Raw genomic sequence first — 57,671 nt, 5'->3', positions numbered from 1 at the left:
ACCCGGTTGGAGCAGGCGCATCAAATTTCAGAAATGAAACTGCAAAGCGTATACTTGAAAATGTGGAAATAAGCATACTCAGAGGAAATCTTTCTGAAATGTCATATCTTGCAGGACTAGAAGTTTCCACAAAGGGTGTTGACACCTCGGAAGCTGACGAGAAAAACGACCCTGTTTCCGTTGCGAAAAAAACAGCCGCAAAGTATAACTGCGTTGCAGCTATCACAGGTGCGGTGGATACTATAACAGACGGAAAAAGAGTCGCAAGGATATCAAACGGTCACCCATATCTTTCAAAGGTAACAGGCACAGGCTGTATGACAACAGGACTTGTAGGCTCATTCGCAGGTGCTTGCGACGATATGTATACCGCCGCTGTAACAGGCATTGCAAGCATGGGCATAGCAGGCGAGTTCGCATATGAAAATGCTGGAGAGATAGGCTCAGGAAGCTTCCATATTTCTATCATTGACGCAATCAGCAAAATGAATAGTCAGGTATTTGCGGCTAAGGCTAAGATAGAAGAAGTTTAGTATTGCAATATTTCAAATCTAGTGGTATCATATCAATGTGATGCCACTAAATTTTATGTGGTGATGTTGCTTGCAGGGGCGAACAGCGTTCGTCCGTTTGCATTGCATATTATACTTTTTCATACAAAGGAGAATGAAAAATGACCGTAAGATTTGCTTGTGAAAAGGATATACCGCAAATGAACAGCTTGCTCTATCAGGTAGAGAGAGTTCATCAGCAGGGCAGACCTGACCTTTTTAAAGAGGGTGCGAAAAAGTATACTGATAACGAGCTTAAAGATATGCTCAAGGATAAAACCAAGCCTATATTTGCCGCAGTTGATGAAAATGATGTGATGAAGGGCTACGCTTTTTGTGTGTTTCAGGAGCATAATGGCGACAATGTTCTCACGGATATAAAGACTTTGTATATCGACGATCTGTGCGTTGATGAAAATTGCAGAGGTCAGCATATCGGCTCGGTACTTTACGAGGCGGTGAAGAAATTCGCTAAGGAGCAGGGCTGTTATAATGTTACTCTCAACGTGTGGGAGTGTAATCCGTCGGCAAGAAAATTTTACGAAAAAGCAGGTCTGAAGCCATACAAGACAGGTATGGAAGTTATTCTATGATAAAAGATAAGAGGGTAAAAAAATGGACAAATCGAAAATTGACTACACGCTTTATCTCTGCACTGACCGTGGACTTATGTCCTGCGAAACTATCGAGCAGTCGGTAGAGGAGGGCGTAAAAGGCGGCTGTACAGTTATCCAGCTAAGAGAAAAGGACTGCACTTCAAGAGAGTTTTATGAGCTTGCAGTTAGAGTAAAAAAGATAACGGACAAATACAATGTGCCGCTTATCATCAACGACAGACTTGATATCGCACAGGCTGTTGATTGTGCAGGCGTTCATCTGGGACAGAGCGATATGCCATGTGCAGTTGCAAGAAAAATCCTCGGTGAGGACAAGATAATAGGTATTTCTGCGGCAACTCTTGAAGAAGCTAAAAAAGCACAGGCAGACGGTGCAGATTACCTTGGCGTTGGTGCAATGTATGCCACCAACACAAAGACAGACGCAAGAGCTGTCACAAAGGAACAACTTGTAGAAATAAGAGCCGCTGTGGATATCCCTATCGTAATAATAGGCGGAGTTAATCAAAAAACTGTGCCGAACTTTAAGGGTATGGGTATTGACGGCGCTGCGGTAGTTTCTGCGGTGGTTTCTCAGTCTGATATTGAAAAGGCGGCAAAGGATCTTCGTGAGCTTTGCGAGGATTGCTTCGGAAGATAAGATGTTGAACGGGCGGTTATTAAGACCGTCCGTTTTTTTGTTTTGAAAAATGTATGATTTTGTTTTTCAATTTTACACAAATTATACATTGTGCTATTGACGATTAAGTTAAAATCGGTTATAATAAATGAAAAAGATTTGTTTTTTGGATTAAAACGCTAATGCGTTGAAATAGTAATGTATGTTAGGAGAGTAAAAATGAAAAAAACTAAGATCGTATGTACTATCGGACCTTCCACAGATGACGAAAACATTATGCGTGAGCTTATGAAAAACGGCATGGACGTTGCGAGATTCAATTTCTCACACTCTGACCACAGTGTTCATAAGGCTCGTTTTGAAACTGTATGCAAGCTAAGGGAAGAACTTGGCGTTAATATTGCAACTCTTCTTGATACAAAAGGACCTGAGGTAAGACTTAAAAACTTTAAGGATCACAAGCCTGTTACTATCAAGGACGGCGATACGTTCACACTTACCACAAGAGAAGTGGAGGGTGATGAAACTATCTGCTCTATCACATTTCCACAGCTTCCAAAGGACGTTTCTGTAGGCACTAGAATACTTATCAATGACGGAAATATCGAGCTGAAAGCACTGAGAGTTGACAACACTGATATCGTCTGCGAAGTAATTCACGGCGGCGTTGTTTCTGACCACAAGGGTATAAACGTACCTGATGTGAACCTTTCTATGCCTTACATTTCTGATGCTGATATGGCTGACCTTGAATTTGGCGCAAAAATGGGATTTGACTATATCGCAGCTTCATTCGTAAGAACAGGCGCTGACGTTATTTATCTTAGAAAATTTACTCAGAGCCTTGGCTGGTTCAATCCTAGAATTATCGCTAAGATAGAAAACGCTCAGGGTGTTGCCAATATCGACGAGATCCTTGACGCTGCTGACGGAATAATGGTAGCAAGAGGAGATATGGGCGTTGAGATACCTTTCGAGCAGATACCTGCTATCCAGAAAGAGCTTATCAGAAAAGCCTACAACGCAGGCAAGAACGTTATCACAGCAACTCAGATGCTGGAGTCTATGATAACAAACGCACGTCCTACAAGAGCCGAGATAACCGACGTTGCAAACGCTATTTATGATGGCTCGTCTGCTATAATGCTTTCAGGGGAAACTGCCGCAGGTAAATATCCTGTTGAGGCTGTCAAGACCATGAGCCTTATCGCAGAAACGACCGAAAAGGATATCGACTATATCTCACGTTTCAAGAAAAGAGCAGACGAGAGAAATTCATCTATCACTGACGCTATCTCACACGCTACTGTTACAACTGCCCATGACCTTAATGCTGTAGCGATCCTGACAGTAACAAAGGGCGGAACAACAGCAAGAACGCTTTCAAAATTCCGTCCGAACTGTCCTATAATCGCACTTACAACTGACGAAACAACATATCATCAGCTCAGCCTTTCATGGGGTATCAGAGCAGGCGTTATCGAAGAGAAAACAAACACTGACGAACTCATCAGACACGCTCTGGAGCGTTCTGTGGAGCTTGGCTATCTGAAGAAGGGCGACCTTGTCGTTATTACAGCAGGAGTACCGCTTGGAATGAGTGGAACGACAAATCTGCTCAAAGTCGAGAGAGCGTAGTTTTTAAGTGAGGAGTGAGGAATGGCAGCGCCATACCGAGCAAATCACCAACACAAAGTAAAAGCACCCACGAGCGAAGATAGCAAAAGGTACAGGGCAAAGCCCTGTCGGAGCTTGAGGCAGAGCCTCTATAGGTGCAAGCCTACTAAGCGGTGCAGAAAAGCAATAGAAGAATTGCAAAAAATCAATTACAAAGCGGTGTCGGAGCGGAATGCTCTGCACCGCTTTTGTTGCAAAAAATGTTTGAGCTTTTTGGAGGCGATCACTTTTTTTATTCAAATAATTTTCCGTGAATTGGGTAACCAATTCTAACATATGAAAGAAGTATGGCGTAAGAGTAATATTTCTGAATGTGACTTGACTTTGATTTTGAAGTATGTTATTATTTTAACATACGAGCGGTAGTATTATTAATAGGTATGCAATACAGAATATTGAGGTAATATGTGCTGCCCGAAATCTTATGTCAGGAGAGTATAAAATGGAAAGACAGTTTTATGACGAATGGGAAGGCTTTAAGCCCGGCAGATGGTCAAACACTTCTATCAATCTTCGTGATTTTATCCAGAAGAACTTCACACCATATGACGGTGACGACAGCTTCCTTACAGGCCCTACAGAAGCAACTACTAAGCTCTGGGAACAGGTAATGGAGCTTTCAAAGAAGGAGAGAGAAGCCGGCGGTGTTCTCGATATGGACACTAAGATCGTTTCTACTATCACTTCACACGGCCCTGGTTACCTTAACAAGGATCTTGAAAAGATCGTTGGTTTCCAGACTGACAAGCCTTTCAAGCGTTCTCTTCAGCCTTTCGGCGGTATCAGAATGGCTATGAATGCTTGCGAGCAGAACGGCTACACAGTTGATCCTGAAGTTGTAAAGATCTTTACTGAATATAGAAAAACTCACAATCAGGGCGTTTTTGACGCTTACACACCTGAGATGAAGCTTGCCAGACACGCTGCTATCATCACAGGTCTTCCAGACGCTTACGGCAGAGGAAGAATCATAGGCGACTACAGAAGAGTTGCTCTTTATGGTATAGACTATCTCGTTGAGGACAAGAAGGATCAGCTTGCTACCTCACTGGTAAGAATGACTTCTAAGAACATCAGACTCAGAGAAGAGCTTTCTGAGCAGATCAGAGCCCTTGGCGAACTCAAGAAGCTTGGCGAGATCTACGGTTATGATATCTCACGTCCTGCTAAGAACGCTAAGGAAGCTATCCAGTGGCTGTACTTCGGCTACCTTGCTGCTGTTAAGGAGCAGAACGGTGCGGCAATGTCACTTGGCAGAACTTCTACATTTATTGATATCTACATCAAGAGAGATATGGACAGAGGTATCCTCACAGAGCAGGAGGCTCAGGAGCTTGTTGACCACTTCATCATGAAGCTCAGACTTGTTAAGTTCGCTAGAACACCTGAGTACAACTCACTGTTCTCAGGCGACCCAACTTGGGTAACAGAGTCTATCGGCGGCGTTTCTATCGACGGCGTTCCAATGGTAACAAAGACTTCATTCAGATATCTCCACACACTTGAGAACCTTGGTCCTGCACCAGAGCCAAACATGACAGTTCTGTGGAGCACAAAGCTTCCTGCAAACTTCAAGAAGTTCTGTGCTAAGACTTCTATCAAGACTTCTGCTATCCAGTACGAGAACGACGACCTTATGAGAGTTACACACGGTGACGACTACGCTATCGCTTGCTGCGTATCTTCAATGAGGATCGGTAAGGAAATGCAGTTCTTCGGTGCAAGAGCTAACCTTGCTAAGTGCTTGCTTTATGCTATCAACGGCGGTGTTGACGAAAGACTTAAGATACAGGTAGGTCCTAAGTATCGTCCGGTTACAGGCGATTACCTCGATTATGATGATGTAATGGCTAAGTATGACGATATGATGGAGTGGCTGGCTGGTCTGTATGTAAATACACTGAACGTTATCCACTATATGCACGATAAGTATTCTTATGAGAGAGTTCAGATGGCTCTTCATGACAGAGATGTTAAGAGATACTTCGCTACAGGTATCGCAGGTCTGTCAGTTGTTGCTGACTCACTTTCTGCTATCAAGTACGCTAAGGTAAAGTGCATCAGAGATGAGGACGGAATCGTAACTGACTACGAAGTTGAGGGCGATTTCCCTAAGTATGGTAACAACGACGAGAGAGTTGACAAGATCGCAGTTGACCTCGTTAGAACATTTATGGACAAGATCAGAAAGCACCACACATACAGAGATGGTGTTCCTACAATGTCTATCCTTACTATCACATCTAACGTTGTTTATGGTAAGAAGACTGGTTCTACACCTGACGGAAGAAAGATCGGTGTGCCTCTTGCTCCTGGTGCTAACCCAATGCACGGCAGAGATACTCACGGCGCTTCTGCATCACTTTCTTCAGTTGCTAAGCTGCCATTCAGACACGCTCAGGACGGTATCTCAAACACATTCTCTATCATTCCTGACGCTCTTGGCAAGGACGACAAGGTATTCATGGGCGACCTTGATATCGAAAGCATAGCTAAGGAGCTTAACGAAGATGGGGTTTAATGTTAAAAAGGACGAGGACGAGGCTCAGGTAAACGAGCTTGTTGACGTCATTGACAGACTTATGATGGGCGGTCAGGGTCATCTTACGATAGACATTGACGAAACTGAAGAAGGTCTGAACGTTAAAACTTACAGCACTTCCGATTGTGGCGGTGACGGCAAGACGGCTTGCTGTCAGCCTACAGAAGAGGACGCTGTTGACAGAGATGAAGATTAACTCCCTATTTTAGAAAACGGCGGAGGTTCGTTCTCCGCTTGTTTTCCATAAATACTAAGAAAGGAATGTAATACTATGGCAAACTTTGAACCAACAGAGGCACAGGTAGACAACCTTATCGGACTTCTTGACGGATATGCTGAAAAAGGCGGTCATCACCTTAATGTAAATGTACTTAACAGAGAAACTCTTCTGGACGCTCAGGCTCACCCTGAGAAGTATCCACAGCTCACTATCAGAGTTTCAGGCTATGCTGTAAACTTCGTAAAGCTTACTAAGGAGCAGCAGGACGACGTTATTTCAAGAACGTTCCACAAGAGCCTTTAATTTGAGCTTTGCCGCATAGAATGAGTTTCTTTGCGGATAATATGCACACGGGCGGTCGGCGTCGTCTTACATGGAACTTCTTGTTTTATGTGGATGAGAGTTGCCGCTCGTTTGTTACTTTTTGTGGATAGCTGTGCGGTGATATAAATTTGTGAGCGAGCAGAAACGGGACGTCGAGGGCGCCGTCCCCTACAGAATGGTTTGTGCAGGCTGAACGGGCGTGCGTTCATGCGAAATAAAAAAGGAGGGATATCCCATGGAGGGATTTATACATTCTACGGAAAGCTTTGGTACGGTGGACGGACCGGGGATAAGGTTTGTTATTTTCTTTCAGGGCTGTCCTATGCGGTGTCTTTACTGCCACAATCCTGATACTTGGAAGATAGGTACAGGAACGAAAAGGACGGTTGAAAGTCTGCTGGCGGAATATGACTCGGTAAAAGAGTTCATGAAAAATGGCGGAATTACCTGCACGGGCGGTGAGCCTTTGGTACAGATAGACTTTGTGACGGAGCTTTTTGAAAAGGCTAAGAAAAAGGGGATACACACCTGTCTTGACAGCTCGGGCATCACTTTTACGCCTGACAGCACGGAAAAGTTTGAAAGGCTTTGCAAATGTACTGACCTTGTTATGCTGGATATCAAGCATATTGACCGTGAGGAACACAAGAAGCTTACGGGGCATTACAATGACAACATTCTTGCGTTTGCGAAGTTTTTGTCGGAGCATGGCGTGCCTATATGGATACGTCATGTTGTTGTGCCGGGTATCACGGACAAGGAAGAATATCTTTTCAGGCTGGGTGAATTTATTTCTCAGCTAAAGACGCTGAAAGCTCTTGACGTTCTGCCTTATCACACTATGGGCAAGGTAAAGTATGAGCAGCTCGGTATAGATTATCCTCTTGGTGACACGCCACCTCTTGACAAGGAGGACGCTGTTAAGGCGAGAGATGTTATCATGGGAGGGCTTAAAGCGGCGTTGAAAAAGAGAAAATAGGCTTTGCATAAGCCGTAAAAGCGGGCGAACGCTGTTCGCCCCTACAGATTATATTGGGTCATTTTAATACGGGCAGGCTTTGGTCTGCCTGTTTTTTTGTGTAAAAATATATTTTTTGTCCTGCATTTTTGAAAATATTCTGTCTGTTTGGATAATTGACGGCAGGCTTAAAATATGGTAAAATAAATAAGTAAGGCATACAGCAATAGAATATTGTTAGGACAGGTTTATATTGGAAACGCACATTCTCTGAATGATAACGAACAACACAGCGTCTGCGAAAGGGCTGTAGGTTTGATATCATAAGGAGGATTTTTTTATGCCAAAGAATTTGTTTCAGGAGATAGTTTTTACGGTGCTGATGGTGTTTGTGATGGTATACGCCATGATATGCTACAACATTGCACTCAACATGGGCGGAATGTCAAATGCCGTATTTCTCAAGGCTTTTCACGAGCTTGTGATAATGGCTCCGATAGCTTTTGTTCTTGACTTTTTTGCTGTGGGAAAGATAGCAAAGAAAAAGGCTTTCAGCATTGTTGATGTGAGAAAGGATAATCCTTTTCATCTTGTGCTTGCCATATCTGTTATCTCTGTTATTTTTATGTGCCCACTCATGAGCCTTGCGGCTACGCTGCTTTTTAAGGACGCAGGCAGGGAGGTAATTGCGGTATGGTTAGAAACAACGGCTATGAACTTTCCTATGGCTCTTTGCTGGCAGCTTTTCTTTGCAGGCCCTATAGTGAGGTTTGTTTTCGGACTTATTTTCAGAGAACGTGAACAGAAAAGCGGGGCTGTATCTGTAGCTGCGGAATAAGGTTTTTACGAGTGGACTTCAGTCTGCTCGTTTTTTATTTTACGCTGAAAAATAAAAACTAAAAAAAGTGTTAAAAGCCTTTACAAAGGCAGGCGGTTGTGTTATAATAGTAATCGTAAAAATTTGCGTGAAAAAGGAGGAGCTTATAGTGCAGAAGGCGTATCTGATTTTGGAGAACGGTACTATTTTCGAGGGTAAAAGTTTCGGCGCAGCTGGCGAAGCTATTGGCGAAATTGTTTTTACTACGGCTATGACAGGCTATCTCGAAACACTTACTGACCCTAGTTACTACGGACAGATAGTTGTTCAGACATTTCCGTTAATTGGTAACTATGGCGTTATTCCTGAGGATTTTGAAAGTGAATGTCCTCATGTTAAAGCTTATATTGTTAGAGATTGGTGTCAAGAGCCTAGCAACTTCCGTTGTGAGGGTGATCTTGACACTTTTTTAAAGCAGCATAACATCGTTGGTCTTTACGGTATCGACACTCGTCAGCTCACAAAAATAGTTCGTGAGTCGGGTGTTATGAACGGAAAGATCGTTCCTGAGGGTTCAAGTTTCGGCTTGACAGATCTTAAGAACTACACGATAGTTGAGGCTGTAAAGAACACGACCTGCTCGGAGGAGAAAACATTCGAGCCTGAGGGAGAGGTCAAGAGAAAGGTAGTGCTTTATGATTTTGGTGCAAAGCACAACATTGGAAGAGAGCTTGTTAAGAGAGGCTGCGAGGTAACTGTTGTTCCTGCATACACTAAGGCAGAGAGGATAAAGGAGCTTGCACCTGACGGCATAATGCTTTCAAATGGACCTGGAGATCCTGCGGAGAATGTGGAGATAATAGAGGAGCTTAAAAAGCTTTCTGAGATGAAGATACCTACTTTTGGAATTTGTTTGGGTCATCAGCTTTTGGCGCTTGCACATGGTGCGATGACACACAAGCTGAAGTATGGTCACAGAGGTGCGAACCAGCCTGCTGAGAACACTGAAACAGGCAGAGTTTACATAACATCACAGAACCATGGATATGCAGTAGAGAACGATTCGCTCCCTGAGGGTGAAGCAAAGGTGCTTTATGTAAATGCCAATGACGGCACTTGTGAGGGTATCAGATATCTCAACGAGCCTGCATTTTCTGTACAGTTCCACCCAGAGGCTTGTGGTGGTCCGCATGATACTGACTTCTTGTTTGATGAGTTTATTGCGCTCATTGATGAGAATAAGAAATAAGCTCTGATTTTTTTGAAGTATAGAAATTATTGATCTCAGTTTCTGCAACAGTAGGGGCGAACAGTGTTCGCCCGTGGCTGACGGAATGTGTTTGACATGACTATTGTAGTGTTCATTATTCGAGCGGCTTTTATATGGGGCGGTCGTGATAGTGAACGGGCGAACGCTGTTCGCCCCTACATTATGTTTTACTGAGGTCGTTAAGCTTTAACACAGAGGGCTGCTGGGTGCGGTTTTCGAGAGTGTGAGAAGGGATAACTCCTCACTCCTCACTCCTCACTTTCAGCGTTTCCCTAAACTTTTCAGAAAGGATTGAATTTAAGTGCCTTTAAATAAAGATATAAAACGAGTTCTCGTTATCGGCTCGGGTCCTATCGTTATAGGTCAGGCTGCAGAGTTTGACTATGCAGGTACACAGGCTTGCCGTGCGCTCAAGCAGGAGGGTCTGGAGGTTATTCTTATAAACTCTAACCCTGCTACTATCATGACGGACAATGCTATGGCTGACAAGATATACATTGAGCCGCTTACTCTTGAAACTGTTAAGAGAGTTATCAAAAAAGAACGTCCTGACAGCCTGCTTTCTACCCTTGGCGGTCAGACGGGTCTTACGCTTTCTATGCAGCTTGCTAAGGAGGGATTCCTTGACAAGTATAATGTTAAGCTTCTTGGTGCTAACCCTGAAACTATCGACAAGGCTGAGGACAGACAGATGTTCAAGGACACTATGGAGTCTATCGGTCAGCCATGTATCCCGTCTAAGGTCGTTAATACTGTTGAGGACGCTGTAGACTTCGCTAATCAGCCTGGTATCGGTTATCCTCTTATCATCAGACCTGCTTTTACCCTTGGCGGTACTGGCGGAGGAATCGTTAATGATGAAGAAGAACTGAAAGAGATCACAAGGAATGGTCTTTATCTTTCACCTATCACTCAGGTGCTTGTTGAGAAATGTATCGCAGGCTGGAAAGAGATCGAGTTCGAGGTAATGAGAGACGCTAAGGGCAACGTTATCACTGTTTGCTCAATGGAGAACTTTGACCCTGTTGGTGTTCACACAGGCGACTCTATCGTTATCGCTCCTGCTGTTACGCTGGCCGATAAGGAATATCAGATGCTCCGTTCCGCAGCTTTGAAGATAATCGATACTCTTAAAGTAGAGGGTGGCTGCAACTGTCAGTTCGCTCTTAACCCTGACAGCTTCGAGTATGCTGTTATCGAGGTAAACCCTAGAGTTTCACGTTCTTCCGCACTTGCTTCTAAGGCGACAGGTTATCCTATCGCTAAGGTTGCAGCTCAGATAGCTATCGGATATACTCTTGACGAGATAAAGAATGCTGTAACAGGCAAGACTTATGCTTGCTTTGAGCCTGCACTGGACTATGTTGTTGTTAAGCTCCCTAAGTGGCCTTTCGACAAGTTCGTTTATGCTAAGCGTGAGCTTGGCACACAGATGAAGGCTACAGGTGAAGTTATGGCTATCGGCTCAACTTTTGAGCAGGCTATAATGAAGGCTGTAAGAGGTGCTGAGATAGGTCATGACTGCCTTATCTCACCTAAGATGCTTGACCTTGATGACAAAACTATCCATGACAGACTTTCTGACTGCACAGACGAAAGACTTTTCGTTGTATACGAGGCTCTCAGACGTGGCGTTTCTGTTGATGAGATACACAGCATCACTAAGATAGACGAGTGGTTCCTCTACAAGCTCTGCAAGCTTATAGACATGGAAAAGACGCTCAAGAATGACTTCAACGAGGAAACTTATCTTGAAGCTAAGAAGATAGGCTATACTGATAAGGTCATCGAGAAGATAACCGGCAAGAAGATAGAAAAGCCTGTTCATGCTGTATTTAAAATGGTTGATACTTGTGCGGCTGAGTTTGCGGCTATGACACCTTACTTCTACTCAACATATGACAACGAGGACGAGGCAAGCGAGTTCATTGCAAACAGGGGTCATGACAGAAAGACTGTTATAGTATTCGGTTCAGGTCCTATCAGAATAGGTCAGGGTATCGAGTTCGACTATGCGTCAGTTCACTGCGTATGGGCTTTGAAAGAAAAGGGATATGACGTTGTTATCGTAAACAACAACCCTGAGACAGTTTCAACTGACTTTGATACTGCTGACAGACTTTATTTCGAGCCTCTTACTGACGAGGACGTTATGAACATCATCAGAGTTGAGAAGCCTGTTGGAGTTGTTGTGGCATTCGGCGGACAGACTGCTATCAAGCTCACAAAGCACATGGCTGAACATGGTGTAAACATTCTTGGTACTCCTCCTGACGCTATCGACGCTGCTGAGGACAGAGAGAGATTTGACGAGCTGCTTGAACAGCTGAAAATAAAGAGACCTCAGGGCTTCACTGTTATGACTTGTGACGAGGCTCTTGAAGTTGCAAATAAGATACATTATCCTGTTCTTATGAGACCTTCTTACGTTCTCGGCGGACAGAACATGATAATCGCATTCAACGATGACGATATCAAGGAATACATGGCTATCATTCTCGACCAGGGAATCGAGAACCCTGTACTTATAGACAAGTATCTTATGGGTACTGAGCTTGAGATAGACGCTATCTGTGACGGCGAGGATATCCTTATCCCTGGTATCATGGAGCATATCGAGAGAACAGGTATCCACTCAGGCGACTCTATTGCAGTTTATCCTGCATGGAACGTTTCTGACAGCCTGATAAACAGAATTATCGAGTGCTCAAAGAAGCTTGCTATCGCACTTAACACAAAGGGTCTTGTAAACATTCAGTATATTGCATACCATGACGAGATATATGTTATCGAGGTAAACCCACGTTCTTCAAGAACTATCCCTTATATCTCTAAGGTAACGGGCGTTCCTATGGTAGACCTTGCTACTAAGTGTATGCTGGGCGAAAAGCTGAAAGACATGGGCTACGGCACTGGTCTTTACAGAAATTCACCATATGTTGCGGTCAAAGTTCCTGTATTCTCATTCGAGAAGCTTATCGGCGTTGACAACCACCTTGGACCTGAGATGAAGTCAACAGGTGAGGTGCTTGCAGTTTCTAACTCCCTCGAGGAGTCACTGTATAAGGGTCTTACTGCTGCTGGCTATAAGCTTGGCAAGAAGGGCGGAGTATTCATCACTGTCAGAGATTCTGACAAGGGCGAGATACCACAGACGGCTAAGATGTTCGCTGACCTTGGATTTAAGATATACGCTACAAACGGCACTGCTAAGGTGCTTCATGAGCACGGCATTGACGCTGAGGTAGTGGCTAAGATACACGAGAACGAGGACAACAACACTCTCACGCTTATCGAGAGCGGAAAGATAGCTTACGTTATCTCTACTTCTTCAAAGGGCAGAATACCTACAAGAGATTCTGTTAAGATAAGAAGAAAGACAGTTGAGTGGAACATTCCTTGTCTGACTTCTATCGACACTGCAAACGCTATTGCGGCATCTATCAGAAGTAAATACACTGAGTCAACTACTGAGATAGTTGATATCAACAACATGAGAACTGAAAAGCAGACATTTGAGTTCACAAAGATGCAGGGCTGCGGCAATGACTACATCTACTTCAACTGCTTTGATCAGAGAATAGACAATCCTGAGGGTCTGGCACTCAATCTGTCTGACAGACACTTCGGTATCGGCGGTGACGGTGTTATCCTTATCTGCCGTTCAAAGGTCGCAGACGCTAAGATGAGAATGTTCAATCTTGACGGTTCTGAGGGCAAGATGTGCGGAAACGGTATCAGATGCGTTGCTAAGTTCATGAGAGATAACGGCATTGTTGACAAGGACGAAATGACTATCGAAACACTTTCGGGTATCATGACAGTTTCACTTATCCGTCACTACGGTGAGGTAAGCGGTGCTACTGTAAACATGGGCAAGGCTATTCTTGCTCCTCACCTTGTTCCTGTTGAACTTGAGCCTGACGAGAACGGCAGGGTAGTTGACAGAAAGGTGAACATTGCAGGAAATGACTACAACATCACCTGCGTTTCAATGGGCAACCCACACGCTGTTGTATTCATGAACAATGTTGACAGCCTTGACATTGACAAGGTAGGTCCTGAGTTCGAGCATGACAAGATATTCCCTGAGAGAGTGAACGCTGAGTTCATCAAGGTGATCGATGACCACACACTCAAGATGAGAGTATGGGAGAGAGGCTCCGGCGAAACTTGGGCTTGCGGCACCGGTGCTTGTGCAGCAGCAGTTGCGGCTGTTCTTAACGGATTCTGCAAAAAGGACGAAGAAATATCTGTTATACTTAAGGGAGGCACTCTTAAGATAAGATACACAGACGAGGCTGTATATCTTACAGGCGACGCTGTAACAGTATTCTCAGGTCACATCGTAATGTAAATTTCGCAGCGGACACTGCGTTAAAAAAGCGGCAGCCGCAGAGCGTTTTGAATGTGCTTTGCGGCTGTGTGCGTTTTATAAGTTTGACCCGTGAAACTTCGGGTCGCAAAAATGAAAAGGAGTTGGAATTATGCCAAGTATAAACGAAAATTTTCTCAAGCTGGAAAAGAATTATCTTTTTATAAACATTGCCAAGAAGGTAAAGGCTTTCACTGAGGCTCATCCTGAGGCTGACATTATCAGAATGGGTATCGGCGACGTTACTCAGCCTATCGCAAAGTGCGTTGTTGAGGCAATGAAAAAGGGTGCTGACGAAATGGGCGTCAAGGAAACATTCAAGGGCTATGAGGACAGCGGTGCAGGATATGACTTCCTGAAAGAGGCTGTTGCAGGCTACTACAAGAGTTTCGGTGTTGACATTCCTGCTGACGACATCAGGATAAACGACGGTGCAAAGTCTGACTGCGGAAACATTGTTGACATTTTCGGTGACGACAATGTAGTGCTTATCACAGACCCTGCATATCCTGTATATGTTGACACAAACCTTATGAACGGCAGAAAGGTAATTTATGCTGATTCAAACGAGGAGAACAACTTTGCGGCTATGCCTGACGAGAACGTAAAGTGCGACATTATTTATCTTTGCTCACCTAACAATCCAACGGGTTCTGTTTACACTAAGGAGCAGCTTAAAGTTTGGATAGACTATGCAAAGAAGAACAACGCTATCATCATTTACGATTCTGCATACGAGGCATTCATTACCGAAAAGGACGTACCAAGAAGTATTTTTGCTGTTGAGGGTGCAAAGGAATGTGCTATCGAGATGTGCTCACTTTCAAAGACAGCAGGCTTTACCGGTATGAGATGCGGATATACAGTTATCCCACACGAGCTTGTTGTTAAGGCATCTGACGGCAGCGAAGTATCTATCGCTCAGCTTTGGGGCAGACGTGAAGGCTCAAAGTTCAACGGTGTATCATATCCTGTTCAGTGTGCTGCTGCGGCTGTATTCACTGAGGAGGGTCAGAAACAGACAAGAGCCAACATTGAATACTATCAGAACAACGCAAAGGTAATGGCTTTCACACTTGACGAGCTTGGTATCAAGTACACAGGCGGCAAGAACTCGCCATACATTTGGCTGAAATGCCCTAACAACATGGGTTCATGGGAGTTCTTTGATTATCTTCTTGAGAATGCAAATGTTGTTGGCACACCTGGCGCAGGTTTTGGCAAGAACGGCGAAGGCTGGTTCAGACTTACTGCTTTTGGTGACAAGGACAGAACTGTTGAGGCTATGGAGAGAATAAAGAAGCTGCTTTCTAAGTAGTGAGGAGTTAGGAGTGAGGAATTATTCTTGCTTTTACTCTGATATTCTCGGATAGGTTTTATATGATTTTAAAAGGGCGGTTTTGACCGCTCTTTTTTTGTTCGCAAATTCTACCGCCGCAAAATCGCTTCGCTCTTTGCGGGGTGGGGTTTTAAAATGAGATAGTAAAAGCGGTGCAGATTTTTTACTCCGACACCGCTTTGTTATTTGCTTTAGTTTGTGTTTCTTCTACTTGGTAGTGGCTCTTTGCTAGGTTTGGCTATGCCATTCCTCACTCCTCACTTCTCACTTTGCCTACACCTTTATTCTCCGATACTCTCCCGGAGTCATATTTTCATACCGTTTGAATACCACGGAGAAATAAGATCCGTCCTGAAAGCCCGTTTCATCTGATATCTCACCTATGGTCTTGTTGGAATACACAAGCAGATCCTTTGCGTGCTGTACCCTTACTTGCGCAAGATACTCCATAGGTCTGAGCTGAAAATTTTTCTTGAAAAGTCTGCATAAGTGCTGCTCGGATACTCCTGCGATTTTTGCAAGCTCGTTAAGCTTTATTTGCTCCGGATAATGCTCTTCAATATACTGCAATACGTCTGCCAAGGCAACAGATTGTGCGGTATAAAATGACGAAAGCCTGTTATCAGCTATTTTACGATATTCTATAAGAAAGTCGTAAAGCTGTGCTGAAGCGTAATGATTGCCATAAAGCTTATCACTTTTCAGAGTATAATAGATGCGTGTTATGATACGGCGTAATCTGTCCATATCTACCCCTTGAATGGCGGTGAACTTATTAAGCTTCCACTGCTCCAAGAGGGGAATGACCTGTGAGCCGGAAAAGGCTATCCAATCCAGATACCACGCATCGCTTAGCGCATGATACTCATGAGGACAGAATGGGGGGATATAGAAAACAGTATCGGGCGGTATTTTTGTGGTTTCTCCGTTTATTATGACCTCGCCCTCCCCTGAGCGTGACAAAAATATTTGTGGGTACTCGTAGCCATCTGCACGTTTTATTGGAAACTGCCAGCTTTCAAGTCCCAGACCTACCACATAAAAGGGCAGGTTTTTTCGTCGCCTATGACGGGATATATCTGTTTGTACATTATTCTGCACCCCCAATTTACATATCTTTATAATACCACTGGGTTTGGGGTTTGTCAAGATAAAACTATTCTTTTGCTGAGCTTTTAAAGAAAAGCGAAAAGATAAAGGCGAATGTCATGGCTGCAGTTATACCTGCGGCGGAGGCGGTAAGTCCCCCTGTGAAAATGCCTAGGAAGCCTATTTTATCTATCTGTTCACGGACACCGTTATAGAGAAGATAGCCGAAGCCCGTGAGAGGGACAGTTGCGCCACAGCCTGCGAGGTCTATAAGTGGCTTATAAAGTCCCAGCGCACCCAGAAGCACGCCGCCTGTGACGTATGCCACCAGTATTCGTGCGGGGGTCAGTTTTGTGAAGTCCATAAGCACCTGTCCTATGGCACAAAAAAGACCTCCTATAAGAAAAGCCCATAGATAGTCCATTAGATTGCTCCTTTCATATCTTTTTCCCCTGACAGCCACACGAGATGTGAGATAGAGGGGATAGATTCCCCTTGCTGATTTACTGTTGGTGACATTAGCGCACCCGTGGCAGCAAAGAGGATATTTTTTATTTCACCTGCACGGAGCTTCGGGAGAAAATAGCCGCACAGAACGCTTCCTGCACAGCCACAGCCGCTTCCCCCTGCGTGGATATCCTGCTCGTCAAAGTCATAGAGCATCATGCCGCAATCTTTATGATTGTCACGGATATTTATATTTTCACGCCCGAAAAGCTCACAGAGAATACGGCTTCCAACTTTGCCAAGGTCGCCTGTGACAATATAATCGAAGTCGGAGGGGGTCATGCCTGTGTCGGTGAAAAATGTGCTTATGGTGGAAAAGGCTGCAGGTGCCATGGCTGCACCCATGTTGTTGGCATCGCTCACGCCCCAGTCAACTATTTTTCCGATAGTACAGCCCCTGATGTAGGGGGGCTTGTCCGAGGGGGCAACCACCAATGAGCCTGAGGCTGTGGCTGTCCACTGAGATGTGGGAGTGCGCTGTCCACCGTAGTTGAGGGGAAAGCGGTACTGTCTTTCAGCGGTGCAGAAGTGGGAAGATGTGACCGCCATTGCTTTTTTTGCGAGGTCGTTGTCAACGAAAAGAGAGGCGAGGAGAAGTCCCTCAGCCATGGTGGAGCAGGCTCCGTAAATGCCGAGAAAGGGCATTTCAAAGGCTCTTACGCCATAGGTAGTGCCGACACACTGATTTAGCAGGTCACCGCCGAAAAGCACGTCTATATCCTCGGGGGAGAGGGCGGCTTTATCCAAAGCGTGAAGCACTGCCTGCTTTTGAAGCTGACTTTCGCCCTTTTCAAAGCTATCTGTGGATAAATAGGGATCGTCATTTATTTTGTCAAAGTAGTCGCCCAAAGGTCCTTCGTTTTCTTTCTTGCCGCCTATGGCTGCGAAAGAGATGACAGAGGGTGAGGTTTTCATAAGCTTAGTGGCTTTCATTTTATCACTCCTATTGATGAATATCGTCATTTGATGTTATTTTCTACATTGCAGATGAAAATATGCAAAAAAAGTTTGGCGTTTTAAACGTAAACTTAAAACTATCTTAAAATAAGCTTGTTTTGATCTCAAAATCGTTGACATATTCACAAAAAAAAGATATAATTAAATAGTCGATTTATTGTTGATTATGTAGTGTTTTGTTAAGTGGTATGTGTGAAGGGAGGATATGTCCCGTCGGGGGCATAGTTTTAGATGAAGAAAAATGAAGATAAGCCGGTGGTCATAAAGCTTGACCGAAAAAAAATAAAGCAGTCGGCTAAAGGCAGGGTGAAGCGAAATTATATCGCCTGCATAGCAGTGTGCTTCATAATGGTATTTATTGCAGGAGAATATGGCTCGACCACGCAGAATATGTCAAGCTATGATAATTCTCACGTTGCTGATCTTAAATATGACGCCGAAGATAAGGAAGAGATCATTGAGGATATGGTTAAAAATGATCTTACGGCAGAGCAGGTCAGTGACAAGTGGCAGATAGATAATCCTGACGCTGTAAAAAAGTGGCTGGACGCTTATAAAAAATACGGAGTTGACGGGCTAAATTCAAAGGAAGTCACGTTTTTTGGTTCATCAAACGATACTTCTAATCTGGAAGCACTGGCAGACGCTTTTTCTTTTAGCCGAAATGCAAAGGAAAAGGCACAGACCTATCTTAATGACAGGCTCAATAATTTTACAGCCTCTGCTTCGGTTTATTTTGACAGTGCAACAAGCTCTAATTCCTATCAGTTTTCATTGCTTACGGCGATAATGAATGTTTTAGGAAAAAAATCCACATGGGATACTATAGTTTCATTCGTGTATTTTATTTTCCAGTTGATGTTCACCATATTCATAGTTAATGTGCTTTGGGTATGTGAGAGAAGATTTTTCCTTGAAAATCACACATACAAGAAAACGAAGATAGGCAGACTAGGCTTTCTTTTCCGCGAGAGAACGCTTCACCCTGCAAGGACTATGTTTGTAACCAGCATATATCAGACCTTATGGGCGTTTACTATCGTGGGATATCCTATAAAACATTATGCCTATTCAATGGTGCCGTTCATATGTGCGGAAAACCCTAACATCAAGACGAGAAAGGCAATAAAGCTTTCTATCGCCATGACTAGGGGATACAAGTGGCAGCTTTTTAAGGTGGATCTTTCTATGATAGGCTGGACACTGCTTTCGAGCATATCGTTCGGTGCGGTGGGAGTATTCTGGTCTAACCCATATACAACTGCGATAGACGCAGAGGTGTATTTACAGCTAAGGCGTGAGGCTATCAAGAACAAGATAGAGGGCTATGAGGAGCTTAATGACAAGCTGCTTGACCTTGACCTTCTGGAAGAGCTTATGGCTGAGGAAGCTGCACAAAAGGGCGAAAATCCGGACATTGTTAGAAGCATACCGATATGCACGATAAAAGTGCCTGAAAATAATGAGAATGGGGGCGATGAATAATGGAGAGAACGCTGACGCTTGACGATCTGCGGGAATTTGAGCAATACCCCGGTCTTGCGGTAGACAGAAAGGCGCATTTCAGCCGATTTGCCAACAAGACTATAGTTCACCGTGACTATCACAGAAACTATACACTCATGACGTATATACTGCTGTTTTTCATATTCGCATTTATAGGTTGGATATGGGAAGTGGGCATACACATCGTTGAGGACGGAGTTTTCGTCAATCGAGGAACCATGTTTGGCCCATGGCTTCCTATATATGGTTTTGGCGGTGTGTGCGGTATCATACTGCTGAAGCGGTTCATAGACCACCATGTGGCGACTTTTTTCCTTGTCGTGGGGTTATGCTCGGTGGTCGAATACGTAACGAGCTGGTATCTTGAAACGTTCAAGCACATGAAATATTGGGATTACACGGGATATTTCTGCAACATCAATGGCAGGATATGTCTTGAGGGAGCGTTGATATTTGGCTTTGCAGGCTGTGCAGGAATATACATCATGGCACCGTTTTTTGATGATCTTTTGAAGAAGATACCATTCAAGGCAAGGTTTGCGGCGTGTGTGATACTTGTTGTATTATTCTGTTGTGACGCTGTTTACTCAAAGGCTAATCCTAATCAGGGCAAGGGCATAACTGATTATGCGGCTTACAATCTGCCTTTTCACAGGGTCGTGATTAGTGAGGAGTTGGGTGTTAGGAGTGAGGAATTATTATTGCCGCACTCTGATATTCTCAGATAGGTTTGATATGATTTTTAGAAGGGCGGTTTTTGACCGCCCCTACGGATTTTTGGGGATATAGAAAAGCGGTGCAGAGTTTTCACTCCGACACCGCTTTGTTTTGTTCTTTATTTGGTGTTTGTGATTTGTTCGGTTTGGCTATGCCATTCCTCACTCCTCACTCCTCACTCCTCATTCCTCATTTAACTAGAGCTTTAATCCAAAGCTTATTGATAATGCCGAATTTACTGCGGACATGGAGCTTACGTCAAGTGTTCCCATTTTCTCCTTTAGCCTTTTCTTGTCCAATGTACGGATCTGTTCCAACAATACCACGGAATCTTTCGCTAGTCCGCAGGTGCCACCGCCAACTTCTATATGTGTCGGCAGTTTCGCTTTATCAAGGCGGCTCGTTATTGCCGCTGCTATCACTGTGGGTGAATGCTTATTGCCTATGTCATTTTGTACTATCAGCACCGGTCGCATACCGCCTTGCTCTGAGCCTACCACTGGGCTGAGATCTGCATAATATATATCGCCCCTGTGTACAGTCACTTGTAAACACTCCTATTCTATGGGCTTTCGCCTTGATTTGCAGGCTTTTGCTCCTGCTTGTTCCTATTATTGCCTTATTATCGGGGTATTATACCAAAGTATCTATTTTGTTACAAGGTGCAGGGCTGTTTTATTTTATGCGGCAGCAGTGCTTTGGGTGAAAAGTCAGTATTGGTTGACTTTTCACGGTCAAAGTGATATACTTAACATAGTAAATAAAGGCGTAATGCCTTGAAAGGAATGATTCTATGAGCGAAGGCTGCACACATGATTGCGAAAACTGTGCTTCAAAATGCTCTGATAAAAAGAGCTTGAAAGAGGAGCTTAATGCTGCGAGCTCTGTGAAAAAGGTATATGCAGTAATGAGTGGAAAGGGTGGCGTAGGCAAGTCTTTGGTGACAAGTATGCTTGCAGTAACGGCACAAAGACGTGGTTTTAAGACCGCTGTGCTGGACGCTGACATAACAGGCCCGTCTATACCGACAGCGTTTAATATCCACGAGAGAGCTAATACCAATATGTATGGCATTATCCCTGCGGTGAGCAAGACTGGTATCGAGATAATGAGCCTTAATCTGCTGCTTGAGAATGAAACTGACCCTGTTGTATGGCGTGGACCTGTTATCGCAGGTGCAGTGAAGCAGTTTTGGACAGATGTGGCATGGAACGACGTTGACGTGATGTTTATAGATATGCCACCTGGAACAGGCGACGTGCCACTGACAGTTTTTCAATCCATTAAGGTTGACGGCATAGTTATCGTCACTTCGCCACAGGAATTGGTTTTCATGATAGTCGAGAAAGCGGTGCATATGGCGGATATGATGAAAGTACCGGTGCTTGGAATAGTGGAGAATATGTCATATTTTGAGTGTCCTGATTGTGGAAAGAAGCATAATATCTATGGTGAGAGCCATGTGGACGAAGCGGCAGTGAAGTTTGGTATCGACGCTGTGGCGAAAATGCCTATAGACTCGAAGTTTGCGAAAGCTTGCGATAATGGTGAGATAGAAGAAGTCGAGGGCGGCTGGTTGGATACGATCGCGGATAAACTTCTCGGTTAAAGTGAGGAGTGAGGAGTGAGGAATGGCATAGCCAAACCGAACAAATCACAAGCATAAAGTAAAAGTCAACACCGAGCGTAGCGAGAGATAAAACGCAGGCTCAAGCCCGGCGTTAGAGGGCTTGCAGGGTCAAGGGACAGAGTCCCTTGCGGAGCTTGAGGCAGAGCCTCAATAGGCGTAAGTCTACCAAGCGGTGCAAAAAAAGTAAAGAAGAAATATAAAGTAGTGATTAAAACAAAGCGGTGTCGGAGCACAAAACTCTGCACCGCTTTTTCCATCCCATAGCACAACGTAAAATCCGCAAAGAGCGGAGCGATTTTGCGGCACAGCGAATTTGCCTGAAACTCTGTAGGGGCTGGCGCCCTCGACAGCCCGCTCGAAGCGGTAAGGTTTGATTATTCATGAATTTGTGTAGACGTGTCGTGTGCGGAAATGTTGTGCCGTACAGTGTTTTGAAAAAATATGCCGAACGTTGTGCGGATAACGTAGAATTGGACAGGCAAACGAGAAGCGGGACGTCGCATTTCTGCTTGCAGAAATTGCGCTGCTCTCCTACATGGTTTGTGAAACGCAAAGCATTGTGTGGATATAGCAAATAAAAAAGCAGGCAAGTCAAAAAACTGACTCGCCTGCTTTCGCTATATTCAGTAATTATTAGAAACCAAGAATGCCCTTGAAATCTTCAATAAGCTTTTCTTCCTGTGCTTCTGCATCAGCTCTTGTGTCGCCGATAGTTGTGTAGTATGCCTTGATCTTTGGCTCTGTGCCGGAAGGTCTGATTATTACACTTGCACCCTGCTCAAGCTTGAATGCGATAACATCTGACTTTGGAAGTGTAAGAACTGTCTTTGCGCCTGTTTCAAGGTTTGTTTCCTCAGATGCAAGATAATCTGCTATGTCTACTACCTTGAGTCCGCCAATAGCCTTAGGTGGATTAGCTCTGAGATCTGTCATGATCTCCTTCATTCTCTCCATTCCGCTTGCACCCTCGCACTGGAATGACTTCTGGCTGTGGAGATAGTTGCCGTACTTCTTGTACATATCTTCTCTTGCCTGAAGCAGTGAGATGCCCTTTGTTCTGTAGAATGCTGCCATTTCACAAATGAGCATTGAGCCTACTACTGCGTCCTTATCTCTTACATATGAGCCTGCAAGATAACCATAGCTCTCTTCAAATCCGAAGATATATCTGTCGTCCTGTCCCTCTTTCTCAAGGAAACCGATCTGCTCGCCGATAAACTTGAAGCCTGTGAGAACTTCTCTAAGCTCTACATTGTACTCTGCTGCTATCTTCTTGCAGATGTCTGTTGTTACGATAGTCTTAACAGCTACAGGATTCTTTGGCATTGTGCCAAGAGCTGTTCTTTCCTGACAAATGTATTTGAGAAGCATTGCGCCTACTTCATTTCCGCTGAACAGAACATAGTTGCCCTCTGGGTCAGGTACTGCGATACCAACTCTGTCACAGTCTGGGTCTGTTGCAAGAAGAAGATCAGGCTTTACTGTCTTGCAAAGCTCAAGTCCCTTTGCAAGGGCTTCCTTTATCTCAGGGTTAGGGAATGGGCAGGTAGGGAAGTTTCCGTCAGGATTTTCCTGCTCAGGTACTACTGTTACTTCCTTTATGCCTATCTTCTTAAGGATAGCTCTTACAGGCTTGTTTCCTGTGCCGTTAAGAGGAGTGTATACTACCTTCAGACCGCTGTCTGCTACGAGGTCAGTATGTACGCCCTGTTGAGCTACCTTGTCAAGATACTTGTCGATAACTTCCTGCTTGATGTATTCAATCTTGCCAGACTTGATGCCGTCCTCAAAGTCCATTACCTTTGCACCGCCAAACATCTCAACTGCGTTGATCTTGCCGATAACTGTGTTTGCAACATCGAGTGTGATCTGACAGCCGTCCTCGCCGTAAACCTTGTAACCATTGTACTTTGCAGGATTGTGTGATGCAGTTATAACGATACCTGCCTGACATTTAAGCTCTCTTACAGCCCATGAAAGCATTGGAGTCGGCATAAGCTCTGAATAGATGTATACCTTTATGCCGTTTGCAGCCAGAACCGCAGCAGCTTCCTTTGCGAACTTGTCAGACTTGATACGGCTGTCATATGCGATAGCTACGCTGCCGTTTTCAAATGCGCCGTTTACATAGTCTGCAAGACCCTGTGTTGCACGTCTGATAGTGTAAACATTAAGTCTGTATGCGCCTGCACCGATAACTCCTCTGAGTCCGCCTGTGCCAAATTCGAGATCTCTGTAAAATCTGTCCTGGATTGCAGCCTCGTCGCCCTCGATAGATTTAAGCTCTGTCTGGAGATCAGGATCGTCAACAGCCTTTTCACACCAAAGCTTGTAAAGTTCCATTTCTGTCATTGTTAAATCACCTCATATAAATATTTCGCTTATAAAATACACATTTCTATAGAATACATTATAGCACACTCCCATATTTATTTCAAGAGTTGTAACAGTTATTTAACAAATTCCTGAAACTATTTACAAATGAGTTTCCGGAAACTTTTCGGGGCATAATGCTAATTTCGGGACAGGGTGAATATAAATATAAAAATAGTATATGTGAGAGGTGGAAAATGTGAAAATATTAAGGAAGATATGCTCGGCAGTGTTATGTGCAGCGGTGGCAGTGTTTATGGTGTGTTCGCTGGCGGAGGGAAAAGAAAAAGCAGGTGCGCTGTCAGCGGAGGACTTTGTGCCTGCGGATACTGTGGCGGTGAGCGATATTATAGAGGGGCTTACGGCTAGGTCTGCAGTGGTGACGGAGATGACAACAGGCAGGGTGCTTTTTGAAAAAGAGCCGCAGGAGCAGTGTGAGTGCGGTCACTATGCGAAGCTCATGGTGCTTTTGCTCACAGCAGAAAAGATAGACAGCGGTGAGCTTTCCATGAGCGACACGTCAGTGGTATCGGAGTATGCCAACTCTCAGCAGGGAAGCCAGATATGGCTTGACAAGGGAGAGAAGATATCTGTGGAGGAACTTATAAAATCAGTGTCGGCAGGCAATGCAAACGACGGCTGTGCAGCACTTGCGGAAAAGGTGGCAGGCTCGGCAGACAAGGCGGTGGAGCTTATGAACAGCCGTGCGAAAATGCTTGGCATGAATGGTACTGTTTACACTGATTGTACTGGCATGGGAGAGGGCAATGTTACAACAGCGAATGACACGGCTTTGCTTTGTTCGGAACTTGCAAAATACAAAAATCTCACTCCTTACCTTACCTGCTGGCTTGACACTGTGAGAGACGGCAAGGCGGAGCTTGTAAATCTTAATAGGCTTGTGCGTACTTACAAGGGCGTAACAGGCATGAAAGCGTGGGGAAGTGAAAAGGCTGGGAGCTGTATTGCGGCAACGGCTGAAAAAGGGGATATGTCAGTATGCGTAGTGCTTAACGGCTGTGATTTGCAGGAGAATATGAATGCTGAGGCGAAGAAACTTCTGAACTTGGCGTTCGATACATATGAGATATACACCCCTGAACTTCCAGAGGATATGGTAAAGGAAACTGTGGTGTGCGGAGGAGAGGAACTTTCTGTGGAGCTTGCTCCCGAGGGACTTTATCCTATAGTTATACCGAGGGGAACATATCATATGGTGGAGTGCGATTTTACGGCAGAGGAGAAGCTTGACGCACCTGTGAAAAATGGCGAAACTGCGGGAGAAATAAGATACACAATGGGCGGTGAGGTGATATTAGAGGGAAAGATAGTCGCCTGCAAAGAGGTGAAGAAAATGAATTTTATCTGCGGCATAAAAAAGCTTGTGTACAATTTGCTGAGTATGTAATATTATATTTGTTTAAAATGTACAAAAGATGATTTCGCTTTATAAAACTCTTGAAATGTTCACAAAAATATAGTATAATTTATCTAGTATTAACGGAGAAACGTGTTTTATGGTATCACGCTCTCCGACAGGTAAGGAAAGGAAATGAAGGATAATGTCATTAAAGCTTAACACAAAGTATCTTGAGGGTTTTGTAAGTGAACATGAGTATGAGGGCATGGCTGCTCAGGTAACTGCCGCTCATAACACTCTGGTGAACAGAAACGGTCTGGGAAATGATTTTCTCGGCTGGGTAACACTCCCTGAGGATTATGATAAGGAAGAATTTGCAAGGATCAAGGCTGCTGCCACAAGGATCAAGGAAAAGTGCGATGTTCTCATCGTTATCGGTATCGGCGGATCTTATCTTGGTGCAAGAGCTGCTATCGAGCTGCTCAAGTCGCCATTCTACAACAATCTTAAGAAGGATACTCCTGACATCTATTTTGTCGGAAACAATATCAGCTCGGCTTACCTCAATGAGGTGCTTTCAATTTGCGAGGGCAGAGATATCTGCGTAAACGTAATTTCAAAGTCGGGCACGACAACTGAGCCTGCACTTGCTTTCAGAATTTTCAAGAAGCTTCTTGAAGATAAGTATGGCAAGGAAGAGGCTAAGACAAGAATTTTCGCTACAACTGACAAGGCTAAGGGTACTCTTAAGCAGCTTTCTGACGAAGAGGGCTATGAGACATTCGTTGTTCCTGATGACGTTGGCGGAAGATTTTCAGTTCTCACAGCAGTTGGCCTTCTCCCTATCGCAGCAGCAGGCTGTGATATCGACAAGCTCATGGCTGGCGCAAGAGAGGGTATGAAGAAGTATTCTGCTGATGATAACAACGATTGCTATAAGTATGCAGCACTTAGAAACATTCTCTACAGAAAAGGCAAGAGCGTTGAGATGCTCGTTTCATATGACCCTTCATTCACAATGATGGGCGAGTGGTTCAAGCAGCTGTTCGGCGAGAGCGAGGGCAAGGACGATAAGGGTATATTCCCATCTGCCGCTACATTCTCTACAGACCTGCACTCACTTGGTCAGTTCATTCAGGACGGCTCAAAACTTATGTTTGAGACAGTTATGCACATCAAGACACCAAAGAGCGACCTGTTCTTGGAGCCTGACAAGGATAATCTTGACGGACTTAACTTCCTCACAAATCAGAATATGTCAGTTGTAAATGAAAAGGCATATCAGGGTACTATCCTTGCTCACACTGAGGGCGGCGTTCCTAATATCGTTATAGATGTTGATAAGCTCGATGAGGAAAACCTTGGCGAGATGATCTACTTCTTCGAGAAGGCTTGTGCTATCTCAGGTTATATGCTTGGCGTAAATCCATTCAATCAGCCGGGCGTTGAGAGCTACAAGAAGAATATGTTCGCTCTTCTCGGCAAGCCGGGTTATGAGTCACAGAAGGCTGAACTCGAGGCTAAGCTGGGCTAATATTCCAAAGGCAGAACAAAAGGAAATTTTGAGCGTTTCCCCTTCGGGGGTCTGCTCTTAAAATAAATGCTTTAATAAGCGGAACGGAGAGTTTATATGATTAATTTGATTCCAGGTAAAAAGGGCACAGGCAAGACTAAGATACTTGTTGATTCTATCAAGAAGGCTGCTGAAAATGCTACAGGCAACGTTGTTTGCATTGAAAGAGGTATGCAGCTTACCTATGACCTTCCTCATAATGTAAGATTGGCTGACGCTGAAGAATACGGTATCAACAGCTTTGACAGCTTCTATGGCTTTGTTGCAGGTCTGATGGCTGGCAACTATGACATTCAGGAAGTTTTCGTTGACGGTATCCTGAAGATCGGCGGCAGAGATTATGACGCTCTTGGCAATATGCTTGAAAAGGTAGCAGTTCTCACAAAGGACGTAAACGTTACTTTCACAGTATCTGCTGACGTTGACGAGCTGCCTGCAAAGGTAAAGGCTTTCATCAAGTAAGGCTTTGCGCTTCGTTTATTGGTATTTTGATAGCAAAAACGAAAAAATTGAAAAAAAGTATTGACAAATCACGTTTCTCAGGTTATAATGGAATTTGTGATGTTTGAGGTGCAAGTATGAATGTACAGTTGAAGGAACTTTTCGATATAATCGGAGAGCGAAAAACGATCGATTATTCCATAACAGCAGACAAGCTGTCGGAGTATGGCGGATATTCTTTTGCATCGCCCGTTGCGGTAACAGGTGAGATAGAGAACAGGGCAGGGGTGGTAACGCTCAGGTTCAAGACTGTTTTTACTATGGATCACACCTGTGACAGATGTCTAAAGGAGTTCAGCAGGGAGTATGTTTATGACTTTGAACACACTTTGGTGAGAAGTGTTCAAAGCGACAGGGACGATTATGTGGTCTGCGAGAACAATACTCTTGATCTGGACGAATTAGCTATTTCAGATTTGTTGTTACAGCTGCCTACAAAAATTCTTTGCAGGGATGACTGCAAGGGTTTGTGTTACGTTTGCGGACAGGATTTGAATGAGGGCAAATGTAACTGCTCTTGACGGGAAATAGCTGAACAGACTATAATGATTTTACTGACGAGGAGGTGCCAGAATGGCAGTACCAAAGAGAAAAGTATCCAAGGCTAGACGTGACAAGAGACGTTCAGCAGTTTGGAAGCTTGACGCACCTGCACTTTGTAAATGTTCTAACTGCGGTGAGCTTACTTCACCACACAAGGTTTGCAAGAATTGCGGTTATTATAAGGGCGTAGAGGTTATCAAGAAGGAAGCATAATTTTTGATAAGCACATAGAGCAGAATGGCTTAGGCCGTTCTGCTCTTTTTTGTTGTAGCAGTGAAAAAGGCGGGCAAACGCTGTTTGCTTCTACATATTTGTAGTAAAAATCTATGGAATGTGGGTGCTGTATTTCTCGTATGGTTGACAAAACAAGAGAAATTGTGTTATACTATACGATGTATCAATGTGCAAATTTATATGAAATGAGGTCGATATATATGTCATTGCCGATCGTTGCGATAGTGGGCAGACCTAATGTTGGTAAGTCTACTCTTTTTAATAAGCTTATCGGTCAAAGACTTTCTATAGTTGAAGATACTCCTGGAGTCACAAGAGATAGGATATATGCAAAGTGCGAATGGCTCGGACACGAGTTCATGCTGGTTGACACAGGCGGAATCGAGCCTGAGTCTGATGATATTATCCTTGCTCAGATGCGCAGACAGGCGGAGCTTGCTATACTGAAAGCTGATGTCACCATTCTTGTGACAGACCTTAAATGCGGAGTTACTGCCACTGATTATGAGGTGGCACAGATGCTTTTGAAATCGGGCAAGCCTATTGTGCTTTGCGTGAACAAGGTGGATAATGTGGGCGAACCGCCTATGGAGCTGTATGAGTTCTATAATCTCGGTTTGGGCGAACCGTTTCCTGTTTCTTCTGTTCATGGTCACGGAACAGGCGATCTCCTTGACGAGGTGCTGAAATATCTTCCGGAGGAAAATGAAGAGGACGATGACGATGATTCGATAAAGGTCGCTGTTATCGGCAAGCCTAACGTTGGAAAGTCCTCTATAATAAACAAGATATGCGGTGAGGAACGTGTTATCGTGTCAAATATTGCAGGCACTACCCGTGACGCTACTGACTCGGTTGTGGAAAATGAAAAGGGCAAGTTCGTTTTTATCGATACGGCTGGTATCAGACGTAAGTCAAAGGTGCTGGAGACTATTGAGAAATACTCTGTGCTGAGGGCTTATATGGCTGTTGACAGAGCCGATGTTGCGGTTATCGTTATTGACGCAACTGTGGGCTTTACTGAGCAGGATTCAAAGGTTGCAGGCTATGCTCACGAAAAGGGCAAGGCTTGCGTTGTTGCTGTGAACAAGTGGGACGCTATCGAGAAAGAAACTAACACCATGAACGACTTTCAGAAAAAGCTTCAGGACGATTTCAGCTTCATGAGCTATGTGCCTTTTGTGTTCATCTCTGCAAAAACAGGTCTGAGAATGGACAAGCTTTTTGATACTATCAAGTTCGTTGCAGAGCAGAACTCTATTAGAATACCGACAGGCAGACTTAACGATGTTCTTGCATATGCTACCCAAAGGGTACAGCCACCGTCTGACAAGGGTAGAAGGCTGAAGATATACTACATGACGCAGGTGTCTACCAAACCGCCTACATTCGTGTTTTTTGTAAACAGAGCCGATCTGTATCATTTTTCCTATCAGCGTTATATTGAAAATCAGATAAGAGAGACCTTCGGACTTGAAGGCACGCCTATCGTTTTCAAGATAAGAGAGCGTGACAAGGACGACGTTAAATAAAATTCTGGAGGTTATTTTGTGGACATATTTTTAAGTCTGGCATTCACTATAATTTTTTCCTATCTTTTCGGAAGTCTTAATTCTGCCATAATCGTGTGCAGAGTTTTAAAGCATAAGGATATCCGTGATTACGGAAGCAACAACGCAGGTTTGACCAATGTTCTGAGAGTATTCGGAAAAGGGCCTGCGGCGGCAACGCTGTTGTGCGACCTTGCAAAGGGCGTGCTTGCGGTAGTTATCTGCCGCCTTGTGGTGACAAACGGTTTCGGCGTGACTTTTTTTCATGACGATAAGTTTATCGGATATCTTGCGGGCTTTTTTGTAATGCTTGGACATATTTTCCCGGTATTCTATGGTTTTCACGGTGGAAAGGGCGTTCTTATTGCGGCAACGACTCTTATCGCTATCGACCCGCTGACCTGTGCTTTCTCGGTGGCTGTTTTCGCTATCGTGCTTGCGGCAACAAAATACGTGTCTGTAGGTTCTATATGCGCCGCTATCGCATATCCTGTTTTTACGCCTATCGTTCAGCTTTTTATCATCAAGGGCGACGGCGTTCTTGCAAATACTCTTATGGCAACGGCTATCGGTCTGCTTATCATTTATATGCACAGACCTAATATCAAACGCCTTATGAACGGCACCGAAAATAAATTCGGAAGCAAGAAAAAGGCGTAAGGGAGGTTTTATTATGGCAGATATTACTATACTCGGTTCAGGCGGATTTGGTCTTGCACTGGCAATAATGTGCGACAATGCGGGGCATAAAGTAACAGTATGGTCAAAGTTTCAGGACGAGATAGATGCTATCAAGAGAACAGGTGAGCTTAAAGCAAAGCTCCCTGGCGTTCAGGTGAACAAGACTATCGAGCTTACAACGGATATAAGCTGTGTTAAGGATAAAGACATGGTGATACTTGGCATACCTTCGCCTTTTCTCAGAGAGGTCTGCGAAAGCGTTGTGCCTTATCTTGAAAGCAGAACGATAGTTGTGAACACTGCAAAGGGTCTTGAGGGTGGAAGCCTTAAAACTATGTGCTGTGTGGCGAGAGAGTGCTTTCCGAACAATCATGTTGCGGTGCTTACTGGTCCGTCACACGCAGAGGAAGTGGCAAGAAAAGTTCCCACTACTGTTGTTACTGCTTCTGACGACAGGGAGGTTTCGTATTATATACAGAACACTCTTTCTAACGATACGTTCAGAGTGTATGTTAATGATGACGTTATGGGCTGCGAGATAGGCGGTTCGCTGAAAAACGTCATCGCTTTGGCGGCAGGCGTTTGCGACGGCCTTGGACTTGGTGACAATACAAAGGCTGCACTTATGACAAGGGGTATCAGAGAGATATCACGTCTTGGAGTTGCAATGGGCGCAAAGCTTGAAACCTTTGGCGGACTTAGCGGCATAGGCGACCTTATCGTTACCTGCTGTTCAATGCACAGCAGAAACCGCCGTGCGGGTATTCTCATAGGCAAGGGAGTTACCCCTGAGGAGGCTGTAAGACAGGTCGGCACTGTTGAGGGCTATGTTTGCACCAAAAACGCATGGGAGCTTTCAAAGAGAATGGGAATTGAAATGCCTATTACAGAACAGCTTGCAAAGGTGCTTTTTGATGGTGAGCCTGCGGCTAACGCTATCAAAAATCTTATGGGCAGACCGAACAGAAATGAAACTGAGTCAACTTTTCTGAGTTAGGAAAGCGACCTTTGAAAGGACGGATACATATGCTTAAAAGATACACTATCAAGACAGAACGCAGAGGGCTTTACAACATCACGAGCTATGTAAGGCAGGCTGTCACAGAATCAGGAGTGCAAAGCGGCATTGCAGTTATATTTTGTCCCCACACCACGGCGGCGATAACCATAAATGAGAATGCCGACCCCGACGTAAAGACGGATCTTCTTTACGCTTTGGAGGAAACATTTCCGAACAGACCGCAGTTCCGTCACGCTGAAGGAAACTCTGACGCTCATATGAAGTCAAGCTGTGTTGGTGCTTCGGAAACTGTTATCATCGACGATAATGAACTTCTTCTTGGCACTTGGCAGGGTATCTATTTCGCTGAGTTTGACGGACCAAGAACAAGAAACTTTTTTGTGAAGATAATAAAGGGCTGATTTTGGCGTTTTCCCTCTTTACAATCTGCTGAAAATATTGTATAATTAATATGGATAATTCCAACGAAATATGTGTTAAGGAGTGCTTTGAAATATGGAACCTAAATATAAGAGAATATTGCTCAAATTAAGCGGTGAGGCTCTCGCAGGCGATAAGAAGATAGGTCTTGACTATGACGTTATCACCTCATTCGGCAAGAGCATAAAAAAATGTGTTGACGCCGGCGTTGAGGTAGGTATCGTTGTAGGCGGCGGCAATTTCTGGAGAGGCAGATCAAGCGGTGCAATGGACAGAACAAGAGCCGACCATATCGGTATGCTCGCAACTGCTATGAACGCACTGGCTGTTGCTGACGGCCTTGAGAACTGCGGTCTTGAAGTGAGAGTACAGACGGCTATTTCTATGCCACAGGTCGCTGAGCCTTACATCAGAAACAAGGCTATGCGTCACTTTGAAAAGGGCAGAGTAGTTATCTTCGGCTGCGGCACTGGTAACCCGTTCTTCTCAACTGATACGGCTGCTGCACTGAGAGCGGCTGAGATAGAGGCTGACATATTCTTTAAGGCTACCATGGTAGACGGCGTTTATGACAAGGATCCTCACAAGTATCCTGACGCTGTTAAGTATGACACACTTACATTTGCTGATATCCTTGCAAAGGGTCTGCAGGTAATGGACTCGACCGCTGCGGCAATGTGCAAGGACAACAATATCCCGATACTCGTTTTCGATCTTGCAAGACCAGACAATATCTATGACGCTTGCATGGGCGAAAATATAGGCACTCTCGTAAAATAATAAAGATAATCAAGAAAGGATCGTTTGAATATGAAACAGATCAAGGAAAATGCTAAGACAAAAATGGAGAAATCCATAAACGTTATGCTTTCGGACTTTGCAGGCATCAGAGCAGGCAGAGCTAATCCGTCCGTACTCAACAAAGTCCAGGTAGAATATTATGGCGCAATGACACCTGTTACACAGATGGCAGCAGTTTCTGTTGCTGAGGCAAGAGTGCTTGTTATACAGCCATGGGATAAGTCAACTCTCAAGCCTATCGAAAAGGCTATCCAGGCTTCTGATATCGGCATCAATCCACAGAATGACGGCTCTGTTATAAGACTTACTTTCCCACAGCTCACTGAGGACAGACGTAAGGAGCTTGTTAAGGACATCAAGAAAATGGGCGAGGAGTGCAAGGTCGCTATCCGTTCTATCAGACGTGACGCTATGGAAAAGTTCAAGGCAATGAAGAAGAACAACGAGATCACAGAGGACGATCTTAAGGATTGCGAGGACGAGATCCAGAAGCTTACTGACAGGTTCGTTAAGGAAGTTGACGGTCACGTTGCCGAAAAGGAAAAAGAGATACTCTCTATCTAAGCCATGGCAAAGGATGAGAAGATAAGCCTTGGAGAGAATGTGTCTGTGCCTGTTCATGTGGGCGTTATCATGGACGGCAACGGCAGATGGGCGAAAAAGAGGGGCTTGCCCCGAAAGTTCGGTCACAGAGAGGGCGCAAAGACCTTTCGTGCCATAACAAGACACGCCAAGGCGCTTGGAATACAATATATAACTTACTATGCGTTTTCTACCGAGAACTGGAAAAGACCTAAGGACGAGGTAGACGCAATTATGGATCTTTTTGAAAAGTATCTTGACGAGGTCAGGGACTTTATCGAGGAGAATATCAGGGTGCGCTTTATAGGCGACAGAACAAGGCTCAGCGAAAATCTGCAAAGGAAAATGGCTTCCGTTGAGGAGGACTCAAAGGACTTTGACTCTATGACCCTTGTGCTTGCTATCAACTACGGCGGCAGGGACGAGATTTGCCATGCGGCTAAGAAATTGGCTCAGCAGGTGAAAGAAGGCAAGCTGGAGCCTGAGGATATCACAATGGATATGATAGAGAGAAATCTCTACACTGAGGAGATACCTCCTGTTGACCTTGTTATAAGACCTAGCGGAGAGCAAAGATTGTCAAACTTTATGATATGGCAGGCGGCTTACGCGGAGTTTTATTACACAAATATCCTATGGCCTGACTTCAAAGGCAGCGACCTTGACAAGGCTGTTATCGCATACAGCGAAAGAAACAGAAGATTTGGAGGGGTGTAAAAAATGTCTACCCGTATTAAATCTGCGGCAGTTGCCATTGTTATCGCAGTGATACTGCTTATCGCACACGGAACGTTCCTGTTCAATATTGCGGTGGGCGCAATTTCTGCACTTGCAATATATGAGATATTCAGGGCGACAAAAATGACAGAGCATAAGTATCAGACCATTGCCTGCTGTGCGTTTGCCTTTGTGGACGCTTTCATGCCTGTGTTCTACAGACACGGCTGGCTGTACTTTTTCAGCTACAAGCTTTACATGGGGCTTTTCGTTATAGCAATGTGTCTGCTTTATCTTAAAGAGCATACAAGATTCCAGTATACAGAGTTTTTCTTCATGCTGGGCGTGGGCATACTTCTGCCGTATTCATTCTCAACTTTGGTCACAATGGCAGGCTTGGGCGGCAAGGGCGTGTTTATGATAGTTCTTACTCTTGCAGCGGCTTGGCTGGCTGACAGCGGTGCTTATTTTGCAGGAACTTTCTTCGGCAAAACAAAGCTTTGCCCTGAGATAAGCCCTAAGAAAACTGTGGAGGGTCTTATAGGCGGTGTTATCTCAAATGGTATTCTTATGCTTATAATAAGCCTGTTCTATCAGTTCGTACTTAAAGGCGAGCCTATCCACTATCTAGGCGTTCTTATCGCAGGTATGCTTGCGGCTCTTATCGGACTTGTGGGCGACCTTACAGCTTCGGTGATAAAAAGACAGACAGGTATAAAGGACTATGGCAACATAATGCCGGGTCACGGTGGAATAATGGATCGCTTTGACAGCGTTCTGCTCGTTGCACCTTTTATGTACTATATGTTCACACAGGGGCTCATACTTAAATAGAAAATTATGACTTTTAGGGGCAGGCTTAGGCTTACCCCTTTTAAGCGTTATTAAGGCAACACCGCTTGCAAACCATCTTTATGCGGAATTGCCTGAATTTATTTTATATGATGAGGGACAATAAATGAAAACAATGACCATACTCGGTTCAACGGGTTCTATAGGCACGCAGGCATTAGAAGTGGCTGCAAAGCATAATATTAAAGTAAAGGCGCTTGCGGCAAATTCTGACGTTGAAAAGCTTGCGGCTCAGGCTAAGAAGCTTTTGCCTGAGCATGTGTGCATCTACCGTGAGGACAAAAAGGCAGAGCTCGAAAAGCTTCTCAGTGGCACTGGCATAAAAATATCCACAGGCATGGAGGGACTTAAAGAGATAGCAAGAATGGACGGGGTCGATATCATGCTCAACTCAGTCGTTGGCATGGTGGGTCTTGTGCCAACCCTTACGGCTATCGAAAAAAGCACTGACATTGCACTTGCAAATAAGGAAACACTTGTGGCAGGCGGTGAGCTTGTTATAAAGGCGGCTGCTGAAAAGGGAGTGAAGATATATCCTGTTGACAGCGAACATTCGGCTATCTTTCAGTGCCTGCAGGGAAACGAGGGCAACAAGCTCAAAGGGATAATCCTTACTGCTTCGGGAGGACCATTCTTTGGCAAAACAAAGTCTGACCTAGAGGGCGTGACAGTTGAGCAGGCTCTTAATCACCCTAATTGGTCAATGGGCAGAAAGATAACCATTGACTCTGCTACGCTTATGAACAAGGGTCTTGAATTTATCGAAGCAATGTGGCTTTTCAAGCTCAGACCTGAGCAGATCGAGATAGTTGTCCATAGACAGAGCGTTGTACATTCAGCGGTGGAGTATGAGGATAATTCTGTTATCGCACAGCTTGGCGTGCCTGATATGAAAATACCCATACAGTATGCTCTGCTTTATCCTGAAAGAGTGGAATGCGATGTGAAAAAGCTGTCCCTTACAGACTATGGAAAACTCACTTTCGAGAAGCCTGACTATGATACGTTCGATTGTCTGAGGGCTTGTATAAAGGCTGTCACTATCGGTGGAAATCTTCCTGCGGCAGTGAATGGAGCGAATGAGGAAGCCGTTGCGGCTTTTCTTGACGGCAGGATAGATTTTCTTGACATTGGCAGGATAGTAATGAATGTCTGCGAGAATACACCACGAAAAGAGATAAAGTGCGTGGAAGATGTGCTGGAAGCGGATAGAAAGGCTAGGAAGAGAGCGAAGGAGCTTATCGAAGCTTAGTGAGGAGCGGCTTTTAAGTGAGGAGTGAGGAGTGAGGAATGGCAAAGCCATACCGAGCAAAGCGATTTTGCGGCAAGATAAACTATCCCGAATATTTGTAGGGGCTGGCGCCCTCGACAGCCCGCTCGGAGGAGCGAGGTTTGAATTATCCAGAGCTTATGTAGAAAACATTATGTGGATAACACAAATGAGATTGTAGACGAAATGTCGGAGGGGTCGGGACGTCGGATTTATGCAAAGCAGAAATTGTGCCGCTCCCCTACAGAAAATAAATTACCACAACATTAGTAAATCAAACGCACAGAGTGTTCATGCGAGGTAAAAAAATGAGTATATTATTTGCAATATTGATCTTTGAAGCTATCATAATAATACACGAGCTTGGTCACTTTATTGCGGCGAAAGCCAGCGGAGTAAAGGTCAACGAGTTCGCTATTGGCATGGGTCCTGCCATTATCAAAAAGAAAAAGGGCGATACCCTTTACGCTTGGCGTGTGTTTCCCATAGGCGGCTATTGTGCCATGGAGGGCGAAGATAACGGCAGCGGTGACGAGGGTGCTTTCTGCAACAAGAGCCTGCCTAGAAGAATGCTTATCGTGGTGGCAGGCGTTATAATGAATCTTGTGCTTGGATATATTATCCTTTGTATCAGCACCGCAAGGTCTGACGGCATCGCAACCACCACTATATCGTGGTTTGAGGATAACGCTATATCCCAATCGACCGGCTTGCAGGTGGGTGACGAGATAATCGAGGTCAACGGCATGAGGATTTTCACTACTATGGATATGTCCTATCAGTTTGGCAACGATGAGGACGGCAAGTTCGATATGGTGGTGAAGCGTGACGGAAAAAAGGTGGAGCTTAAAGATGTCACCTTTGCAACGGACGATAATACCATGCACATTGATTTCAAGGTCGCACCAAAAGCTGTGACCGTCGGCTCTGTGATAACTCAGTCTTTTAAGCAGGGCTGTACTGACGGCAGACTTATCTATATCTCCTTTGCCGACCTTATAAGAGGAAAGTATTCCATAAAAGACCTCAGCGGTCCTGTGGGTATCGTTGATACTATCGACAATGTTATCGACAGCGAAAGGGACAGCCAGTCAGGTAAAATAGATTGGTCGTCACTTATTGACACAATGTTGTCGCTGGGTGCGTTCATGACCATAAATATCGGCATTTTCAATCTCTTGCCATTGCCTGCACTTGACGGCGGAAGACTTTTGTTTCTTATTATCGAAGCGGTACGCCGTAAGCCTGTCAAGCCTGAGCATGAGGGAATGGTACACGCTATCGGTATGGCGGCTCTGTTGCTTCTTATGGTAGTGGTGACAGTGAGCGATATCATCAAGCTTGTTTAAAGGAGGAACTGTTTATGTCAGGTGAAAATAAGAGAAACGTAAGACCAGTCAAGGTGGGAGGACTTGTCCTTGACGGAAAAAAAATATATATTCAATCAATGCTCAATGTGCCGTCTACGGACATAGAAGGCTCTGTTAAGCAGGCTGTGGAGCTTGAAAAGGCTGGCTGTGAAATAGTAAGAGCGGCTATACCAAACATGGAAGCCGTTAAGCTTATCCCTGCTATCAAAGAGAAGATCTCTATCCCTCTTGTGGCGGATATCCACTTTGACTATCGCCTTGCCATTGCGGCGGCGGAAGCTGGTATCGACAAGATAAGGATTAACCCCGGAAATATCGGCTCTATGGATAGGGTGAAAGCGGTGGTTAAAGCCTGTCGTGAAAGAAATATCCCTATCAGGATAGGCGTGAACGGCGGCTCTCTGGAAAAGGAGCTTCTTGCAAAATACGGTTCGCCAACTGCGGAGGCTCTTGTGGAAAGTGCAATGGGTCATGTGAGAATTTTGGAGCAGTGCGACTTTGAGGATATCGTTATTTCTATAAAGTCATCAGACGTGCCGACTATGATAAAGGCATACAGACTGTGTGCACAGACCTGTAATTATCCTCTGCACCTTGGAGTAACTGAGGCTGGCACCGAGAGAATGGGTCTTATAAAATCATCTATCGGTATAGGTTCGCTTCTGTGCGACGGCATAGGCGAAACTATAAGAGTTTCACTTACCGACGAGCCTGTAAAAGAGATATACGCCGCAAAGGATATTTTAAAGGCTATCGGCAAGAGTGGCGGAGTAAGGATAGTTTCCTGCCCTACCTGCGGAAGAACTAGGATAGACCTTATAGGTCTTGCTAAAAAGGTTGAGGAAGCCACCAAGGATATAGACAAGGATATCAAGATAGCCGTTATGGGCTGTGTTGTGAACGGCATAGGCGAGTCTGGCAACGCTGATATAGGCATTGCAGGCGGTGACGGCTGTGCGGTGATATTCAGCCACGGTGAAAAGCTCAGAAAGGTATCAGAGGAGGAGGCTTTGCCTGCGCTTCTGGCGGAAATAGAAAAACTTTAAAAGGATATACCATAAATGAATACATACACCATTGAAAGCTTCTTTGAGAACTATAAGGAGCTTATACCCTCTGTGATAGAAAAGGGCAGGATATTAAGGCTGGGCTATAACGAAGAAAACGGCACCTTTACCTGTCAGGCGGCTTTTGACAAGCTGGTGCCTTTTGACAGCACAGTGGAATTTGAAATGAAAATGAGGGCGGCTCTCGGAGCAGGAAAGTTTATTTTGCAGCTCAAATATACCCCTGATATGCTTTGTGCGGAGTATTTTCCTGAGCTTTGCAAGTTCCTTAAAAGCAGATTTCCTCTTGTGAACGGCTTTTTTGACAACGCTGAGGCTGTTTATGAAAACGGCGTTTTCACCGTGGATATAAAACACGGAGGCGAAGCGTTGCTGAAAAAGGCGGGCATAGAAACGGCTTTTCCTGCGCTCACCATGGAGCTTTTTTCCGTAAGGGCGGATATAAAGCTCACAGGTGTGCTTGAAACTGATATGGAAGAGCATCAGCGTGAGCAGGAGGAGTTTTTGAACTCCCTCCCTGTGCCGAAAATAGACCCTGCACAGCCTGAGAAAAAGGCGGCTGTTACCACTAATACTGCAAGCGGTGCTTCTGTGGATTTCCGAACTGCAAATGTGGACTTCACAAGGTTCTCGCTTTTGTGCGATGACGCTCTTGTGCTTATGGGTGCGCCAATATCAGGAAACGAGCAGGTGATGCAGATGAAAGATATCCCTGCGGATTACCGTGGACGTGTGGTGGTCTGGGGCGATATTTTCGGACCTGTGGAAACAAAGGAAACAAAGTCGGGTATGCTTATAGCACACCTGAATTTTACCGACTATACTTCCTCAAACTCTATAAAGTTCATAGGCTCAAACAAGAATTTCAGAAACATGAAAGGCTTGAAAAGGGCAGTGCTTGAGGCAATGCTGGAACACCTTAAGGCAGGCAAGACCATACTTGTGGCAGGTGAGATAGAGGAGGACGATTTCGACCATTCTATAAATATCAAGCCTGACAGCATTATGGTCGTAAAGCGTGAAAAGGAAAAGGATACCTGCGAGCATAAGCGTGTGGAGCTTCATTGCCATACCAATATGTCTATGATGGACGCTCTCACTCCTGCGGGCAAGCTTGTGGAAAGAGCCTATTCATGGGGACACAAAGCACTTGCCATAACAGACCACGGTGTCGTTCAGGGCTATCCTGACGCCGGAAATACCTGTATCGGCATACGCAAGGGCGGCGGTGACTTCAAGGTGCTTTACGGCATAGAGTCATACGAGGTCAATAATGACGAAAAGATATTCCGTGGAACGGACAAGCGTGAACTTACAGACGAGATAATCTGCTTTGACCTTGAAACTACGGGTACAAATCCTAATGAAGATAGGATCATCGAGATAGGCGCTGTCAAGCTGAGAGATCTTGAAGTTGTGGACAAGCTCGATATTTTCGTGAACCCTGAAAGACCTATCCCTGAGTTTATCTCAAACCTCACCCACATCACTGACGATATGGTAAAGGACGGTGCAAGCGAAAGGGAAGCTCTCCTTAAATTCAAGGAGTTTATCGGTGACGACCCTGTTCTTGTGGCGCACAATTCTCAGTTCGATACGGGCTTTATATCCGCCTGTGCAAAAAGACAGGGCATCGAGATAAAATATTCTTCTATAGACACTGTGCCAATGTCGCAGATAATGCTTCCGGAGCTTGAAAAGCATAAACTCAACTATGTGGCGGAGCATTTCGGACTTGGGGATTTTCAGCACCACCGTGGCTGTGATGACGCAGAGGTGCTTGCAGGGATATTCATAAGGCTGTCGAAAATGCTCATGGAGCAGTATCCTCTGATTCTTATAACAGTGGATATGCTCAACAGTTTGCTTGCAAATGAAAATCAGGTGCTTGCAAAGCCGACTTATCACCAAATTATTATCGTAAGAAATAACACGGGTCTGAAAAATTTGTATAGGCTTATATCAGACTCCAATCTTAAATATTTCAAAAGACGTCCGAGAATACCAAAATCTGAGCTTGTAAGACACCGTGAGGGTCTTATCCTCGGTAGTGCCTGCGAGCGTGGCGAGGTCATTCAGGCTTATCTCGAGGGCAGAAACTATGAGGAGATCAAGCAGATAGCAAGCTTTTATGACTATCTGGAGATCCAGCCTGACGGAAACAACAAATTTATGCTCACCACCGAAAAGCCTCCTTATGACAGGATACACACAGCGGAGGATATAAAGGATATAAACCGCTTTATTGTAAAACTTGGGGAGGACTTGGGCATACCCGTCTGTGCAACAGGCGACGTGCATTTTATGGACAAGACCGACGCACAGTTCAGGTCGGTGATACAGGCTTCAATGGGCTTCCCTGACGCCGATACTCAGCCTCCTTTGTACCTTAAGACCACAAACCAAATGCTTGACGAGCTGAGCTATCTTGGCGAGGAAAAGGCATTTGAGGTCGTTGTAACGAATACAAACAACGTGGCTGATATGGTAGACCCTGATCTGAAAGCGTTCCCGAACGGTACTTATACGCCTTTTATCGAAGGCTCGGTTTATCAGCTTCAGTATATATGCTGGAAGAAATGCTGTTCCATTTACGGCGACTGCGACCCTGAGACTATAGAAGTTCCTGAGGGCGAGGACGTTGACGTATCAAAATATTTTGAGGGACACATTCCAGACCTTGTTTTCAAAAGACTTAAAAGAGAGCTTGACTCTATTATCAAGCACGGATTTGCAGTGCTTTACATGATATCTCAGAAACTTGTTGCCAACTCTAACGAGAATGGCTATCAGGTAGGTTCAAGAGGCTCGGTAGGTTCGTCCTTCGTTGCCTCCATGTCGGGTATCTCTGAGGTAAATCCTCTTGTGCCACACTATGTCTGTCTTAACTGCCACCACAGCGAGTTCATTACAGACGGCTCGGTAGGCTCAGGCTTTGACCTGCCGCCGAAAAACTGTCCTGTGTGCGGAGAGAATATGCACCGTGACGGACACGATATCCCATTTGAAACGTTCCTTGGCTTTGACGGCGATAAAGCCCCTGATATCGACCTTAACTTCTCAGGTGACTATCAGGCAAAGGCGCATAAATATACGGAAGTTCTTTTCGGTGAGGACCATGTGTTCAAAGCCGGTACTATCGGCATGATCCAGGAAAAGACAGCTTTCGGCTATGTTATGAAATATCTTGACGAGCGTGGAAAAACAGTGCCAAAGGCTGAGATAGAGCGTCTTAAGCTTGGCTGCTGCGGCATAAAGAGAACGACCTCTCAGCACCCGGGTGGAATGGTCGTTATCCCTAGCGACTATGAGGTCTATGACTTCACACCTGTTCAGCACCCTGCGGAAAAAGTGGACTCTGACATGGTCACTACCCACTTCGACTTCCATTCTCTCCACGATACTATCTTGAAGTTGGACGAACTTGGTCACGATAACCCGACAATGTATAAGTATCTGGAAATGTTCACAGGACGAGATATCCTCGATTGCCCCATGTCTGACCCTGCGGTCTATTCGCTGTTCACTTCCCCTGAGTCACTTGGAGTGACGGAGGAGGATATAATGTGTCAGACGGGAACACTCGGTATACCTGAAATGGGTACGCCGTTCGTAAGACAAATGCTTCTTGACTGTCAGCCGAAAAACTTCTCTGACCTTTTGCAGATATCAGGACTTTCACACGGCACTGACGTATGGCTCGGCAACGCACAGGAGCTTATCAAAAACGGCACCTGCGATATCTCAAATGTTATCGGTACTCGTGACAGTATCATGACATATCTGCTTTATCATGGCGTTGAGCCAAAGCTGTCATTTAAGATAATGGAGATAACCCGTAAGGGAAAAGCTCCGAAACTGCTCACAGAGGAAATGAAAGAGAATATGCGTCAGCATGACGTTCCGGAGTGGTATATCGACAGTTGTTTGAAGATAAAATATATGTTCCCGAAAGCCCATGCGGCGGCATATGTTACGGCAGCTATAAGACTTTGTTGGTTCAAGGTGCATGAGCCGCTTGCGTTCTATGCAACTTATTTTACGGTCAAGGGCGAGGATTTTGACGCAGAGATCGCTCTCAAGGGAAAATATATCGTCAGAAGCAAGATAGAAGAAATAAAGAATAAACCAAAAGACGAGGTGTCGGGTAAGGACAGCGGTGTGCTTGAAATTCTCATGCTTGTGAATGAAATGCTCAGCCGTGGATATGACTTTTTGCCTGTAAACATCAAAAAATCTCACGCAACTATCTATCAGATAGAGGACGGCAAGATAAGGCTTCCGTTCTGTTCACTTAACGGAGTGGGCGAGTCTGCGGCGATAAGCATTTACGAAAAGGCGCAGAACGGCGAGTTTATCTCTATCGAGGAGTTCCAACAGCAGAGCGGAGTGTCCAAATCTGTTATCGAAACTCTGGAGAAAAACGGAGCTTTCGGCGATATGCCTAAATCTAACCAGATATCGTTGTTCTGATAGTTACTATGCACAATTTCATACTTTGCCCTTGTAACACTATTGACAAACAAGGGCGGGTGTGATAAAATTATTTGTGTTGATACTATGCTATCACTTTACTACGATAAAGTGAGCGAAGGCGTTACATAACAACATAGAAAGTACAATCTATAATTTATATACAGGAAGGAAAAGTGTATGAAAAGATATGATCTTATAACCCCTGAGGGTACGAGAGATCTGCTGTTTGAGGGCTGTCTGGCACGAAGAATGGTGGAGGACAGGCTGTCAAAGCTGTTTGAGGGCTTTGGCTACAGCGAGGTGGTAACACCGGGAATAGAGTTTTATGATCTGTTTATGGGAAGCTCGAGAAACTTCCAGCAGGAGAGCCTTTATAAGCTTACAGACTCAAAGGGCAGACTTATCGTTATGCGTCCTGATTCCACGATACCCATAGCAAGACTTGCTTCCACAAGATTAAAGGGAGCAAAGCTTCCCCTTAGACTATACTACAATCAGAGCATTTTTGAAAATAACTCCCTGCTCAAAGGACGTTCAGACGAGGTAGTTCAGGCAGGTATCGAGCTTATTGGCGGAGAAAATTCCAAGAGAGCAGATTACGAGGTGCTATGCACTGCTGTTGAAGCCCTTTCAAGCTTTGATAAGGAGAATTTCAGACTTGAGATAGGTCATATCGGATATTTCAAGGAGCTTGTGGCTCAGCTTGACGTTGACGACGCAGTAAGAGAGGAGATAAGACTTCTTATCTCTGCAAAGAACTATCCTGCACTTAACGATATACTTGACGAGGTGGGCGACAATCAGGTGACTAATGCGCTCAGACAGCTCCCAAGACTTTTCGGAGGTGTTGAGGTGTTCGACAAGGCTGCTGATATTTATACTGACGATAAGATAACAGGCATACTTTATAACCTTAAAGAGGTCTACACCAGACTTTCAAGCCTTGGTTATGAGGGCAAGATATCTGTTGACCTTGGCATCGTGAGTCATGCGGATTACTACACAGGCATTGTGTTCAAGGGCTATCTTTCAGAGGTCGGTCAGTCGGTGCTTAAAGGCGGAAGATATGACAGACTTCTGGCAGAGTTCGGCAACGATTGCCCGGCGGTGGGCTTCGGCATAAGCGTTGACTCTGTTGCAAGACATATCGAAAAGCTAGGCGGAGCACCAAAGCTCAGAACTCCTGACGCAGTTGTGTTTGGCGAAAAGGGCTACGTGGTGGAAGCCATGGAATATGCTCAGACACTCGTAAGAGAGGGTCTGACAGTTGAAAACTCGCTTTTCAACACCCTCGATGAAACAAAGTCTTACGCAAAGTCAAAGGGAATAAAGAAGCTTGTGGTCGTTGGCAGCGAGATAACAGAGCTTGATATATAAGTTTGGAGGATAAGTTAAAATGAACAGACCCCTTAGGATAGCTCTTACAAAGGGCAGACTTGAAAAGGATACAGTCGGTCTTTTAGAGAAGATAGGCTATGACTGTACCGCAATAAGAGAAAAGGGAAGAAAGCTTATTCTTCCTGTACCTGACGGAAACCTTGAAGTTGTGCTTGCAAAGGCAAACGACGTTATCACATACGTTGAGCATGGCGTGTGCGATATGGGTGTTGTTGGCAAGGACACTATCATGGAAATGCAGGGCAAGTTCTTTGAGCTTGTTGATATCGGCTTCGGCAGATGTAAATTTGCACTTGCCACAAAGAAAGGCTCAAAGTTCTACGGCGGATTTGATGTCAAGACAGTTGCAACAAAATACCCTAACATCACAAGAAGATTTTTTGAAGCAAAGGGAATGGACGTTGACATCATCAAGATAGAAGGCTCAGTTGAGCTTGCACCGCTCCTTGAGCTTGCAGACGGTATCGTTGATATCGTTGAAACAGGCACGACACTTAAAGAAAACGGCCTTGAAGTCATCGAGGACGTTTGCCCTATCTCTGCAAGGCTTATCGTAAATATGGTAAGCATGAAAATGCGCCAGCAGGAGATCGAGAATTTTGTAAAGCTTGTTGAAGAAAATATCGACAAGTAGTTTATATAAACGGAAAGGACAGTATTGAAATGGCTGAAATAAAGAAGATTTTTGTCAACGGCAAAGACGAGGTAGAGTTTTTCAAGCAGCTTGAAAAGAGAAGTGGCGAAACAAATAAGAAGGTCACAGCCGTTGTTAATGAAATAATCGAAACTGTCAGAGAGGGTGGCGACAACGCTGTAAAGGCTTATACAGAAAAGTTTGACGGCAAGCTCCCAGAGTATTATGAAGTTCCAAGAGATGTTATAAATGACGCTCTCACTGAAGCCGATCAGGACTTTGTTGACGCAATGCTCAACGCAGTTGCGAACATCACAGATTTTCACCAAAGACAGAAGTCACAGAGCTTTATAAATGCTAAGGATAACGGCTGTATTCTCGGTCAGAAGGTAAGAGGACTTAACAGAGTTGGTCTTTATGTTCCGGGCGGCACAGCAGCTTATCCGTCAAGCGTGCTTATGAACGCTGTTCCTGCAAAGATAGCAGGCGTTAAGGAGATAATCATGGTAACTCCACCGCTCAAAGACGGCACACCAAATAAGGATATTCTTGTGGCAGCAGCTCTCTGCGGAGTTGACAGAGTGTTCATGAGCGGCGGCGCACAGGCTATTGCTGCCCTTGCCTACGGCACAGAGGAGATACCAAAGGTCGATAAGATAGTAGGCCCTGGAAATATCTATGTTGCAACAGCAAAGAAGCTTCTTTATGGTGTTGTTGATATAGACATGGTGGCAGGTCCGAGCGAGATACTTGTTATGGCTGACGAAAAGGCTAACCCTAAGTTCATTGCCGCAGACCTTATGTCACAGGCTGAGCATGATAAGCTTGCTTCCGCTATCCTTGTTACAACAAGCGAGAGCATTGCAGACAGAACTATCGAAGAGATAAACAGACAGGTGCAGAGCCTTTCAAGAAAAGAGATAATCGAGAGCTCTCTTGAAAATTACGGTGCTATCCTTATCTGCAATACAAAGGACGAAGCTTGCGACCTTGCAAACAGATTTGCTCCTGAGCACCTTGAAGTGCTTTTTGAAAACCCTATGGAGTATCTTGGCAGACTTGATAATGCAGGTTCAATATTCCTTGGTCAGTATGCTTCAGAGCCGCTTGGCGACTACTATGCAGGTCCTAACCATGTTCTTCCAACAAGCGGCACAGCTAGATTCTTCTCGCCTCTGTCAGTAAACAGCTTTGAAAAGCGTTCAAGCTTTACATACTATACCGAGGACGCTCTCAGAGAAGCAAAAGACGATATCGTTCTTATTGCAGAAAAAGAGGGTCTGACGGCTCACGCAAATGCAATAAAGGTAAGATTTTAAGCGGTAAAGGTGATGAAAATGCGTACAGCGGAGATAAAAAGAAAAACTAAGGAAACTGATATAGAGGTGTTCGTGAAGCTTGACGGTGAGGGCAAGGTAAGTGTAAACACAGGCATAGGCTTTTTTGACCATATGCTCACAGCCCTTGGCGTTCACAGCGGAATAGACATGGACGTTGAGTGTACAGGCGACCTTTATGTTGACGGACACCACACAGTTGAGGACGTTGGCATATGCTTGGGCAAAGCCTTTGCGGAAGCATTGGGCGACAAAGCAGGCATTGCAAGATATGGCTCGGCTTTCGTGCCAATGGACGAAGCACTGGCATTCTGCTCACTGGATATAAGCGGCAGACCTTTTCTTGCGTTCAATGCTGAGTTCCATGATGACAGGATAGGTCAGTATGACACCTGCCTGACAGAAGAATTTTTCAGAGCCTTTGCTTTCAATTCAGGCATAACACTGCATATCCGTGAGGAGTACGGCAAGAACGACCACCATATTGCAGAAGCAATGTACAAAGCAGTGGCTCACGCTTTGAAGGACGCTGTAAAAATAACAGGAACAGGAGTTTTATCCACCAAAGGAGTGCTTTAAATGATAGCAATAATCGACTACGGTGCAGGCAATATATTCTCTGTAAAAAACGCTCTGGACTATCTTGGTTTTGAGAACAAGCTCACAGACAAAAAAGAAGATATCGAAAAAGCCGACGCAATTATACTCCCCGGCGTGGGAGCGTTCCCATGGGCAATGAATATGCTCGGTCTTAGCGGTCTTATCGACACTATCAAGGAGCAGGCTAAAATAAAGCCTTTCCTTGGCATATGCCTTGGAATGCAGCTTCTTTTTGAGAAAAGCTATGAGTTTGAGGAGTGCAAGGGTCTTGGCCTTATCGGTGGCTATGTTGACAAGATAAACGAGCCTGACCTCGTTATCCCGCACATGGGTTGGAACAAGCTTGTGTATAACCACGATTGTCCTCTTTTTGACGGTCTGGGTGATGACGAGTATGTCTATTTCGTACACTCATACAAGGCTTTCTGCGACAATAAAAGTCTGTATGCCTACTGCGAATACGGCTCGAAAGTCCCTGCGGTGGTATCGGACGGAAGATATATCTTCGGCTGTCAGTTCCACCCTGAGAAGAGTGGAAAAACTGGTCTTAAAATACTTGAAAACTTTGCGAAAATGTCACAGGAGGTAAAATAATATGCTTGCAAAAAGAATTATACCATGCCTTGATGTGCGTGACGGAAAGGTTGTAAAGGGAGTAAATTTCGAGGGCATAAAAGAAGTCGGCGACCCTGTTGAATGTGCATATGAATACAATTTGCAGGGTGCAGACGAGATAGTTTTCTATGACATAACAGCCTCCCACGAGGGCAGAGGCGTTATGCTGGACGTTGTACGTGAAACAGCCAAAAAGGTATTTGTACCGCTCACTGTTGGAGGCGGTATCAAAACTGTTGACGATATAAGAGATACTCTCCGTGCAGGCGCAGACAAGGTGTCTGTGAACTCTCAGGCAGTGCAGAATCCTCAGCTTATAAAAGACGGCGCGGATATTTTCGGCTGTCAGTGCATCTGCGTTGGCGTTGACGCAAAGAAGGTCGGCGACAACAAGTGGACGGTCTACATCAACGGCGGAAGAGTGGATATGCGAATGGATCTTATCGACTGGGTGAAAAAGTGCGAACAGCTTGGTGCAGGTGAGATATGCCTGAACTCTATCGACACAGACGGTGTAAGGGGCGGCTTTGACCTGCCAATGCTGAAAGCTGTGTGCAGTGCTGTAAAGATACCTGTTATCGCAAGCGGCGGAGCAGGAAAGCTTTCAGACTTTGCTGACGCTTTCCTTGAAACTGATTGCTCAGCGGCTCTTGCGGCAAGCCTTTTCCATTTCAAAGAGCTGACAGTACAGCAGGTAAAGGACGATTGCAGGAGCAAGGGAATTATCGTGAGGTGAGCATAATGATTGTTTTCAATATCGTATTTACTTTGTTTATACCAGTGCTTATGATATTGTGCGGCTATCTGATGTATAAGCATACACCGAAAGATATCAACTGCTTGGTGGGCTATCGCACTGCTATGTCATTGAAAAATCAGGAAACGTGGGATTTTGCCCACAATTATTGCGGACGTCTGTGGGTAAAGGTCGGAGCGGTCATGACGATAATTTCGGCATTGGTCTGTGTTCCATATTTCTTTATGAGCAGCGGCAAGGCGACTGTGATAATGTGCATAGCTGAAGTGATACAGGTGGTATTTTTGTGCTGGACGATAGTACCAACAGAACGAGCACTCAAAGATAATTTCGACCAAGACGGCAACAGAAAGGACAAATAATGAACCCAATAAAAGTTGATATAAACGATCTGGATAAATATTTTGTAAAAAGCGAGCTTACCCCTGCTATCGCATTTGATGTGGATACAAAAACTGTGCTTATGCTTGCTTATATGAATAAGGAGAGCCTGAAAAAAACACTTGAAACAGGCTATACATGGTATTGGAGCAGATCAAGACAGGAATATTGGAACAAGGGTGCAACAAGCGGTCATCTGCAAAAGGTGGTTTCTATCTATGCGGACTGTGATAACGATACCCTGCTTCTTAACGTAAAGCAGACAGGTGTAGCCTGCCATACAGGCTCATATAGCTGCTTTTTCAATGAGATATATAATACGGAGGAAGAATAAAATGACAGTTTATCAGGAAATTTTCGAGGTAATAAAACAGCGTAAAGCTGACTATGAGGCAGGCAAGGCGCAGGAGAACAGCTACACAGCTTATCTTTTTGACAAGGGCGTAGACAAGATTTGCAAAAAGGTGGGCGAAGAGGCTACAGAAACAGTTATCGCTGCTAAAAACGGTGACAATGACGAGCTGAAAAACGAAATAAACGACCTTCTCTATCACGTTATGGTGCTTGCGGCAAATCAGGGACTTGAGTGGTCTGACGTGGAAAAGGTCCTTGACGAGAGAAACGAAAAAATAGGCAATCTGAAGAAATTTCATCAGGTAGACAAGAACACCTGATTATATGTATCCAAAGGCTCTGCGTTCATGCGCAGGGCTTTTTTTGCTTTATGAGAGGATTTTCAGAAATTTAAGCACACAAAAGCCTTTTGCCGAATAGAATATAGCGAAGTAAAAAAACTTCCATGATTTGATTTATAGGAGGACTTACTATGAGCGATTTTAACGGCAAACCTTTCAAGGAAGCAATGTGTATCGAGGCAATGCGTGTGTTTGATTCATGCTCGTCACAGGATTGTCTGGAGGATCTTGCGTTTACATTCAGCCAGGCAGACCAGACCGTGATAAACGCTGCGGCGTATATCAAAAGCACTTGTATCGACGTGACAGACGTAAGCTTTGCAATATCTCCGGTGGCATTCAACCACGGCTTTTATGCAGTTGACGTTACTTACACATTCAGGGCGCAGATAGAAGCATATGAAGCAGCAGGCGCAGCTCCAACAGTAGTTTACGGCACCTCATCATTCACAAAAAAAGTTATTCTTTTCGGCAGCGACGGCGGCACACAGAGATTTTCTACCTGCGAGCCGAACCAGGTCGTCACCACCTCGCCTACAAGCGGCTGCTCATGCTGTTGCTGCACAGCGGCAATGCCTTGCGCTTCTGTGAGCGTAGCAGCGCCAATGTGTCTTGACGCAAAGCTTGTCGCAGAGCCTGCACCAAGCGAGGAAAAGAACGTTCTTATCACTATCGGACTTTTCGCTATCATTCAGTTGTCAAGACCTGTGCCTATAATGGTGCCTGTATATGATTACTGCGTACCTGGCAAGGAGTGTTCCACAAACAGTGACAGCCCATGTGAGATGTTTGAAAAGATAGCATTCCCGACAGTAGAATTTTTCCCAAGAGGACTTGAAGAACCCCACTGCAAGGAAGAAAATGATACAGGGGGTCAGGGCGAAGCTCAGGGATAATATGTGATCTATGGGGGCGGAGTTTTCTGCCCCTTTTTGTTTTGCAAAGCAACCTGTTTGGCTCTTCGCTCCCAAAACGCTTGACAAGAAGCCTTAAAAGATTTATAATTAAAAGGAATGTACGAAATGAAATGAGGATATCAATGACTGAGAATTTTTCGGAAATAATAAATGAGGAAACCGCTCCGCAGAAGCTGCTCCAATGGTCTGGTGAATACGAAAGAACTTGCGGTCACAAGCCACTTGCCCTTATCCATTCATACGGCTGTCAGCAGAACGTCAGCGACGGCGAGAAGATAAAAGGTATGCTCTCAAAGGTGGGCTATGAGTTCACGTCCGATGTGAACGAGGCTCAGCTTATATTGTATAACACCTGCGCTGTAAGAGAAAATGCCGAGGACAAGGTGTTCGGCAAACTTGGCGACCTTAAACATCTCAAAGAAAACAATCCCGAGCTTATTATAGGTATCTGCGGCTGTATGGCTCAGCAGAAGCACGTTGCCGAGAAGATAAAAAAGACCTACCGTCAGGTGGATCTTGTTTTCGGAACTTTTGCATACAACGATATGTATAATATGCTGTGGGAGATAATATCAAAGCATGACAGGATATTCAATCTGTCAGAAAATCATGTTGACATAAACGAGGATTTCTTGCAACTTCGTGACGATAAGATAAGAGCGTTCGTGCCTATCATGTATGGCTGCAACAATTTCTGCACCTATTGCATAGTGCCTTACGTCAGGGGCAGAGAACGCAGCAGAAAGCCTGAGTCCGTTATCGCAGAGGTAAAAGCACTTGTGAAAAACGGATACAAAGAAATAACACTGCTAGGTCAGAACGTTAATTCATACAGTTATGGTTTTCCTGAGCTTTTGAGAGAGCTTGACAAGATAGAGGGCGATTTTCGCATAAGATTTATGTCAAGCCACCCAAAGGACGCAAGCCATGAGCTTATTGACGCTATACTTGAATGCAAAAAGGTGTGCAAGCATTTGCATCTTCCTGTGCAGGCAGGCTCAGACAGGATACTAAAGCTTATGAATCGCCGCTATACCACGGCGGATTATCTGAAAATAATCGACTATGCCAGAAGCAAAGACCCTGAGTTTTCATTCACAACAGACCTTATCGTTGGCTTCCCAAGTGAAACATACGAGGAATTCTGCGAAACTAAGGAGCTTATCAAAAAGGTAAAGTACGATAATATCTATTCTTTTGTGTATTCAAGACGAAGCGGCACAAAGGCTGCCGAAATGGAGGATCACATCTCAGACAAGCAGAAGGGTCTGTGGCTGAGAGAACTGCTTTTGGAGCAGAGAGAGGTGTCAACAGCGTGGCTTTCAAGATTTGTGGGAAGAACTGTAACCGTGCTGCCAACAGGCGAGGGCAGAACTGGCGCTGATTATCTCACAGGCAAGAGCGACGAGGATATGATCGTCGAGGTGAAAGCGGATAAAAAATATATCGGTAAATTCATTCAGGTTCGCATAACAAAAGCAATGAACTGGGCTTTGAGAGGCGAGCTTGTTGAAGATAAATAACAGCGAAAGCTGAATAATATTTAAAGGAGAATTACCATGGATGTAATTGAAATGACAAGAAAGCTTGGACAGGCTATTCAGGAAGACGAGAGATACAAGGCTTATATGGAGGCTTGTTCTATCAATGATACAGATGTTGAGATACAGAACAAAATAGGCGAGTTCAATCAGCTCCGTTCACAGCTCAGCGTTGAGATGCAGAAGCCTGATAAGGACGGCGAGAAGATGACAGCACTTGACACTCAGATCAGAGAGCTTTATGACGAGATCATGGCTATGCCTAAGATGATCGCATTTAACGAAGCTAAAGAAGTTATGGATAAGCTTCTCGGCTCTGTAAACTATATCATCTCAATGGCTGCAAACGGCGAAGACCCAATGACTTGCCCAGAGGAAGCTCCTCATAGCTGTTCAGGAAGCTGCGCATCATGCGGCGGCTGTCACTAAGACAGTATCAAAAAACGAATAACAGTCAGGGGGAGCTTATCCCCCGTCTGCCCGAATCTGAAGATACCTTCGGACTGGGGCGGATAATTTCTATGGCGATATGACACCAAAAGTGTTCGTATCGAAAAAACAAGTAGGGGCGAACAGTGTTCGCCCGCATTTTGAAAGCATGAGAATATTGCGGTATGATAAATATATGAAACGGAGTGAGTTTGAGTGGAAACCAAAGATATAGATTTTTCAAAGCTGTCACCTATGATGAAGCAGTATTTTGAAGTAAAGAACAAATATAAAAACCATATACTGTTCTACAGACTGGGAGATTTTTATGAAATGTTCTTTGATGACGCTATCATTGCGTCAAGAGAGCTTGAACTTACCTTGACAGGTCGTGACTGCGGACTTGAGGAAAGAGCGCCTATGTGTGGTGTGCCTCACCACGCCTGCGACGTTTATCTGAAAAAGCTTATTGAAAAAGGCTACAACGTGGCTATCTGCGAGCAGACCATGGACCCTGCAATGTGCAAGGGAATAGTGCCGAGAGAGGTCATAAGAGTAGTCACACCGGGTACGCTTATCGAAAGCAGTATGCTTGATGAAACGTCCAACAACTATATCTGTGCATTTTATATGAGAGCCAAGGAAAGCGCATTGTGCCTTGCGGATATTTCCACAGGCGAGGTGCATCTGTTTGAGTTTGAGGGCAAGGAAATGACAAGTTCGGCTATAAATGAGCTGTCGAGATTTTCCCCTGCGGAGATTCTTATAAATGACGCTTTTCTTTCAAATAAAGAGCTTTCAAGCTTCATAAGAGAAAAGCTCAAGACCAGCGTTCAGCTTTTGGAGGAGAACGATTTTTCCCCTGAGATACATACAGAAGAGGTGCTGAAACAGTTTTCCACAAACAGCCTTGAATCTATTGGCGTTAAGCCTGACACAGTTGCAGCATTTGCAGTGTGCGGGCTTTTTGCATACATACACGATACACAGAAAGCATTGGTGGGCAGATTTTCCGAGATAATAAAGCATGACGCCGACCCTATCATGACTATCGGCTTCACTGCAAGAAGAAATCTGGAGCTTACAGAAACTCTCAGAAATAAAGAGAAAAAAGGCTCGCTCCTATGGGTGCTTGACCATACCAAAACTTCAATGGGCAAGCGTATGCTAAAATCCTTCCTGGAACAGCCCCTTGTCAATCCTGCAAAGATAATCGACAGACTTGACGCTGTTGAACAGCTCACAATGAAGCCTGTTGAACTTGGAGAGCTAAAAGAGATACTGGGAGGAGTCTATGACCTTGAAAGACTCATGACAAGGGTAATGTATAAGACCGCTACCCCTAGAGATCTTAAATCACTGTCGCTGACAGCACTTAAACTCCCTGAGATAAAGGAGCTTCTCAAAGGTTTTGATTCAAAGCTTCTTGCAAACTGCAACAATAAAATATCCACCCTTGAAGCTATCTCAAACCTTGTTGAGAACGCCATTGTTGACGAACCGCCTGTTAATGTCAAGGACGGCAACGTTATCAAAGACGGCTTCAACGAACAGCTTGACGGACTGAGAAATATAATCTCAGGAGGCAAGGGTATAATTGATGATATTGCGGAGCGTGAAAGAGAAAAAACGGGTATCAAAAATCTGAAAATAGGCTATAACCGAGTTTTCGGATATTATATCGAGGTAACAAAGTCTTACTATGACCTTGTGCCTGACAACTATATAAGAAAACAGACCCTTGCCAACTGCGAGCGTTTTATCACGGACGAGCTTAAAGTCGCAGAGAACACTATCCTCGGTGCAAGCGATAAGATAGTTACTCTTGAGCAGGAAATATTTGCGGAGATAAGAGATTTTGCAGCCACACAGCTTAGACTTGTGCAGGAAACTGCCACAGCAGTGGCGCAGATAGACGTGCTTTGCTCGTTTGCAACTGCGGCGGTGAACAATAACTATACAAAGCCTGAGATAGCCATTGACGGCATTATTGATATCAAAAACGGCAGACACCCCGTTGTTGAGCTTATGCAGAAAGACGAGGTGTTCGTGCCTAACGACACATATCTTGATCTTACAAGCAACAGAATGGCTGTCATAACAGGTCCGAATATGTCAGGTAAATCAACTTATATGCGTCAGGTTGCTCTTATCACCCTTATGGCGCAGATAGGCTGCTTTGTGCCTGCGGACTATGCAAAAATATCTGTGGTCGACCAGATTTTCACAAGAATAGGCGCTTCTGATGACCTTACCGCAGGTCAGTCTACCTTCATGGTGGAAATGAGCGAGGTTGCAGATATCGTAAAGCACGCCACCAAGAACAGCCTTGTTATCCTCGACGAGGTGGGCAGAGGTACTTCAACCTTTGACGGAATCTCCATTGCAAGGGCAGTGTCGGAGTATATCTCCACCAACAGATCAATGGGCTGTAAGACCCTGTTTGCAACACACTATCATGAGCTTATCAGCCTTGAAAAAGAGCTTGACGGCGTTAGAAATTTCTCTGTCGCAGTAAAGCGTCAGGGGGATAGTATCAAGTTCCTTAGAAAGATAGTTCCGGGCGGAGTTGACGAAAGCTACGGCATAGAAGTTGCAAAGCTTGCGGGTCTGCCAAACAAGATAATAAACAGAGCCAAAGAGCTTCTCGAACAGCTTGAAGCGGAAAACAAAAAGGCAAGACTTGCCGCTCAGCAGATAGAAAGCGACCAGATATCCTTTGACAAAATAAGCGACAGCATCGTTACCGACAGACTTAGAAAAACCAACATAGACGAAATGACCGACAGCGAGCTTAGAGATTTTGTGAAAGACTTGCTGAAATATGTTTAGGTGAGCGTTATGAAAAAGTGGTATGACGAGGAGTACGAGTTTGAAATAGAGGTCACGGGATTTCTCCGTGGCGACCATACTGAAAGATATTGCCGAAACGGAGAGGAGATAGGGGATAAATATTTCTGCACCTATGGCTGTCCTGTGAATAAGAACGGCTATGGCATTTGCAGTAAAACAATGATGATGCTTTATCCCATTATGGAAGCTGTCCGCAGCGGCGGCGATATGACTAAGATAGGCGGCGACAGCAAATATACAAAAACTATCGTCTGTCCTGACGGCTGTGTCATGTTCCGCTTGACAGCAAAGCCGACAGGCAAGGAGAATTTTCATACAGGCGGCTTTTGGAAAGAGCCATAGAAAAGGATAGAAAAATGTCAGAAATAAAAGTTCTGAGCAAGGAAGTTTCCGAGCTTATTGCGGCAGGCGAGGTAATAGACAGACCTGCTTCAATAATAAAGGAGCTTCTTGAAAACGCAATAGACGCAGGTGCGAACGTCATAACAGTTGAGATAAAAAACGGCGGCCGCACCTATATAAGAGTGACGGATAACGGCAAGGGTATCTCAAAAGATGATCTGCCTATAGCCTTTCTTCGTCATGCAACAAGTAAGATATCAGTAAAAAATGACCTTGACAGTATTATGACCCTCGGCTTCAGAGGTGAAGCACTTGCTTCTATCTGTGCCGTATCCAAGGTAGACGTGCTTACGAAACGTCCCGAGGAGGATTACGGCACGCATTATGTTATCGAGGGCGCAGTGGAAAAGACCTGCGAGGAGTGCGGCTGTCCTGACGGCACGACTTTCGTTGTGAGGGATATTTTCTATAATGTTCCTGCAAGACTAAAGTTTCTGAAAAAGGACGTTTCAGAGGGCAATTTTGCCGCAGACCTTGTTACAAAGCTTACCCTTTCACACCCTGAGATATCATTCAAGTTCATCAGGGATAATAAAGTTGAGATATTGACAGCAGGGGACGGCAAGATATATTCCGCAGTTTATTCAGTTTATGGCAGAGATTTTGCAAACTCCATGCTTGAAGTTGACTATACATGGCAGGGTATGCACATAACAGGCTTCACTGTGAAGCCTCTGTCTGCAAAGCCTAACAGACGTTTTCAGAATTTCTTTGTGAACAAAAGATATGTGAAATCAAGGGCTTGTGCGGCAGCATTGGAAGAGGCATACAGAAATCTTCTTATGACGGGAAAATTCCCAGCTTGCGTGCTTTATATTGATATTCCGCCGAACACCATAGATGTGAACGTCCACCCTACTAAAATAGAAGTGCGTTTTTCAGACGAAAAGCTTATGCACGAGGCTGTGTTTTTTGCGGTGAAAAATTCCCTTATGAAGAATGACAGACCTAATGAGATGCACCTTGAAAACAAGCGTAATTTCACCGACAGAGAGCTTTTTGATATACCTAAAAAAGATAACAGCGTCCAGCTTAAATTCTCTATGGAGGATAATAGTCAAAAGCCTGTTGCCTCAAAGGCTGATATACCTGCCCCAAAGCCGCAGACAGAGAAACAGTACGAAAATTCGTACAGCTATCAGAAGCCTGCACCAACGCTTAAAACTGTGGAGAGCAGGAGCATAACTGAGGAAGAAAAAGAAAAACTCAGCGGCAGTGACGATATGTTTCTTGCAAGCCTTGAACAGCCTGCAAAGAGAAAAACAGCCGTCACAGAGCTTTCAGGTCCTGAGCCGAAACCCCATAAGGTGACAGTGGAGGAGATAAACAAAGCGATAAGCGAGATACCTCTTCCCGAAGAGCCGGAGGAGCAGAGCGGAGAAGCTTTCAAGTTTATCGACGCTCAAAGCTTCACAAAGAAAAAGCCTGTTTCCGTTATCGTGGAGGAGAAAGAGCCTGAAAAGCCGAAGCCTGTTGTGGTGGGCGAGCTTTTCAAGACCTATGTTGTGGCACAGGTGGGCGACGAGATGATACTTATGGATAAGCATGCCGCCCATGAGAGATATATTTTCGAGAGGATAAAAAGCGATGCCGAACAGCTTGAAACGCAAATGTTCCTAGAGCCTATCATGGTGTTGCTTTCTTATGACGAGTATGACGCTCTCACCGCAAACCTCGATAAGGTGTCACAGCTTGGCTTTGAGATAGAGCCGGACGTTGCGCCAACTGTTGCAGTAAAGGGCGTGCCTATCATTCTTGGTGACGATAACCCTGCGGATATAATCAGCGAACTTGCAAAGAATTTTATCGAGAATAAACTCAATCCGCAAATAGAGCTTTTTGATGACCTCTACCATTCTATCGCCTGCAAAGCGGCAATAAAGGCGAACGATACCAACAGCGGAATAGAATTGCAGGCGCTCGTGAACGCCGTTTATGGTCAGGAAAATATCAGATATTGCCCTCATGGCAGACCTGTTATGATAACCCTCACCAAAAGAGACATC

General features: G+C 44.7%; 52 protein-coding genes (1 of these 52 cut by a window edge). 47 read left to right on the top strand and 5 right to left on the bottom strand.

What is annotated here, in order from left to right; all coding sequences use genetic code 11:
* From thiM to QVO88_RS04905, 12 genes are all read left to right on the top strand, one after another.
* A protein-coding gene (gene thiM, locus QVO88_RS04960; protein ID WP_022287422.1) for a hydroxyethylthiazole kinase crosses the window boundary here: on the top strand, positions 1-533 show its 3' portion. It extends 286 nt beyond the left edge of the window; the window shows 533 of its 819 coding nt (coding positions 287-819); its start codon lies beyond the left edge, outside the window; its stop codon occupies positions 531-533.
* 140 nt (positions 534-673) lie between these two features.
* Positions 674-1,144 carry an N-acetyltransferase gene (locus QVO88_RS04955; RefSeq protein ID WP_022287421.1) on the top strand — a complete coding sequence of 157 codons (471 nt, stop codon included), beginning with the start codon at positions 674-676 and terminating at the stop codon, positions 1,142-1,144.
* A 22-nt stretch (positions 1,145-1,166) separates the two neighbouring features.
* On the top strand, positions 1,167-1,808 hold the full coding sequence (gene thiE / locus QVO88_RS04950; protein ID WP_022287420.1) for a thiamine phosphate synthase: 642 nt from the start codon (positions 1,167-1,169) through the stop codon (positions 1,806-1,808).
* Between the two features lie 198 nt (positions 1,809-2,006).
* On the top strand, positions 2,007-3,425 hold the full coding sequence (pyk, locus tag QVO88_RS04945) for a pyruvate kinase (RefSeq protein WP_022287419.1): 1,419 nt from the start codon (positions 2,007-2,009) through the stop codon (positions 3,423-3,425).
* Positions 3,426-3,906: 481 nt separating this feature from the next.
* The gene (gene pflB, locus QVO88_RS04940) at positions 3,907-5,985 is read left to right on the top strand and encodes a formate C-acetyltransferase (RefSeq protein ID WP_022287418.1); all 2,079 of its coding nucleotides are present in this window, start codon (positions 3,907-3,909) and stop codon (positions 5,983-5,985) included.
* Positions 5,975-6,202, top strand: coding sequence for a hypothetical protein (locus QVO88_RS04935; protein WP_022287417.1), 228 nt, complete (start codon positions 5,975-5,977; stop codon positions 6,200-6,202). The genes pflB and QVO88_RS04935 overlap by 11 nt, the downstream gene beginning before the upstream one ends.
* Positions 6,203-6,277: 75 nt before the next feature.
* Positions 6,278-6,529, top strand: coding sequence for an autonomous glycyl radical cofactor GrcA3 (grcA3, locus tag QVO88_RS04930; protein ID WP_022287416.1), 252 nt, complete (start codon positions 6,278-6,280; stop codon positions 6,527-6,529).
* Positions 6,530-6,785: 256 nt separating this feature from the next.
* Complete coding sequence (pflA, locus tag QVO88_RS04925) at positions 6,786-7,529, top strand: pyruvate formate-lyase-activating protein (RefSeq protein ID WP_022287415.1); 744 nt, start codon at positions 6,786-6,788, stop codon at positions 7,527-7,529.
* 319 nt (positions 7,530-7,848) lie between these two features.
* A complete protein-coding gene (locus QVO88_RS04920; protein ID WP_022287414.1) occupies positions 7,849-8,346 on the top strand; it encodes a DUF2798 domain-containing protein in 498 nt (165 codons plus the stop codon).
* A 145-nt stretch (positions 8,347-8,491) separates the two neighbouring features.
* Entirely contained in the window at positions 8,492-9,574 is a 1,083-nt protein-coding gene (locus QVO88_RS04915; protein ID WP_195388188.1) for a carbamoyl phosphate synthase small subunit, read from the top strand.
* Positions 9,575-9,896: 322 nt separating this feature from the next.
* Entirely contained in the window at positions 9,897-13,952 is a 4,056-nt protein-coding gene (gene carB, locus QVO88_RS04910; protein ID WP_022287412.1) for a carbamoyl-phosphate synthase large subunit, read from the top strand.
* A gap of 130 nt (positions 13,953-14,082) precedes the next feature.
* Positions 14,083-15,288: an LL-diaminopimelate aminotransferase gene (locus tag QVO88_RS04905; RefSeq protein ID WP_022287411.1), complete on the top strand. Its 1,206-nt coding sequence runs from the start codon at positions 14,083-14,085 to the stop codon at positions 15,286-15,288.
* A gap of 294 nt (positions 15,289-15,582) precedes the next feature.
* Here QVO88_RS04905 and QVO88_RS04900 read toward each other — a convergent pair whose 3' ends face one another.
* The 3 genes from QVO88_RS04900 to QVO88_RS04890 form a co-directional block, all read right to left on the bottom strand.
* A complete protein-coding gene (locus QVO88_RS04900) occupies positions 15,583-16,347 on the bottom strand; it encodes an AraC family transcriptional regulator (RefSeq protein WP_022287410.1) in 765 nt (254 codons plus the stop codon).
* Positions 16,348-16,465: 118 nt separating this feature from the next.
* Entirely contained in the window at positions 16,466-16,822 is a 357-nt protein-coding gene (spoVAE, locus tag QVO88_RS04895; protein WP_022287409.1) for a stage V sporulation protein AE, read from the bottom strand.
* On the bottom strand, positions 16,822-17,838 hold the full coding sequence (locus tag QVO88_RS04890) for a stage V sporulation protein AD (protein WP_022287408.1): 1,017 nt from the start codon (positions 17,836-17,838) through the stop codon (positions 16,822-16,824). The genes spoVAE and QVO88_RS04890 overlap by 1 nt, the downstream gene beginning before the upstream one ends.
* A 255-nt stretch (positions 17,839-18,093) precedes the next feature.
* On the opposite strand from QVO88_RS04890, the gene QVO88_RS04885 reads away from it, so the two are divergent.
* Both QVO88_RS04885 and QVO88_RS04880 read left to right on the top strand, forming a co-directional pair.
* Positions 18,094-19,347 (top strand): DUF975 family protein, encoded by a 1,254-nt coding sequence (locus QVO88_RS04885; RefSeq protein ID WP_022287407.1) that lies wholly within the window; start codon positions 18,094-18,096, stop codon positions 19,345-19,347.
* The gene (locus tag QVO88_RS04880; RefSeq protein ID WP_022287406.1) at positions 19,347-20,096 is read left to right on the top strand and encodes a putative ABC transporter permease; all 750 of its coding nucleotides are present in this window, start codon (positions 19,347-19,349) and stop codon (positions 20,094-20,096) included. Before QVO88_RS04885 ends, QVO88_RS04880 begins: the two co-directional genes overlap by 1 nt.
* Before the next feature lie 186 nt (positions 20,097-20,282).
* On the opposite strand, the gene QVO88_RS04875 is transcribed toward QVO88_RS04880, so the two are convergent.
* Positions 20,283-20,630, bottom strand: coding sequence for a type II toxin-antitoxin system PemK/MazF family toxin (locus QVO88_RS04875; RefSeq protein ID WP_022287405.1), 348 nt, complete (start codon positions 20,628-20,630; stop codon positions 20,283-20,285).
* Between the two features lie 248 nt (positions 20,631-20,878).
* On the opposite strand from QVO88_RS04875, the gene QVO88_RS04870 reads away from it, so the two are divergent.
* A complete protein-coding gene (locus tag QVO88_RS04870; protein WP_022287404.1) occupies positions 20,879-21,694 on the top strand; it encodes an Mrp/NBP35 family ATP-binding protein in 816 nt (271 codons plus the stop codon).
* 654 nt (positions 21,695-22,348) lie between these two features.
* Here QVO88_RS04870 and QVO88_RS04865 read toward each other — a convergent pair.
* On the bottom strand, positions 22,349-24,067 hold the full coding sequence (locus QVO88_RS04865; protein ID WP_022287403.1) for a phospho-sugar mutase: 1,719 nt from the start codon (positions 24,065-24,067) through the stop codon (positions 22,349-22,351).
* A 220-nt stretch (positions 24,068-24,287) separates the two neighbouring features.
* On the opposite strand from QVO88_RS04865, the gene QVO88_RS04860 reads away from it, so the two are divergent.
* The 32 genes from QVO88_RS04860 to mutL form a co-directional block, all read left to right on the top strand.
* Positions 24,288-25,496 (top strand): D-alanyl-D-alanine carboxypeptidase family protein, encoded by a 1,209-nt coding sequence (locus tag QVO88_RS04860; RefSeq protein ID WP_022287402.1) that lies wholly within the window; start codon positions 24,288-24,290, stop codon positions 25,494-25,496.
* Between the two features lie 154 nt (positions 25,497-25,650).
* Complete coding sequence (locus tag QVO88_RS04855) at positions 25,651-26,982, top strand: glucose-6-phosphate isomerase (protein ID WP_022287401.1); 1,332 nt, start codon at positions 25,651-25,653, stop codon at positions 26,980-26,982.
* A gap of 96 nt (positions 26,983-27,078) precedes the next feature.
* Positions 27,079-27,483: a hypothetical protein gene (locus QVO88_RS04850; RefSeq protein WP_022287400.1), complete on the top strand. Its 405-nt coding sequence runs from the start codon at positions 27,079-27,081 to the stop codon at positions 27,481-27,483.
* 116 nt (positions 27,484-27,599) lie between these two features.
* Entirely contained in the window at positions 27,600-28,043 is a 444-nt protein-coding gene (locus QVO88_RS04845; protein ID WP_022287399.1) for a DUF177 domain-containing protein, read from the top strand.
* 52 nt (positions 28,044-28,095) lie between these two features.
* On the top strand, positions 28,096-28,278 hold the full coding sequence (gene rpmF, locus QVO88_RS04840) for a 50S ribosomal protein L32 (protein ID WP_022287398.1): 183 nt from the start codon (positions 28,096-28,098) through the stop codon (positions 28,276-28,278).
* A gap of 221 nt (positions 28,279-28,499) precedes the next feature.
* Positions 28,500-29,831 carry a ribosome biogenesis GTPase Der gene (gene der / locus QVO88_RS04835; protein WP_022287397.1) on the top strand — a complete coding sequence of 444 codons (1,332 nt, stop codon included), beginning with the start codon at positions 28,500-28,502 and terminating at the stop codon, positions 29,829-29,831.
* An 18-nt stretch (positions 29,832-29,849) separates the two neighbouring features.
* Positions 29,850-30,509, top strand: coding sequence for a glycerol-3-phosphate 1-O-acyltransferase PlsY (gene plsY / locus QVO88_RS04830; RefSeq protein WP_022287396.1), 660 nt, complete (start codon positions 29,850-29,852; stop codon positions 30,507-30,509).
* Between the two features lie 13 nt (positions 30,510-30,522).
* Positions 30,523-31,527, top strand: a complete 1,005-nt coding sequence (locus QVO88_RS04825) for an NAD(P)H-dependent glycerol-3-phosphate dehydrogenase (RefSeq protein ID WP_022287395.1) — start codon at positions 30,523-30,525, stop codon at positions 31,525-31,527.
* A gap of 29 nt (positions 31,528-31,556) precedes the next feature.
* Positions 31,557-31,952, top strand: a complete 396-nt coding sequence (locus QVO88_RS04820; protein WP_022287394.1) for a secondary thiamine-phosphate synthase enzyme YjbQ — start codon at positions 31,557-31,559, stop codon at positions 31,950-31,952.
* A 94-nt stretch (positions 31,953-32,046) separates the two neighbouring features.
* Positions 32,047-32,751: a UMP kinase gene (gene pyrH, locus QVO88_RS04815; RefSeq protein WP_022287393.1), complete on the top strand. Its 705-nt coding sequence runs from the start codon at positions 32,047-32,049 to the stop codon at positions 32,749-32,751.
* 30 nt (positions 32,752-32,781) lie between these two features.
* A complete protein-coding gene (gene frr / locus QVO88_RS04810; RefSeq protein WP_022287392.1) occupies positions 32,782-33,336 on the top strand; it encodes a ribosome recycling factor in 555 nt (184 codons plus the stop codon).
* Positions 33,337-33,339: 3 nt separating this feature from the next.
* Entirely contained in the window at positions 33,340-34,071 is a 732-nt protein-coding gene (locus QVO88_RS04805) for an isoprenyl transferase (RefSeq protein ID WP_022287391.1), read from the top strand.
* Between the two features lie 3 nt (positions 34,072-34,074).
* Positions 34,075-34,905 (top strand): phosphatidate cytidylyltransferase, encoded by an 831-nt coding sequence (locus tag QVO88_RS04800; protein ID WP_022287390.1) that lies wholly within the window; start codon positions 34,075-34,077, stop codon positions 34,903-34,905.
* A 124-nt stretch (positions 34,906-35,029) separates the two neighbouring features.
* Positions 35,030-36,175 (top strand): 1-deoxy-D-xylulose-5-phosphate reductoisomerase, encoded by a 1,146-nt coding sequence (locus QVO88_RS04795; protein ID WP_022287389.1) that lies wholly within the window; start codon positions 35,030-35,032, stop codon positions 36,173-36,175.
* 326 nt (positions 36,176-36,501) lie between these two features.
* Positions 36,502-37,542 carry an RIP metalloprotease gene (locus QVO88_RS04790; protein WP_022287388.1) on the top strand — a complete coding sequence of 347 codons (1,041 nt, stop codon included), beginning with the start codon at positions 36,502-36,504 and terminating at the stop codon, positions 37,540-37,542.
* 14 nt (positions 37,543-37,556) lie between these two features.
* A complete protein-coding gene (gene ispG / locus QVO88_RS04785; RefSeq protein WP_022287387.1) occupies positions 37,557-38,609 on the top strand; it encodes a flavodoxin-dependent (E)-4-hydroxy-3-methylbut-2-enyl-diphosphate synthase in 1,053 nt (350 codons plus the stop codon).
* Between the two features lie 15 nt (positions 38,610-38,624).
* Positions 38,625-43,103, top strand: a complete 4,479-nt coding sequence (locus tag QVO88_RS04780; protein ID WP_022287386.1) for a PolC-type DNA polymerase III — start codon at positions 38,625-38,627, stop codon at positions 43,101-43,103.
* Positions 43,104-43,283: 180 nt separating this feature from the next.
* Positions 43,284-44,483 (top strand): ATP phosphoribosyltransferase regulatory subunit, encoded by a 1,200-nt coding sequence (hisZ, locus tag QVO88_RS04775; protein WP_022287385.1) that lies wholly within the window; start codon positions 43,284-43,286, stop codon positions 44,481-44,483.
* A gap of 19 nt (positions 44,484-44,502) precedes the next feature.
* Complete coding sequence (hisG, locus tag QVO88_RS04770; protein WP_022287384.1) at positions 44,503-45,138, top strand: ATP phosphoribosyltransferase; 636 nt, start codon at positions 44,503-44,505, stop codon at positions 45,136-45,138.
* Between the two features lie 29 nt (positions 45,139-45,167).
* On the top strand, positions 45,168-46,457 hold the full coding sequence (gene hisD, locus QVO88_RS04765; RefSeq protein ID WP_022287383.1) for a histidinol dehydrogenase: 1,290 nt from the start codon (positions 45,168-45,170) through the stop codon (positions 46,455-46,457).
* A gap of 18 nt (positions 46,458-46,475) precedes the next feature.
* Positions 46,476-47,054 carry an imidazoleglycerol-phosphate dehydratase HisB gene (gene hisB / locus QVO88_RS04760; RefSeq protein ID WP_022287382.1) on the top strand — a complete coding sequence of 193 codons (579 nt, stop codon included), beginning with the start codon at positions 46,476-46,478 and terminating at the stop codon, positions 47,052-47,054.
* Positions 47,055-47,669: an imidazole glycerol phosphate synthase subunit HisH gene (gene hisH / locus QVO88_RS04755; RefSeq protein ID WP_022287381.1), complete on the top strand. Its 615-nt coding sequence runs from the start codon at positions 47,055-47,057 to the stop codon at positions 47,667-47,669. It begins immediately after the preceding gene.
* Between the two features lies 1 nt (position 47,670).
* On the top strand, positions 47,671-48,426 hold the full coding sequence (gene hisF / locus QVO88_RS04750) for an imidazole glycerol phosphate synthase subunit HisF (RefSeq protein ID WP_022287380.1): 756 nt from the start codon (positions 47,671-47,673) through the stop codon (positions 48,424-48,426).
* Positions 48,427-48,431: 5 nt separating this feature from the next.
* Entirely contained in the window at positions 48,432-48,809 is a 378-nt protein-coding gene (locus tag QVO88_RS04745; protein ID WP_022287379.1) for an SdpI family protein, read from the top strand.
* Complete coding sequence (hisI, locus tag QVO88_RS04740; RefSeq protein WP_022287378.1) at positions 48,809-49,162, top strand: phosphoribosyl-AMP cyclohydrolase; 354 nt, start codon at positions 48,809-48,811, stop codon at positions 49,160-49,162. The genes QVO88_RS04745 and hisI overlap by 1 nt, the downstream gene beginning before the upstream one ends.
* Before the next feature lies 1 nt (position 49,163).
* Positions 49,164-49,502 (top strand): phosphoribosyl-ATP diphosphatase, encoded by a 339-nt coding sequence (gene hisE / locus QVO88_RS04735; protein WP_022287377.1) that lies wholly within the window; start codon positions 49,164-49,166, stop codon positions 49,500-49,502.
* Positions 49,503-49,654: 152 nt separating this feature from the next.
* The gene (locus tag QVO88_RS04730; RefSeq protein WP_022287376.1) at positions 49,655-50,419 is read left to right on the top strand and encodes a hypothetical protein; all 765 of its coding nucleotides are present in this window, start codon (positions 49,655-49,657) and stop codon (positions 50,417-50,419) included.
* A 143-nt stretch (positions 50,420-50,562) separates the two neighbouring features.
* Positions 50,563-51,963: a tRNA (N6-isopentenyl adenosine(37)-C2)-methylthiotransferase MiaB gene (gene miaB / locus QVO88_RS04725; protein WP_022287375.1), complete on the top strand. Its 1,401-nt coding sequence runs from the start codon at positions 50,563-50,565 to the stop codon at positions 51,961-51,963.
* A 36-nt stretch (positions 51,964-51,999) separates the two neighbouring features.
* On the top strand, positions 52,000-52,410 hold the full coding sequence (locus tag QVO88_RS04720; protein WP_022287374.1) for a YlbF family regulator: 411 nt from the start codon (positions 52,000-52,002) through the stop codon (positions 52,408-52,410).
* A gap of 216 nt (positions 52,411-52,626) precedes the next feature.
* A complete protein-coding gene (mutS, locus tag QVO88_RS04715; protein WP_022287373.1) occupies positions 52,627-55,242 on the top strand; it encodes a DNA mismatch repair protein MutS in 2,616 nt (871 codons plus the stop codon).
* A gap of 9 nt (positions 55,243-55,251) precedes the next feature.
* Complete coding sequence (locus tag QVO88_RS04710; protein WP_022287372.1) at positions 55,252-55,605, top strand: TIGR04076 family protein; 354 nt, start codon at positions 55,252-55,254, stop codon at positions 55,603-55,605.
* A gap of 14 nt (positions 55,606-55,619) precedes the next feature.
* Positions 55,620-57,671: DNA mismatch repair endonuclease MutL (gene mutL / locus QVO88_RS04705; protein ID WP_288177783.1), on the top strand; the 2,052-nt coding region annotated here is incomplete at its 3' end.

Origin of the sequence: Ruminococcus sp. CAG:57 (genome assembly GCF_000435935.1) — a bacterium.
Lineage (GTDB): Bacteria > Bacillota > Clostridia > Oscillospirales > Ruminococcaceae > Hominimerdicola > Hominimerdicola aceti.
Note: the sequence above shows the minus strand (reverse complement) of the source record. Positions and strands in the feature narration are given on the sequence as shown.

Coding starts and splice junctions, on each gene's coding strand:
- QVO88_RS04955 (WP_022287421.1), top strand. CDS start 674: ATGACCGTAAGATTTGCTTGTGAAAAGGATATACCGCAAATGAACAGC.
- thiE (WP_022287420.1), top strand. CDS start 1,167: ATGGACAAATCGAAAATTGACTACACGCTTTATCTCTGCACTGACCGT.
- pyk (WP_022287419.1), top strand. CDS start 2,007: ATGAAAAAAACTAAGATCGTATGTACTATCGGACCTTCCACAGATGAC.
- pflB (WP_022287418.1), top strand. CDS start 3,907: ATGGAAAGACAGTTTTATGACGAATGGGAAGGCTTTAAGCCCGGCAGA.
- QVO88_RS04935 (WP_022287417.1), top strand. CDS start 5,975: ATGGGGTTTAATGTTAAAAAGGACGAGGACGAGGCTCAGGTAAACGAG.
- grcA3 (WP_022287416.1), top strand. CDS start 6,278: ATGGCAAACTTTGAACCAACAGAGGCACAGGTAGACAACCTTATCGGA.
- pflA (WP_022287415.1), top strand. CDS start 6,786: ATGGAGGGATTTATACATTCTACGGAAAGCTTTGGTACGGTGGACGGA.
- QVO88_RS04920 (WP_022287414.1), top strand. CDS start 7,849: ATGCCAAAGAATTTGTTTCAGGAGATAGTTTTTACGGTGCTGATGGTG.
- QVO88_RS04905 (WP_022287411.1), top strand. CDS start 14,083: ATGCCAAGTATAAACGAAAATTTTCTCAAGCTGGAAAAGAATTATCTT.
- spoVAE (WP_022287409.1), bottom strand. CDS start 16,822: ATGGACTATCTATGGGCTTTTCTTATAGGAGGTCTTTTTTGTGCCATA.
- QVO88_RS04890 (WP_022287408.1), bottom strand. CDS start 17,838: ATGAAAGCCACTAAGCTTATGAAAACCTCACCCTCTGTCATCTCTTTC.
- QVO88_RS04885 (WP_022287407.1), top strand. CDS start 18,094: ATGAAGAAAAATGAAGATAAGCCGGTGGTCATAAAGCTTGACCGAAAA.
- QVO88_RS04880 (WP_022287406.1), top strand. CDS start 19,347: ATGGAGAGAACGCTGACGCTTGACGATCTGCGGGAATTTGAGCAATAC.
- QVO88_RS04870 (WP_022287404.1), top strand. CDS start 20,879: ATGAGCGAAGGCTGCACACATGATTGCGAAAACTGTGCTTCAAAATGC.
- QVO88_RS04865 (WP_022287403.1), bottom strand. CDS start 24,067: ATGACAGAAATGGAACTTTACAAGCTTTGGTGTGAAAAGGCTGTTGAC.
- QVO88_RS04855 (WP_022287401.1), top strand. CDS start 25,651: ATGTCATTAAAGCTTAACACAAAGTATCTTGAGGGTTTTGTAAGTGAA.
- QVO88_RS04850 (WP_022287400.1), top strand. CDS start 27,079: ATGATTAATTTGATTCCAGGTAAAAAGGGCACAGGCAAGACTAAGATA.
- QVO88_RS04845 (WP_022287399.1), top strand. CDS start 27,600: ATGAATGTACAGTTGAAGGAACTTTTCGATATAATCGGAGAGCGAAAA.
- rpmF (WP_022287398.1), top strand. CDS start 28,096: ATGGCAGTACCAAAGAGAAAAGTATCCAAGGCTAGACGTGACAAGAGA.
- der (WP_022287397.1), top strand. CDS start 28,500: ATGTCATTGCCGATCGTTGCGATAGTGGGCAGACCTAATGTTGGTAAG.
- QVO88_RS04825 (WP_022287395.1), top strand. CDS start 30,523: ATGGCAGATATTACTATACTCGGTTCAGGCGGATTTGGTCTTGCACTG.
- QVO88_RS04820 (WP_022287394.1), top strand. CDS start 31,557: ATGCTTAAAAGATACACTATCAAGACAGAACGCAGAGGGCTTTACAAC.
- pyrH (WP_022287393.1), top strand. CDS start 32,047: ATGGAACCTAAATATAAGAGAATATTGCTCAAATTAAGCGGTGAGGCT.
- frr (WP_022287392.1), top strand. CDS start 32,782: ATGAAACAGATCAAGGAAAATGCTAAGACAAAAATGGAGAAATCCATA.
- QVO88_RS04805 (WP_022287391.1), top strand. CDS start 33,340: ATGGCAAAGGATGAGAAGATAAGCCTTGGAGAGAATGTGTCTGTGCCT.
- QVO88_RS04800 (WP_022287390.1), top strand. CDS start 34,075: ATGTCTACCCGTATTAAATCTGCGGCAGTTGCCATTGTTATCGCAGTG.
- QVO88_RS04795 (WP_022287389.1), top strand. CDS start 35,030: ATGAAAACAATGACCATACTCGGTTCAACGGGTTCTATAGGCACGCAG.
- QVO88_RS04790 (WP_022287388.1), top strand. CDS start 36,502: ATGAGTATATTATTTGCAATATTGATCTTTGAAGCTATCATAATAATA.
- ispG (WP_022287387.1), top strand. CDS start 37,557: ATGTCAGGTGAAAATAAGAGAAACGTAAGACCAGTCAAGGTGGGAGGA.
- QVO88_RS04780 (WP_022287386.1), top strand. CDS start 38,625: ATGAATACATACACCATTGAAAGCTTCTTTGAGAACTATAAGGAGCTT.
- hisZ (WP_022287385.1), top strand. CDS start 43,284: ATGAAAAGATATGATCTTATAACCCCTGAGGGTACGAGAGATCTGCTG.
- hisG (WP_022287384.1), top strand. CDS start 44,503: ATGAACAGACCCCTTAGGATAGCTCTTACAAAGGGCAGACTTGAAAAG.
- hisD (WP_022287383.1), top strand. CDS start 45,168: ATGGCTGAAATAAAGAAGATTTTTGTCAACGGCAAAGACGAGGTAGAG.
- hisB (WP_022287382.1), top strand. CDS start 46,476: ATGCGTACAGCGGAGATAAAAAGAAAAACTAAGGAAACTGATATAGAG.
- hisH (WP_022287381.1), top strand. CDS start 47,055: ATGATAGCAATAATCGACTACGGTGCAGGCAATATATTCTCTGTAAAA.
- hisF (WP_022287380.1), top strand. CDS start 47,671: ATGCTTGCAAAAAGAATTATACCATGCCTTGATGTGCGTGACGGAAAG.
- QVO88_RS04745 (WP_022287379.1), top strand. CDS start 48,432: ATGATTGTTTTCAATATCGTATTTACTTTGTTTATACCAGTGCTTATG.
- hisI (WP_022287378.1), top strand. CDS start 48,809: ATGAACCCAATAAAAGTTGATATAAACGATCTGGATAAATATTTTGTA.
- hisE (WP_022287377.1), top strand. CDS start 49,164: ATGACAGTTTATCAGGAAATTTTCGAGGTAATAAAACAGCGTAAAGCT.
- QVO88_RS04730 (WP_022287376.1), top strand. CDS start 49,655: ATGAGCGATTTTAACGGCAAACCTTTCAAGGAAGCAATGTGTATCGAG.
- miaB (WP_022287375.1), top strand. CDS start 50,563: ATGACTGAGAATTTTTCGGAAATAATAAATGAGGAAACCGCTCCGCAG.
- QVO88_RS04720 (WP_022287374.1), top strand. CDS start 52,000: ATGGATGTAATTGAAATGACAAGAAAGCTTGGACAGGCTATTCAGGAA.
- QVO88_RS04710 (WP_022287372.1), top strand. CDS start 55,252: ATGAAAAAGTGGTATGACGAGGAGTACGAGTTTGAAATAGAGGTCACG.